Source organism: Streptomyces sp. NPDC002328, from assembly GCF_042890065.1.
In the GTDB taxonomy this organism is placed as follows: domain Bacteria; phylum Actinomycetota; class Actinomycetes; order Streptomycetales; family Streptomycetaceae; genus Streptomyces.
The window spans coordinates 282,780-335,087 of record NZ_JBIARQ010000008.1; the positions used below are offsets into that span (position 1 = coordinate 282,780).

General features: G+C 72.0%; 42 protein-coding genes and 3 pseudogenes (1 of these 45 cut by a window edge). 21 read left to right on the forward strand and 24 right to left on the reverse strand.

The genetic code is table 11. The annotated features are described in order from the left end of the window. Together ACFYX4_RS22195 and ACFYX4_RS22200 are read left to right on the forward strand one after the other, a co-directional pair. Nucleotides 1–2,549, forward strand: partial view of a type I polyketide synthase gene (locus tag ACFYX4_RS22195; protein WP_389335800.1) — the 3' portion only. The gene continues 8,329 nt to the left of window position 1, outside the view; the window shows 2,549 of its 10,878 coding nt (coding positions 8,330–10,878); its start codon lies off the left edge, out of view; it ends in the stop codon at nt 2,547–2,549. Next, nucleotides 2,546–14,617: an SDR family NAD(P)-dependent oxidoreductase gene (locus tag ACFYX4_RS22200; protein ID WP_389335803.1), complete on the forward strand. Its 12,072-nt coding sequence runs from the start codon at nt 2,546–2,548 to the stop codon at nt 14,615–14,617. Before ACFYX4_RS22195 ends, ACFYX4_RS22200 begins: the two co-directional genes overlap by 4 nt. A 79-nt stretch (nt 14,618–14,696) precedes the next feature. Here the strand turns inward: ACFYX4_RS22200 and ACFYX4_RS22205 are convergent, their stop codons facing one another. The 6 genes and pseudogenes from ACFYX4_RS22205 to ACFYX4_RS22230 form a co-directional block, all read right to left on the reverse strand. After that, nucleotides 14,697–16,808 (reverse strand): condensation domain-containing protein, encoded by a 2,112-nt coding sequence (locus ACFYX4_RS22205; protein ID WP_389335806.1) that lies wholly within the window; start codon nt 16,806–16,808, stop codon nt 14,697–14,699. A 129-nt stretch (nt 16,809–16,937) separates the two neighbouring features. Beyond that, on the reverse strand, nt 16,938–17,813 hold the full coding sequence (locus tag ACFYX4_RS22210; protein WP_389335809.1) for a 4'-phosphopantetheinyl transferase superfamily protein: 876 nt from the start codon (nt 17,811–17,813) through the stop codon (nt 16,938–16,940). A 65-nt stretch (nt 17,814–17,878) separates the two neighbouring features. Further along, nucleotides 17,879–19,669 (reverse strand): acyl-CoA dehydrogenase, encoded by a 1,791-nt coding sequence (locus ACFYX4_RS22215; protein ID WP_389335812.1) that lies wholly within the window; start codon nt 19,667–19,669, stop codon nt 17,879–17,881. Between the two features lie 367 nt (nt 19,670–20,036). Next, nucleotides 20,037–20,219, reverse strand: a complete 183-nt coding sequence (locus tag ACFYX4_RS22220) for a DUF5302 domain-containing protein (protein WP_389335815.1) — start codon at nt 20,217–20,219, stop codon at nt 20,037–20,039. A 133-nt stretch (nt 20,220–20,352) separates the two neighbouring features. Further along, nucleotides 20,353–21,072: an SGNH/GDSL hydrolase family protein gene (locus ACFYX4_RS22225; RefSeq protein WP_389335819.1), complete on the reverse strand. Its 720-nt coding sequence runs from the start codon at nt 21,070–21,072 to the stop codon at nt 20,353–20,355. Further along, nucleotides 21,069–21,239, reverse strand: a pseudogene (locus ACFYX4_RS22230) (cupin domain-containing protein); the annotation flags it as partial. The pseudogene ACFYX4_RS22230 and the gene ACFYX4_RS22225, both read right to left, overlap by 4 nt. 2 nt (nt 21,240–21,241) lie before the next feature. Between ACFYX4_RS22230 and ACFYX4_RS22235 the strand changes: the two are divergent. Further along, nucleotides 21,242–21,457: pseudogene (locus tag ACFYX4_RS22235) on the forward strand (AraC family transcriptional regulator); the annotation flags it as partial. Nucleotides 21,458–21,547: 90 nt separating this feature from the next. Here ACFYX4_RS22235 and ACFYX4_RS22240 read toward each other — a convergent pair. From ACFYX4_RS22240 to ACFYX4_RS22250, 3 genes are all read right to left on the reverse strand, one after another. Beyond that, nucleotides 21,548–23,059: an MFS transporter gene (locus ACFYX4_RS22240; protein ID WP_389335822.1), complete on the reverse strand. Its 1,512-nt coding sequence runs from the start codon at nt 23,057–23,059 to the stop codon at nt 21,548–21,550. Between the two features lie 86 nt (nt 23,060–23,145). Then, nucleotides 23,146–23,433, reverse strand: coding sequence for a hypothetical protein (locus tag ACFYX4_RS22245; protein ID WP_389335825.1), 288 nt, complete (start codon nt 23,431–23,433; stop codon nt 23,146–23,148). A 15-nt stretch (nt 23,434–23,448) separates the two neighbouring features. Further along, entirely contained in the window at nt 23,449–24,840 is a 1,392-nt protein-coding gene (locus ACFYX4_RS22250) for an MFS transporter (RefSeq protein WP_389335828.1), read from the reverse strand. 227 nt (nt 24,841–25,067) lie between these two features. On the opposite strand from ACFYX4_RS22250, the gene ACFYX4_RS22255 reads away from it, so the two are divergent. Beyond that, entirely contained in the window at nt 25,068–25,487 is a 420-nt protein-coding gene (locus tag ACFYX4_RS22255) for a nuclear transport factor 2 family protein (RefSeq protein ID WP_389335943.1), read from the forward strand. A gap of 288 nt (nt 25,488–25,775) precedes the next feature. On the opposite strand, the gene ACFYX4_RS22260 is transcribed toward ACFYX4_RS22255, so the two are convergent. Next, entirely contained in the window at nt 25,776–26,069 is a 294-nt protein-coding gene (locus ACFYX4_RS22260) for a hypothetical protein (RefSeq protein ID WP_389335831.1), read from the reverse strand. Nucleotides 26,070–26,469: 400 nt separating this feature from the next. After that, nucleotides 26,470–26,835, reverse strand: a complete 366-nt coding sequence (locus ACFYX4_RS22265) for a MerR family transcriptional regulator (RefSeq protein WP_389335834.1) — start codon at nt 26,833–26,835, stop codon at nt 26,470–26,472. Nucleotides 26,836–26,984: 149 nt separating this feature from the next. Between ACFYX4_RS22265 and ACFYX4_RS22270 the strand changes: the two genes are divergently transcribed. Further along, complete coding sequence (locus tag ACFYX4_RS22270; protein ID WP_389335837.1) at nt 26,985–27,890, forward strand: NADP-dependent oxidoreductase; 906 nt, start codon at nt 26,985–26,987, stop codon at nt 27,888–27,890. A 271-nt stretch (nt 27,891–28,161) separates the two neighbouring features. Here ACFYX4_RS22270 and ACFYX4_RS22275 read toward each other — a convergent pair whose 3' ends face one another. The 4 genes from ACFYX4_RS22275 to ACFYX4_RS22290 all read right to left on the reverse strand — a co-directional run bounded on the left by ACFYX4_RS22275 (nt 28,162) and on the right by ACFYX4_RS22290 (nt 31,359). Next, entirely contained in the window at nt 28,162–29,043 is an 882-nt protein-coding gene (locus tag ACFYX4_RS22275) for an alpha/beta fold hydrolase (protein WP_389335840.1), read from the reverse strand. A 39-nt stretch (nt 29,044–29,082) separates the two neighbouring features. Then, on the reverse strand, nt 29,083–30,396 hold the full coding sequence (locus tag ACFYX4_RS22280) for a hypothetical protein (protein WP_389335843.1): 1,314 nt from the start codon (nt 30,394–30,396) through the stop codon (nt 29,083–29,085). A 112-nt stretch (nt 30,397–30,508) separates the two neighbouring features. Continuing rightward, nucleotides 30,509–31,087: a TetR/AcrR family transcriptional regulator gene (locus ACFYX4_RS22285; RefSeq protein ID WP_389335846.1), complete on the reverse strand. Its 579-nt coding sequence runs from the start codon at nt 31,085–31,087 to the stop codon at nt 30,509–30,511. A gap of 86 nt (nt 31,088–31,173) precedes the next feature. Then, nucleotides 31,174–31,359, reverse strand: a complete 186-nt coding sequence (locus ACFYX4_RS22290; protein WP_389335949.1) for a hypothetical protein — start codon at nt 31,357–31,359, stop codon at nt 31,174–31,176. Nucleotides 31,360–31,376: 17 nt separating this feature from the next. Between ACFYX4_RS22290 and ACFYX4_RS22295 the strand changes: the two genes are divergently transcribed. After that, nucleotides 31,377–31,610, forward strand: a complete 234-nt coding sequence (locus ACFYX4_RS22295; protein WP_389335849.1) for a hypothetical protein — start codon at nt 31,377–31,379, stop codon at nt 31,608–31,610. Next, a complete protein-coding gene (locus tag ACFYX4_RS22300; protein ID WP_389335853.1) occupies nt 31,570–31,968 on the forward strand; it encodes a Tn3 family transposase in 399 nt (132 codons plus the stop codon). Before ACFYX4_RS22295 ends, ACFYX4_RS22300 begins: the two co-directional genes overlap by 41 nt. Nucleotides 31,969–32,062: 94 nt before the next feature. Here ACFYX4_RS22300 and ACFYX4_RS22305 read toward each other — a convergent pair whose 3' ends face one another. Further along, a complete protein-coding gene (locus tag ACFYX4_RS22305) occupies nt 32,063–32,407 on the reverse strand; it encodes a helix-turn-helix domain-containing protein (RefSeq protein WP_389335856.1) in 345 nt (114 codons plus the stop codon). Between the two features lie 598 nt (nt 32,408–33,005). Then, entirely contained in the window at nt 33,006–33,635 is a 630-nt protein-coding gene (locus ACFYX4_RS22310; protein WP_389335859.1) for a type III effector protein, read from the reverse strand. Between the two features lie 128 nt (nt 33,636–33,763). On the opposite strand from ACFYX4_RS22310, the gene ACFYX4_RS22315 reads away from it, so the two are divergent. The 3 genes from ACFYX4_RS22315 (at nt 33,764) to ACFYX4_RS22325 (ending at nt 35,203) form a co-directional block, all read left to right on the forward strand. Then, nucleotides 33,764–34,195, forward strand: a complete 432-nt coding sequence (locus ACFYX4_RS22315) for an Hsp20/alpha crystallin family protein (RefSeq protein WP_324975789.1) — start codon at nt 33,764–33,766, stop codon at nt 34,193–34,195. Between the two features lie 101 nt (nt 34,196–34,296). Continuing rightward, entirely contained in the window at nt 34,297–34,692 is a 396-nt protein-coding gene (locus ACFYX4_RS22320; RefSeq protein ID WP_389335862.1) for a DUF2267 domain-containing protein, read from the forward strand. Nucleotides 34,693–34,756: 64 nt separating this feature from the next. Next, complete coding sequence (locus ACFYX4_RS22325) at nt 34,757–35,203, forward strand: DUF2267 domain-containing protein (protein WP_389335865.1); 447 nt, start codon at nt 34,757–34,759, stop codon at nt 35,201–35,203. 46 nt (nt 35,204–35,249) lie between these two features. Here the strand turns inward: ACFYX4_RS22325 and ACFYX4_RS22330 are convergent, their stop codons facing one another. Further along, nucleotides 35,250–36,113, reverse strand: a complete 864-nt coding sequence (locus ACFYX4_RS22330) for a LysR family transcriptional regulator (protein ID WP_389335868.1) — start codon at nt 36,111–36,113, stop codon at nt 35,250–35,252. A 92-nt stretch (nt 36,114–36,205) separates the two neighbouring features. On the opposite strand from ACFYX4_RS22330, the gene ACFYX4_RS22335 reads away from it, so the two are divergent. The 4 genes from ACFYX4_RS22335 to ACFYX4_RS22350 are packed head-to-tail and all read left to right on the forward strand — an operon-like array spanning nt 36,206 to nt 39,405. Next, entirely contained in the window at nt 36,206–36,943 is a 738-nt protein-coding gene (locus ACFYX4_RS22335) for an SDR family oxidoreductase (protein WP_389335871.1), read from the forward strand. 22 nt (nt 36,944–36,965) lie between these two features. Beyond that, nucleotides 36,966–37,538, forward strand: coding sequence for a YcaO-like family protein (locus ACFYX4_RS22340; protein ID WP_389335946.1), 573 nt, complete (start codon nt 36,966–36,968; stop codon nt 37,536–37,538). Beyond that, complete coding sequence (locus ACFYX4_RS22345) at nt 37,535–38,395, forward strand: class I SAM-dependent methyltransferase (RefSeq protein ID WP_389335874.1); 861 nt, start codon at nt 37,535–37,537, stop codon at nt 38,393–38,395. The genes ACFYX4_RS22340 and ACFYX4_RS22345 overlap by 4 nt, the downstream gene beginning before the upstream one ends. Next, on the forward strand, nt 38,392–39,405 hold the full coding sequence (locus tag ACFYX4_RS22350) for an NAD(P)H-dependent glycerol-3-phosphate dehydrogenase (RefSeq protein WP_389335877.1): 1,014 nt from the start codon (nt 38,392–38,394) through the stop codon (nt 39,403–39,405). Before ACFYX4_RS22345 ends, ACFYX4_RS22350 begins: the two co-directional genes overlap by 4 nt. Nucleotides 39,406–39,663: 258 nt before the next feature. Here the strand turns inward: ACFYX4_RS22350 and ACFYX4_RS22355 are convergent, their stop codons facing one another. The 3 genes from ACFYX4_RS22355 to ACFYX4_RS22365 form a co-directional block, all read right to left on the reverse strand. Continuing rightward, nucleotides 39,664–40,293 carry a hypothetical protein gene (locus ACFYX4_RS22355; protein WP_389335880.1) on the reverse strand — a complete coding sequence of 210 codons (630 nt, stop codon included), beginning with the start codon at nt 40,291–40,293 and terminating at the stop codon, nt 39,664–39,666. A 65-nt stretch (nt 40,294–40,358) separates the two neighbouring features. Then, nucleotides 40,359–40,781: a hypothetical protein gene (locus tag ACFYX4_RS22360; RefSeq protein ID WP_389335883.1), complete on the reverse strand. Its 423-nt coding sequence runs from the start codon at nt 40,779–40,781 to the stop codon at nt 40,359–40,361. Further along, complete coding sequence (locus ACFYX4_RS22365) at nt 40,778–41,317, reverse strand: hypothetical protein (protein WP_389335886.1); 540 nt, start codon at nt 41,315–41,317, stop codon at nt 40,778–40,780. Before ACFYX4_RS22365 ends, ACFYX4_RS22360 begins: the two co-directional genes overlap by 4 nt. A 1,082-nt stretch (nt 41,318–42,399) precedes the next feature. On the opposite strand from ACFYX4_RS22365, the gene ACFYX4_RS22370 reads away from it, so the two are divergent. Next, entirely contained in the window at nt 42,400–42,771 is a 372-nt protein-coding gene (locus ACFYX4_RS22370; protein WP_389335889.1) for a hypothetical protein, read from the forward strand. 302 nt (nt 42,772–43,073) lie between these two features. Here ACFYX4_RS22370 and ACFYX4_RS22375 read toward each other — a convergent pair whose 3' ends face one another. Together ACFYX4_RS22375 and ACFYX4_RS22380 are read right to left on the reverse strand one after the other, a co-directional pair. Next, nucleotides 43,074–43,442 carry a hypothetical protein gene (locus ACFYX4_RS22375; protein WP_389335892.1) on the reverse strand — a complete coding sequence of 123 codons (369 nt, stop codon included), beginning with the start codon at nt 43,440–43,442 and terminating at the stop codon, nt 43,074–43,076. 130 nt (nt 43,443–43,572) lie between these two features. Then, nucleotides 43,573–43,935 carry a hypothetical protein gene (locus ACFYX4_RS22380; RefSeq protein ID WP_389335895.1) on the reverse strand — a complete coding sequence of 121 codons (363 nt, stop codon included), beginning with the start codon at nt 43,933–43,935 and terminating at the stop codon, nt 43,573–43,575. A 200-nt stretch (nt 43,936–44,135) separates the two neighbouring features. Between ACFYX4_RS22380 and ACFYX4_RS22385 the strand changes: the two genes are divergently transcribed. The 6 genes and pseudogenes from ACFYX4_RS22385 to ACFYX4_RS22410 all read left to right on the forward strand — a co-directional run bounded on the left by ACFYX4_RS22385 (nt 44,136) and on the right by ACFYX4_RS22410 (nt 49,838). Beyond that, on the forward strand, nt 44,136–45,026 hold the full coding sequence (locus ACFYX4_RS22385; protein ID WP_389335898.1) for a MerR family transcriptional regulator: 891 nt from the start codon (nt 44,136–44,138) through the stop codon (nt 45,024–45,026). 663 nt (nt 45,027–45,689) lie between these two features. Next, entirely contained in the window at nt 45,690–45,992 is a 303-nt protein-coding gene (locus ACFYX4_RS22390) for a helix-turn-helix transcriptional regulator (RefSeq protein ID WP_389335901.1), read from the forward strand. Next, nucleotides 45,989–47,438 (forward strand): annotated as a pseudogene (locus ACFYX4_RS22395) (helix-turn-helix domain-containing protein). Before ACFYX4_RS22390 ends, ACFYX4_RS22395 begins: the two are co-directional and overlap by 4 nt. Before the next feature lie 9 nt (nt 47,439–47,447). Then, the gene (locus ACFYX4_RS22400) at nt 47,448–48,017 is read left to right on the forward strand and encodes a transcriptional regulator (RefSeq protein WP_389335904.1); all 570 of its coding nucleotides are present in this window, start codon (nt 47,448–47,450) and stop codon (nt 48,015–48,017) included. Nucleotides 48,018–48,177: 160 nt separating this feature from the next. Continuing rightward, entirely contained in the window at nt 48,178–49,359 is a 1,182-nt protein-coding gene (locus tag ACFYX4_RS22405) for a helix-turn-helix domain-containing protein (protein ID WP_389335907.1), read from the forward strand. Nucleotides 49,360–49,436: 77 nt separating this feature from the next. Then, nucleotides 49,437–49,838 carry a hypothetical protein gene (locus tag ACFYX4_RS22410; protein ID WP_389335910.1) on the forward strand — a complete coding sequence of 134 codons (402 nt, stop codon included), beginning with the start codon at nt 49,437–49,439 and terminating at the stop codon, nt 49,836–49,838. 71 nt (nt 49,839–49,909) lie between these two features. Here the strand turns inward: ACFYX4_RS22410 and ACFYX4_RS22415 are convergent, their stop codons facing one another. Further along, nucleotides 49,910–52,081 (reverse strand): CHAT domain-containing protein, encoded by a 2,172-nt coding sequence (locus ACFYX4_RS22415; protein ID WP_389335913.1) that lies wholly within the window; start codon nt 52,079–52,081, stop codon nt 49,910–49,912. Between the last annotated feature and the right edge of the window lie 227 nt (nt 52,082–52,308).

Consider the following 52,308-nt stretch of genomic DNA (forward strand, 5'->3'; position numbering starts at 1 on the left):
AGCACGCCACCGGCGAACTGACCGAGCCGACCGAGGCGGCGGCCGCTTCAAGCTTCCCGGAATCAGGCCAGTGGCCCGCGCCCGATGCCGAGCGGGTCGAACTGGACGGTTTCTACGAGGACTTCGCGGCCCGTGGACTGGTCTACGGCCCCGCCTTCCAGGGCCTGGCCGAGCTGTGGCGCAAGGACGCCACCGCCTACGGCGTCGTACGCCTCCCCGAAGGCCTGAAGCCGGACGGGTTCGGCGTTCACCCCGCCCTGCTGGACGCCGCCCTGCACGCCCTCGTCGCGGTGCGCCGCGATGAGGGGGACGAGCGGCCGGTGTTCCTGCCCTTCGAGTGGACCGGCGTCGACCTGTACGCCTCCGGCGCGACGGAACTGCGGGTGCGGATCGACCTGGACGAGACCGGTACCCGGGCGCACGTCGAGGCGGCCGACCCGGCCGGCCGGCCGGTCCTGCGGGCGGCCGGGCTCGCGATCCGGGAGGCGACCGCCGAGCAGATCCGGGCCGGTGAGTCCGCCGAGCACCTCTACCGCGTCGACTTGCGGACGCCGCGCGCCCTGCCCGAGCAGGGGACGCCGGCGGACGGCACATGGGTCCTCGGTGAGAACACCGGGGTGTCCGAGAGCCTGGAGGCCGACCATGTGGCTGATGTGGATGTACTGCTTGCCCGCCTCGACGACGGGCGGCAGACGCCCCTTCGACTGGCCGTCGACACGACCGCGCCGGCGGCGTCGACCGGCGGTCATGGCGACATCGCCGACACCGCGCAGGAGCTGACCGCTTCCGCGCTGCGCACCGCGCAACGCCTGCTGGGCGAACCCCGCCTGGAAGGCGTGGAGTTGGTGTGGATCACCCGCTCGGCGGCGGGCGCGGACGACGAGGTCCGCGACCCGCTGCCGGCCCCCTTGTGGGGCCTGATCCGCGCAGTGCGCGGCGAGCACGCCGAGCGGGTGATCCGCCTGGTCGACCTGGGCGACGACAGCGCCGACGCGGCGCTGCTGCCCCGGGCCCTGGCTCTGCCGGACGAGCCGGAGATCGTGATCCGCGACGGCGAGATCCGCGTCCCCCGGCTCGTACGGACGACCCGCGCGGAGCCGACGGGCGGCGCGGAGTTGACGGGCGGTGCGCCGAGGCCGGTCGCCGCCCCTCTCGACCCCCACGGATCCGTCCTCCTCACCGGCGGCACGGGCGAGTTGGGCCGTGCCCTGGCCGGACATCTGGTGCGCGAGCACGGCGTACGGCACCTGGTGCTCACCTCCCGGCGCGGCCTCGACGCCCCCGGCGCCGCGGAGCTGGTCGACGAGCTGACCGCGGCCGGCGCGGAGAGCGTCCAGGTCGTCGCCGGTGACGTCAGCAGGCGCGAGGACGTCTCCACGGCCCTGGCCATCGCCGACGCCGCCCACCCCTGGACCGGGATCTTCCACCTGGCCGCCGTACTCGACGACGGCGTGCTCTCCGCGCAGTCCCCCGAGCGGCTGGCCGGCGTCTGGGGCCCGAAGGCGGCAGCCGCCGGCCACCTGGACGACCTGTCCCGCGAACTCGGCCTGGATCTGCGGGCGTTCGTGCTGTTCTCGTCGGCGGCCGGCACCCTGGGTTCCCCCGGCCAGGCCAACTACGCCGCCGCCAACGCCCACGTTGACGCACTCGCCCTGCGCAGACGCGCCGACGGCCTGCCGGGCGTGAGCCTGTCGTGGGGCCTGTGGCAGCAGGCCGGCACCGGTCTGACCGCCGCCCTAGGCCAGGCGGAACTGGCCCGTATGCGCCGCTCCGGCGTCGGGGCGCTGACCCAGCGGCAGGCGCTCGCCGCCCTCGACGCCGCCCTGACCCTGCCCTACGCCCATGTCGTGCCGGTGAAGCTCGAACTCACCGCATTGCAGCGCCGGGCGGACAACGGCGGTCACGTCCCCGCACTCCTGCGGAACCTGCTGCGGGCCCCGCGCCGACAGGCCGGCGGATCGGGCGAGAACCCGTCCGGGCTGCGCGAGCGGCTGCTCGCCCTCCCCGAGACCGAACGGCTGCCGCAGGTGACGCGGTTGGTGCAGCGCGAGGCGGCCACCGTCCTCGGCCTGCCCACGACGGACGGCGTCGACGGCAGCGGAGACGGCGGCAGCGGCGTCGGCGGCCGGCAGGTCCTCAAGGAACTCGGCATGGACTCCCTGATGGCCGTCGAGCTGCGCCGCCGCCTGTCCGCCGAGACCGGGCTGAGCCTGCCCTCCACCCTGGCCTTCGACCATCCGACCCCGTCCGCCATCGCCGCTCTCCTGCTGGCCAAGCTCGCCGTCGGCTCCGGCGGCGGCCCGGCCGCGAGCGGCGCACAGCGGGTCACCCGCAACCAGATCGACAGCCTCGTCGAGCTCCTGCGCGCCGCGTCCCCTGCCGAACTGGAGCAGCAGGGCCTCGCCACAGCTCTGCTCGCCCTGCGGGACGGCCTCGCCAAGAACACGCCCGCCGGCGCCGAACAGCCCGAACCGGACGCCGCACTCGACACCGGAACCACGGACGACCTTCTTCAGTTCCTGGATCGCAAGCTTGGAGTGAGCGAATGAGCGCGTCCGAAGCCGCTTCCGAAGCCGGCAAGGTCGAAAAACTCGAGGCGTATCTGCGGCGCACGGCGAACGCGCTAGTCGAGACCGAGAAGGAACTCACCGCCGAACGCGCGGCCCGCACCGAACCGATCGCCGTCGTCTCGATGGCGTGCCGGCTGCCGGGCGGCATCGACACCCCGGAGATGTTCTGGGAGTTGCTGGCCGCCGGCGGTGACGCGGTCGGCGGACTGCCCTCGCGCTGGGACCGCCTGGGCGTCTACGACCCCGACCCGGAAGCGGTGGGCAAGAGCTACGCCCGCGAAGGCGGCTTCCTCCACAACGTGGAGGGCTTCGACGCCGCCTTCTTCGGGATCTCGCCCCGCGAAGCGGTCTCCATCGACCCCCAGCAACGCCTGGTCCTGGAGACCTCCTGGGAGGCCCTGGAACGCGCGGGCATCCGCCCCGACACCCTCGGCGGCAGCCGCACCGGCGTCTACCTCGGCACCATGAGCTCCGACTACGGTAACCAGCAGGGCCACGACCTCGACGCCCTCGACGGCTACGTCAGCACCGGCAACGCCGGCAGCGTCGTCTCCGGCCGCGTCTCCTACACCCTCGGCCTCCAGGGCCCGGCGATCACGGTCGACACCGCGTGCTCCTCCTCGCTGGTCGCCCTGCACCTGGCGGTCCAGGCGCTGCGAAGCGGCGAGTGCGAGCTGGCCCTCGCCGGCGGCGTGACGGTGATGAGCACACCCGCTCTGTTCGTGGAGTTCTCCCGGCTGAAGGGCATGGCGGGGGACGGCCGCTGCAAGTCCTTCTCGGCCGGCGCCGACGGTGCGGGCTGGGCCGAGGGCGCGGGCGTCCTGCTGCTCAAGCGGCTGTCGGCGGCGGAACGGGACGGCGACCGGGTGCTGGCGGTGATCCGCGGCTCGGCCGTCAACCAGGACGGCCGCAGCCAGGGCCTGACAGCCCCCAACGGGCCGTCGCAACAACGGGTGATCCAGGACGCGTTGACCGCCTCGCGACTGTCCCCGGCGGACATCGACGCGATCGAGGCGCACGGCACCGGGACTCCGCTCGGGGATCCGATCGAGGCGGGTGCGCTGGCGGAGGTGTTCGGCCCGGATCGGGCCGGGGAGCGGCCGGTGTGGCTGGGCTCGTCGAAGTCGAACATCGGACACGCGCAAGCCGCCGCGGGCGTCGTCGGCGTGATGAAGATGGTCCTCGCGCTCCAGCACGACACCCTGCCCAAGACCCTGCACGCCGAGGAACCCAGTCCCCTGATCGGCTGGGACGGGAGCGGGCTCGCGCTGCTGCAAGAGGCACGGACCTGGCAGCGGGACGCGTCCCGGCCACGCCGGGCGGGAGTGTCCTCCTTCGGCCTGAGCGGCACCAACGCCCACGTGGTGCTCGAAGAGCCGCCCGCCGCTGCGGAGCCGCCCGCGCAGGTGGCCGGTCCCGTACCGGTACCGGTGCCGGTGGTGGTGTCGGGCCGGGACGAGGCGGCCGTGCGGGAGCAAGCGGGGCGCTGGGCGTCCTGGCTGGCTGCGCACCCTCGTACCGGGCTCGCCGACGTGGCGGTGACGGCGGCCCTGCACCGCACGCATTTCGAGCACCGGGCGAGCATCACCGCCGATGACACGGCCGCCCTCGTCGAGGGATTGCGGGCACTGGCTGCCGGCGAGGCCCACGACGCCGTGGTCACCGGGGCCGCGCGGCGGGACGGGAAGGTGGTGTTCGTCTTCCCCGGGCAGGGCTCGCAGTGGGTCGGCATGGGCCGTGAACTCCTGGAGACCAGCGAGGTGTTCAAGAAGACGGTCGAGGCGTGCGATGCGGCGCTGAAGCCGTTCACAGGCTGGTCCGTCCGCGAGGTACTGGCGGGGGAGGAGGGGGATCACCCGCCCTTCGACCGCGTGGACGTGGTCCAGCCCGCACTGTTCGCCATGGGCATCGGCCTCTCCGCCCTGTGGCGCTCTCTGGGCGTCGAACCCTCTGCCGTGGTGGGGCATTCGCAGGGCGAGGTCGTCGCGGGTGTGGTCAGTGGAGCGCTGACGTTGGAGCAGGGCGCGCAGATCGTGGCGCGCCGCTCCCAGGCGGTGCTGGCCTGCGCCGGGCAGGGCGGGATGGCGCTGATCGAGCGCCCTGTCAGCGTGGTCGAGGAGTATGTGGCGCCCTACGGCGATGCCCTCTCCGTCGCGGCGGTGAACACGGCCGGTTCTACTGTGATTTCGGGTGCGGCGGAGGCGATCGCCCGGATCGTGGCCGAGTTGCAGGCGGGGGAGGTGTACGCCCGCAAGATCAACGTGGACTACGCCTCGCACAACGCCCAGATGGACCCGCTCCTGCCCGGTCTGGCCGAACACTTCGCGGGGCTGATCCCCGGCCGTGCGGACATCGCCTTCTACTCGACGGTGACCGGTGAGGTGGCCGCCGGCCCGGAGCTGGACGGCGCCTACTGGTGCCGGAACCTTCGGGAGCCGGTCCGTTTCGACCGCGCGCTGGGCAGGCTGCTCGGCGACGGCCACACCGTGTTCGTGGAGATCTCCGCGCATCCGGTGCTGTCGATGCCGTTGACCGACGGCAGCAGCGAGCACGGCGGGATCGTCGTCGGCTCCCTCACCCGGGACCAGGGCGGCCGAGCCCAACTCCTGCGCAACCTGGGCCTGTTGCATGTCCAGGGCCATGAACCGGACTGGACCAAGACCCTCGACGAAAACGCGGGCACAAGCGCGGCCACGGGCGGGATCGTCCCGCTCCCCACCTACGCCTTCCAGCGCGAGCCCTACTGGATGGACTCCCCGAAGTCGTCCGGCGACGTGCGCTCGGTCGGCCTGGACGCAGCCGAGCACCCCTGGCTCGGCGCGGCCCTGAGCATGGCCGACGGCGAGGGCTCTCTCCTGGTCGGCCGGCTGTCGCTGTCCGAGCAGCCGTGGCTGGCGGAGCACGCCGCGTTCGGCACGGTCCTCGTGCCCGGCACGGGTCTGCTGGAGCTGGCCCTGACCGCCGCGTACCACGTGGGTCTGGAGAGGGTGGAGGAGCTGACGCTCCTCGAACCGCTGACCCTGAGCGAGGACGCCCCTGTCCGTCTCCAGGTGGTGGTGGGGCCCCCGAACGCCGGGGGCCGCCGCCCGGTGGCTGTCTACAGCCGGCCCGACGACGCGCCGGACGAGGCGGGATGGCGGCAGCATGCCACGGGCGAGCTCGCCGAGGGGCGCACCGGTGACACCACAGGCCCCGGTGGTGCCGGTAGTGCCGGTAGTGCCGGTAGTGCCGACGATCCGGCGGTGTTCGCGGAGCTGGCACAGTGGCCCGCGCCCGGCACCGAACGCGTCGAACTGGACGGTTTCTACGAGGACTTCGCCGCCCGTGGACTGGTCTACGGCCCCGCCTTCCAGGGCCTGACCGAGCTGTGGCGCAAGGACAGCGCCGCCTACGGCGTCGTACGCCTCCCCGAAGGCCTGAAGCCGGACGGGTTCGGCGTTCACCCCGCCCTGCTGGACGCCGCCCTGCACGCCCTCGTCGCGGTGCGCCGCGATGAGGGGGACGAGCGTCCGGTGTTCCTGCCCTTCGAGTGGACCGGCGTCGACCTGTACGCCTCCGGGGCGACGGAACTGCGCGTCCGTATCGCACTCGACCCGGAGACGGACGAGCATCTCTCCCTCTCGGTGGCGGACGGGGCAGGGCAGCCGGTCCTGTCCGCGCGCGGACTGCGGATCCGGGAGGCGCGCGCGGAGCAGATCCGGGCCGGTGAGTCGGTTGATCACCTGTACCGGGTCGAGTTCCGTGGACTGCGGGTGCTGGAGGAGGGGCCCGTCGGTGCGGTGTGGGTGCTGGGCGGCGCCGGGGAGGTGGCCCGGCGTCTGGGTGCGGATCAAGTCGCGGGGCTGCAAGAGCTGTTCGCGCGGCTCGACGAGGGCGCCGAGGCGCCCGACCGGCTCGTGGTGGACTGCACCGCCGGCGCCGGGGGTGCAGTCGATCCTCTCGGGGCGGCAGCGCGCTCTTTGGAGATCGTGCAGCGGTTGCTGGCCGACGAGCGGTTGGCGCGGGCGCAGTTGGTCTGGGTGACGCGGGGCGCGGTCGACGCGGGCGACGGTGTCGCTGATCTGGCGCACGCGCCGCTGTGGGGCCTGTTGCGTGCCGTGCGTGCCGAACACCCGGACCGGGATGTCCGATTGGTGGATGTCGAGGCGTCTGCCGACGGTGTCGAGGGGGCGCTCGCCGTGCTCGGTGAGCCCGAACTCGCCGTCCGTGAAGGGGAGATACGTGCCGCCCGGCTCGTCCGAGCGACTTCGACGTCGACGGCGGCAACGGCGTCCACGTCTGCCGGTGCCGCTGCTGCTGCGGAGCGGCGGCTGGATCCGGACGGCAGCGTCCTGATCACGGGCGGCACGGGCGAGTTGGGCCGGGCTCTGGCCGGACATCTCGTCCGTGCCCACGGAGTACGCCACCTCGTCCTCACCTCCCGGCGTGGCCCTGACACCCCTGGCGCGGAGGAACTGGTCGCCGAGCTCACCGGGGCCGGCGCCGTGAGTGTGCGGGTGGTCGCATGCGACATCACCGATCGTGACCGTTTGCGCGCTGTCCTCACCGGCAGCGAGCGGCCGTGGACGGGCGTGTTCCATCTGGCGGCCGTGCTGGACGACGCCGTCGTGTCCGGGCAGAGCGCTGAGCGTCTGGCGGCAGTGTGGGCACCGAAGGCCGGCGGCGCGGTGCATCTGGATGCGCTGTCGCGTGAACTGGGCCTGGACCTGGCGCAGTTCGTGCTGTTCTCGTCGGCGGCCGGGGTGCTCGGCGGGGCCGGCCAGGCCAACTACGCCGCCGCCAACGCCCACGTCGACGCACTCGCCGTACGCAGACGCGCCGACGGCCTGCCGGGCGTGAGCCTGTCGTGGGGCCTGTGGCAGCAGGCCGGCACCGGCCTGACCGCCGCCCTCGGCCAGGCGGAACTGGCCCGTATGCGCCGCTCCGGCGTCGGGGCGCTGACCCAGCGGCAGGCGCTCGCCGCCCTGGACGCGGCGCTGGGCGGCGGGACGGGGCCGCATCTCGTCCCGGTGAAACTGGAACTCGCCGCCCTGCTGCGCCGCCCCGACGCGATCGCGGGTCTGCTGCGCGGGCTGGTCCGTCCTGCGCGCAGGCGGGCCGGTGACGCGGCGGCGCAGCCGTCCGGGCTGCGGGAGCGGCTGGCGGCGCTGCCCGAGGCGGAGCGCCTCGCCCAGCTGACGGGATGGGTGCGCGGTGAGGCCGCTGCCGTCCTGGGCGCGGGGAGCGCGCAGGACGTCGGCGCGCAGCAGGTCCTCAAGGAAGCCGGCATGGACTCCCTGACGGCGGTCGAACTGCGCCGCCGCCTGTCCGCCGGGACCGGACTGAGCCTGCCCTCCACCCTGGCCTTCGACCACCCCACCCCCGCCGCCATCGCCGGCCTCCTGCTCGACGAACTCGCCCTGTCGCAGCCCGGAAAACCCGGCAGGCCCGGGGCGGCGACGCGCAGGCCCACCGCCGCCGAGACCGCCGAGGCCGTCGCGTCCGGCGAACCCGTCGCCATTGTCTCGATGGCCTGCCGCCTGCCCGGCGACATCGACACCCCCGAGGGCTACTGGGACCTCCTCGCGTCCGGCGGTGACGCCGTCAGCGGGCTCCCGCCGCGCTGGGCGGACCTGGACCTCTACGACCCCGACCCGGAGGCGGCGGGCAAGAGCTACGCCCGCGAAGGCGGCTTCATCCACCGCGTGGAGGACTTCGACGCCGCCTTCTTCGGGATCTCCCAGCGGGAAGCGACGTCCATGGACCCGCAGCAGCGGCTCGTCCTGGAGACCGCGTGGGAGGCACTGGAGCGAGCCGGCATCCAGCCCGAATCGCTCGGCGGGAGCAGGACGGGCGTCTACCTCGGCACCATGAGCTCCGACTACGGCGAGCAGGGCCGCGAACTCGACGCCTTCGACGGCTACGTCAGCACCGGCAACGCCAGCAGCGTCGTCTCCGGCCGCGTCTCCTACACCCTCGGCCTCCAGGGCCCCGCCGTCACCGTCGACACCGCGTGCTCCTCCTCCCTGGTCGCCCTGCACCTCGCGGCCAACGCGCTGCGCCAGGGCGAGTGCGACATCGCCCTCGTCGGCGGGGTCACGGTCATGAGCACCCCCCGACTGTTCGTGGAGTTCTCCCGGCTGAAGGGCATGGCCCCGGACGGCCGCTGCAAGTCCTTCTCCGCCCTGGCCGACGGCGCGGGCTGGTCCGACGGATGCGGCATCCTCGTCCTGAAGCCGCTGTCGGCGGCGGAGCGGGACGGCGACCGGGTGCTGGCGGTGATCCGCGGCTCGGCCGTCAACCAGGACGGCCGCAGCCAGGGCCTGACGGCGCCGAACGGGCCGTCGCAACAACGGGTGATCCAGGACGCGTTGACCGCCTCCCGCCTGTCCCCGGCGGACATCGACGCGATCGAGGCACACGGCACGGGAACCCCCCTGGGCGATCCCATCGAAGCGGGCGCTCTGGCGAAGGTCTTCGGGCCCGAGCGGGCCGGGGAACGGCCGGTGTGGCTGGGATCGTCGAAGTCGAACATCGGACACGCGCAGGCCGCCGCGGGCGTCGCGGGCGTGATGAAGATGGTCCTCGCCCTCCAGCACGAGACCCTGCCCAAGACCCTCTACGCCGACCGGCCCAGCCCGCACATCCAGTGGGAGGACAGCGGGCTGGCCCTGCTGAACGAGGCACGGCCCTGGCCCAAGGACACCGGACACGTCCGCCGTGCGGGGGTGTCGTCGTTCGGCCTCAGCGGCACCAACGCCCACCTCGTCCTGGAGGAACCCCCGATTCCCCGGACGTCCGGGCCGACCCCCGACGAGGATCTTCCGGCGGCCGACGAGAACCTTCTGGCGGCCGATGAGAACCTTCCGGTGCCGTTGGTCGTCTCGGGCCGTGACGAGGCGGCGATGCGCGCACAGGCCGCTCGCTGGGCGGACTGGCTCGACAGGCCCGAGCAGGCCGCCGACATCGCCGACGTCGCGTTCACGGCGGCCCACCACCGGACGCATTTCGAGCACCGGGCGAGCGCGACGGTCGCCTCGGCCGCCCAGGCGGTCCAGGCGCTGCGGGCCCTGGCGGAGGGCCGGCCGCATCCGGACGTGGCGGAGGGCACCCCCAGCGGCGGGGAGACGGCGCTGCTGTTCACCGGCCAGGGCAGTCAGCGGCTGGGGATGGGCCGGGGCCTGTATGCGGCGTTCCCGGTGTTCCGGGAGGCGTTCGACGAGGTGTGCGCGGCCTTGGATCCGCATCTGCGGGTGCCGCTGGCGGCGGTGCTGTTCGCGGCGCAGGACAGCGTGGACGCGGGGCTGGTGGGGGAGACGGAGTTCGCCCAGCCCGCGTTGTTCGCGGTGGAGGTGGCGCTGTTCCGGCTGTGGCAGGCGTGGGGCGTGGAGCCGGCCGCGGTGGCGGGGCACTCGGTGGGCGAGCTGGCGGCGGCGCACGCGGCGGGGGTGCTGGAACTGCCGGACGCGGCACGGCTGGTGGCCGCGCGGGGCCGGCTGATGCAGGCCTGCGAGCCGGACGGGGCGATGGCCTCGGTGGAGGCGTCCGAGGCGGAGGTGCTCGAAGCATTGGCCGCGGTGACCGGCCGGGTGTCGGTGGCCGGCGTGAACGGCCCCGCGCAGACGGTGATCAGCGGAGACACGGCCGCGGTGGAGGCGGTGACCGGCCACTTCGCCGCCTCGGGGCGGCGCACCCGGCGGCTGGAGGTCTCGCACGCCTTCCATTCCCCGCACATGGAGCCGATGCTCGCCGCCTTCGAAGAGGTCGCCGCCTCCTGCACGTTCCACGCTCCCCGCATCCGCCTGGTCTCGACGGTCACCGGCACCTGGGCGGACCCGGAGGAGCTGGCCGACCCCGGCTACTGGGTACGGCAGGTGCGCGAGACCGTGCGCTTCCTGGACGCCGTGCGCACCCTGGAGCAGGCCGGTGTGCGCCGCTACCTGGAGTGCGGCCCGGCAGCGGTGCTGTCCGCCACGGGCGCCGACTGCGTACAGGGCGAAGCCGTCTTCATCGCCTCCCAGCGCTCCCCGGGCCGCGCCGGCGAGCCGGTGGACGAGGCACACACCCTGATCCAGGCACTGGGCCGACTGCACGCCACCGGACAGGACATCGCCTTCGACCGCGCCCTGACCGCCGCCGCACCCGTCGACCTGCCCCCCTACGCCTTCCAACGGCAGCGGTTCTGGGCGCGGCCCGCCCGTCGCGGCGGGGCCGACGCACGACAGTCGGGACTCGTGCCCGGCGAACACCCCTGGCTGGCCGCCGCGTTGACGCTCGCCGACGGGCAGGGGCACCTGCTGACCGGCCGGCTGACGACGGCCGACCACCCGTGGCTGCGCGACCACGCCGTCTTCGGGTCCGTCCTCGTCCCCGGCACCGCACTGCTCGACCTCGCCTTCGCCGCCGCCCGCCGCGCCGGCGCGGCACGGGTGGAGGAACTCACCCTCGCCCAGCCGCTGGTGCTCGGCGAGAACGCCCCCCTGCGGATCCAGGTCAGGGTCGGCGAACCCGACGACGGCCGCCGCCCGGTCACGATCCACAGCCAGCCCGAGACGGCCCCGGAGCCCGCCTCCTGGACCCTGCACGCGACGGGCCGGCTCGCCGACGAGCAGGACCCGCCCCACGACCTCCTCGCCGAGCTGCGCGACTGGCCGGTGGCCGGGACCGAGCCGCTGCCCCTCGACGGCCTCTACGAGCGGCTGGCCGGCCAGGGCATCGAGTACGGGCCCGCCTTCCGCGGGCTCACCGCCCTCGCCCGGCGGGGCGACGTCCTGTACGGGCGCGTGGCCCTGCCGGAGACCGAACGCGAGTGCGCCGGGGCCTTCGGGATCCACCCGGCGCTCCTGGACGCCGCCCTGCACACGCTGGCCGGCGCGGACACCGGCGAGCGGCCCGGGGAGACGGTGTGGCTGCCGTTCGCCTGGACGGACGTATCGCTCCACGCCACGGGCGCCACCGAACTGCGCGTGCGCCTGGAGACCGAGCCCGCACCGCCGGGCTCCACGGGCCGCCGGGTCACGGTGCTCGCCACCGACCCGGCCGGTGAACCGGTGCTCTGCGCGGCCGGACTGGAGATCCGGCAGACGGACGCGGCCCGCCTGCGCGCCGCCGCACCGGCCGCCACCGACCACCTGTACCGCGTCGACTTCCAGCCCGTGAACCTGCCCGCCGCCCCGCCCACAGACCCGCCCACAGACCCGCCCACGGCCCCACCCGCGCGGACGGCCGCCGGCACCGTCGTCCTCGGCGACGACAACACGGTCGCATCGGCCCTGAAGGCCCCCCGGTTCGCCGACCCCGACGCGCTGCTGGCCGCCGGGGAACGCCCCCGCCGCATCGTCGTGGACGCGACCCGGACCGCCGCCGGGCCGGACAGCGGCGCCGCCGCGCGCACCGCCACCCTGGACGCGCTCGCGGTGCTCCAACGGCTGCTGTCCGAAGCGAGCCTGGCGGACGCCGAACTGGTCTGGCTGACCCGGGACGCGGTCGCCGCCCGCCCCGAGGACCGTGCGGGCGCCCTCGCCCAGGCGCCCCTGTGGGGACTGATCCGGGCCGTCCGCGCCGAAGTCACCGACCGTGCGCTGCGGCTGGTCGACCTCGACCCCGCACCGCACCCGGAAGCCGAGACCGAGGCCGGCCTGCTGGCCGCGGCGCTGGCAGTCGAAGGCGAGCCGGAACTGGCCCTGCGCGGCACCACGGCCCACGCCCCGCGCCTGGTACGGGCGGCCGAGGGCCACAGCGCCCTCACCCCGCCGGCCGGAGACCGCCCCTGGCACCTCGACCTGCGCGACAAGGGCAGCATCGACAGCCTCGAACTGGTCCCGGCGGACGACACCGCACCCCTCGGCGACCACGACGTGCGCATCCAGGTCCGGGCCGCCGGCATGAACTTCCGGGACGTCCTCAACACCCTCGGCATGGTGGCCACGCCGAAACTCGGCCTGGAGTTCGCGGGCGTCGTGCTGGAGACCGGACCCGCCGTCACACACCTGCGCCCCGGCGACCGCGCCATGGGCCTGGCGCTCGGCAGCTTCGGCACCCACGTGCGCGGCGACGGACGTCTGATGGTGCGCCTGCCCGCCGCGCTGACGTACGAGCAGGGCGCGACGATCCCCCTCGCCTTCCTCACCGCCTTCTACGCGCTCACCGAGCTGGGCGGCCTGAAGGCCGGCGAACGGCTGCTGGTGCACGCCGCGGCGGGCGGCGTGGGCATGGCCGCCGTGCAACTCGCCCGCCACAGGGGCGCGCGGGTGTACGGCACCGCGAGCCGCGGCAAGTGGCCGGCCCTGCGGCGGCTCGGAGTGCCGGCGGACCGGATCGCCTCCTCCCGCGACACCGGCTTCGCACAGCGCTGGCTGGACGCCACCGGCGGGGAGGGCATGGACGTCGTCCTCAACTCGCTGGCCGGGGAGTTCACCGACGCCTCACTGCGCCTGCTGCCCCGCGGCGGCCGGTTCCTGGAGATGGGCAAGACCGACCTCCGCGACGCCCGGGAGGTCGCCGCGGCACACCCCGGCGTGGCCTACAGCGCCTTCGACCTGATGTCGCTGGAGCCGACGCATCTGCACCGCATGCTCGACGAACTCGCCCGCCTCCTCGACCAGGGCGCCATCGAGCCGCTGCCCCGCCTCGCCTACGACGTGCGCGAGGCGCCCGCCGCGTTCCGGCACATGGCGCAGGGACGCCACACCGGCAAGATCGTGCTGACCGCCCCCGCCGCACTCGACCCGCACGGCACCGTCCTGATCAGCGGCGGCACCGGGGACCTCGGCCGACGGACCGCCCGTCACCTGGTGACCCGGCACCGGGTGCGCCACCTCGTCCTGACGTCCCGCCAGGGCCCGGCCGCGCCCGGCGCCGCCGAGCTGACCGCGGAGCTGACCGCGGCGGGCGCCGCGTCCGTACGCGTCGTGGCCTGCGACGCCGCCGACCGGGAACAGGTCCTCGCGGCCGTCGCCGAGGCCGGACGGGACCACCCCCTCACCGGCGTGGTGCACCTGGCGGCGGTGCTCGACGACGGGGCCGTGGACAACCAGAGCGCGGAGCGCTTCGCACGGGTCCTGGCCCCCAAACTGAACGGGGCCTGGCACCTGCACGAGGCGACCCGCCACCTCGACCTCGCCGCGTTCGTGCTGTTCTCCTCCGCGGCGGGCACCATCGGCTCGCCGGGACAGGGCGGCTACGGGGCGGCCAACGCCTTCCTGGACGCCCTCGCGGCCCACCGCCGCCGCCGGGGCCTGCCCGCGACCAGCCTCGCCTGGGGACTGTGGGCGCAGGAGGGCGGCATGACGGGACGCCTCGGCGACGCCGAACTCGCCCGTATGCGCCGCCAGGGAGCCCTGGCCATGACACCGCAGGAGGGCCTCGCCCTCCTGGACGCCGCACTGGAGCGCCCCGAAGCCCACCTGGTGCCCGCCAAGCTCGACCCGGACCGGCTCCAGCCCGCGGACGACGACGACGCGCCGCCCGCTTTGCTGCGCCTGCTGGCCCGGCCCAAGCCGAAACGGGCCGGCCGGCCCGGCCGGCAGCCCTCCGCGCTGCGGGACCGGCTGGCCGCGCTGCCCGACGAGGAACGCGCCGCCGCGCTGCGCACGTTCGTCCGCCAGGAGGTCCGCGCGGTGCTCGGCCTGCCGGAATCCGCCGAGGTGCCGCCCGACAAGCCGATGCGCGAGTTCGGCTGGGACTCGCTGATGGCGGTGGAACTGAAGAACCGCATCGCCCGGCACACACGGATCGCCGTGCCGAGCACCCTCGCCTTCGACTACCCCACGCCGGGCGCGATCGCCGCCTTCCTGCACACACGGCTCACCCCCGACGAGCCGGTGCGCGAGGAGGCACCCCCGCAGGACCCGGCACACGCCGCGCAGTGGGCCCTGGCCCGCATCAGCGCCGAACAGCTGCGCCACAGCGGCCTGCTGGACCGGCTCCTCGAACTCGCCCGGCCCCAGCCGCGGGCGGCGGACGGCGCGGCGGCGGACGGCGGGGCGACGGCCGCGCTCCAGGCCGCCGAGGACCTGACGGCCGAGGAGATGGACCGCGCCCTGGACGCCGTCCTCGGAGCCCTCTGACCCCTCTGACCCCTCCCTGACCCTGGCCGGAAGGGGCGGTGTCACCCCACCCGCTCGGCGTCACCGCACCCGCCCAACGTCACCGCACCCGTTCGGCGGCGGCCTGGAGCATCCGGGCCAGGAGCACGCCGTCCGTGCCGCCGGTGATCACCACGAGGGGAGGGCGGCCACCGTCCGCCGCGACGAGCCGCGCCGTCTCGCAGGCCGCCGCACCGCCGCCGGAGAAGGCCCCCAGCGCCAGCGGGCCGCCCCCGCCCGGCAGCCGCCGCAGCGCGGTGCGGCGGCCGGACTCCCCGCCGGCGGGCGGGCGCAGCAGCACGACCGCCTGGGGCCCGGCATAGACGCGGGCGACACGGTCGTAACGGGAGCGGGGCACACCGCCGGTCCGCACGAGGCACACCGCGCCCGCGCCGGGGCGCGCCGCCGGACGCAAGGTGACCAGCGGCGGCTCGGGCGCGGCGGCCCGGGGAGCCGCACGGTCCGGCAGGACCGGCGCCGTCACGGCGGCGCCCGCGGTGCCGGCGACCGCCGCCAGCAGGTCCAGGACCTCGCCCACCGTGGTGCACCCGTCGGCGACGTCCGGGAAGACCCGCAGCAGCACAGCGCCCGACGCCACGGCCGCGGCGGTCCTCGCCAGCCGGCCCGCCTCGCAGGTGGCGGTGAGGACCAGCCCGCCGTCGCCGCCGTGATCGGCCACGAGGGTGACCGGGAACGCCGTCCGCGCGCCCAGCAGCTCGGGCCGGCCCAGCCGGATGCCCTGGGCGGCGCACTGCGACACCAGATCGTCCGGCATCCGGGGCCGCCGGTCGAAGACGACGAGGCTGTCGCCCGCACCGTGGTGCTCCCCGGTCCAGGAACGGACCTGGCCGGCCGACACCCATTCGTACGCCGCCATGTCCACCGCCTTGTCGCGCAGCTGGGCCAGCAGGTCGGGGACGGCCACCCGGGGATCGACCGTCACCGACAGCGGCAGCGGGCTGCGCAGCGCGCCGGGCAGCAGCTCCACCCCCTCGAAGGGGACGCCGCGCCCGGACACGGTGACGCTGAAACGCACGGCCGCCGCGCCCTGCGCGCCGCGCTCCCGGTACAGCAGCAGCGCCCACACCGCCTGGAGCACCAGGCTTTCGGTGCCGCCCCAGGCCGCGGCCCAGGAGCCGAGCCGGTCGGTCTGCGCGCGGGTGAGCCGCGCCCGGGTGCGGCCGGTGGCGGAGTCGGCGAGGGCGGCGGGCCCCGGGGCGGCGGGCACGGGGTGAGGCGGCCGTGCGCCGGGGGCCGCGGGCGGCAGCGTCCGGCGCCAGAAGTCGCGGGCGGCGCCGAGGTCGCGGTGCGCGAGCCGGCCGGCGTAGTCCGGGAAGTCGGGGCGCCGGTCGCCGCCGGGCAGCCGTCCCCCGGCCAGATAGGCGCGGCAGACCTCGCGCAGCAGCAGGTGGACGCTGAAGTCGTCGAGCAGCGCGTGGTGGTAGGTGAGCAGGACGCGCGCGGACGGCGTGCCGCGGTCGGCGGCGGTCACGGGGGGCCGGGCGTCGAGCACGGTGACGCGCAGGGGGCCCGGGGCGCGGGGGTCGATGCCGCGGCGCAGGTCGCGGGCCACCAGGGCGTGCCAGGGCTCGCCGCCCCGGGGGACGGGCTCCACCTCGGCCGTCGCCCCGTCGTGCAGCACGACCGGCGGCTCGGGGCCCTCGCCGAAGGCGGCCCGCAGGACGGCCTCGCGCTCGGACACGGACTGCCACGCGGCGGTGAAGCGCTCGAGGTGGAAGGGCCCGTACCAGTTCCAGGTGAGCTGTCCGACCTGGCGTCCGGCGCCGGGGTGGGCCTCGGCGTCGGCCAGCAGTTCGCGCTGGAGCGGGGTCGCCGGGGCGGAGCGCGCCGGCAGCGCGGCGGCGGGGGTACGGGTGAGCAGGTCGGCGAGCAGGCCGGCCGGCGGGGCCCGCAGCCCGCTCGCGTCGTGCGCGGTGAGCCGCACGGTGTGCCGGGCGGGCCCGTGCCGCCGCACGCGCGGACGCCAGGCGGCGTTCTCACGGTCGGCGGCGGCGCGGTCGAAGGCGGCCCGGAGCAGGTCGGGGGCCAGCGGGCCGTCGAGTTCGAGGACGGCCGCGTCGTACGGCGGGCTCCCGAGGTCGATGACGACGGACAGCGGCCGTTCGCGCGGCAGTGCCTTCGGCGGTACGGACGAGGAGTGCCCGGCGGCCATCGTCGCCTCCCCTCTGTCCACCGTCTCCCGCACGCTAGCCGTGACCGCGGGGCGGGCCCCGTTTTCTCCAGTTGCCCTGGAACGCTTCGCGAGGACTTCCCCAGGTGGGCGGCGTGCCCCGCGGGCCCGTCAGCCGTCGAGCAGGCCCGCCACGGCTCCCATGAATCCCTCGTCGAGCATGGTGTGCGCGGCCGTGTCCCGGGCGCTGTCCAGACCGGCGTCGTGGCACGCGACGCTGAGCAGGTAGCGGCCCAGGACCCGGTGGGTGGCGAAGGCCCATTCGCCGCGGGCCGCCGGGCCGCCGTCCGGGGCGAGCAGCGCGCCGCCGTCCGCGTCGAAGCCGAACTGCGTGAAGCCCAGCCGCAGGCCCTGGCCGAGCGCCTTGGTGTACGCCTCCTTCAGCGTCCACAGCCGCAGCATCTGGGCGGCCTGCTCCGCCTCGGGCAGCGGCTGGAGCCGCGCCCGCTCGGCGGGCGTGCACATGTGGCCGTGCAGCAGCTCGAAGGACATGCGCCGCCCGGCGGGCTCGGCGTCCACGCCGATCCGGCCGTTGCGGCTGATGCCGACGGCGATCAGGTCGTCGGTGTGGGTGAGGCTGACGTCGATCTGGTCGAGCCCGCGCAGATACGGCCTGCCGCCGATCCGGTAGGCGAGGTCGAGGCCGGCGGGGTCGGTGTCCAGCGCCGCCGCGGCCGTGTACTTGACGGCCAGCCGGGAGGCGACGAAGCAGTAGCGCACGGCGGGGTCGCCGGTGCGCCGGTAGCGCTGCCAGTCCCGTCCCAGCAGGGGACGCAGCGCGGGCTCGGTGACGGCGGCGCCCAGCCACTGCCCCCAGGTGGTGTGCACCACGGCATTGCCGTGCCGCCGCATACCCTCCCGCACCGCATGCCAGGGCCCCCCGGGCCCGGGCACGTGCACCGGGACGGCGACCCGGTGCACGCCGTCCGCGGCGGCGGCCGGGCCGGGCGGTGCGGACCCGGCCGTCCGCGATGGGATCTCCGTCACCTTTCGCACCCTTCCACTCTTCCGTTCAGCCGGTACGCGCATCGTTCGGTACGCGCATCGTTCGGTCAGTACGCGAACGCCGTGGCGTCCAGGTCGCAGGAGCGGCCGGAGCGGTAGCGGCGGAGCAGCTCGTCGACCACCTGCTCCTGGCAGCCCTCGGGCAGTTCGGGCACCGGCAGGCCCAGCCGCTCGCCGATGCGGGACAGCGCGAGGACGGCCCAGGCCGGGTCGGCGAGGAACGGGTCGCCGCCGTCCTGCCCCTCCCAGACGCCGAGGACCGCCGCGGCGCCGGCGAGGAGGCTGTAGCGGTCGCTGAGCGCGCACACGGCCGGGTCGGTGACGGCGCCGGCCCGGTGGGCGGGCAGGGTGCGGCAGACCTCCCGCAGGGCCCGCAGCTCGGTCGCGAACGCCTCGGCCAGCCGGGCGAGCGCGGCGCTCTGGCCGCCCAGGCGCCGGTGGGCGGCAAGCCGGCCGGCCGTCGCGACGAGGGAGGCGGCCATGAAGTCGCCCCCGCCGGCGATGCCCAGCCGCCGGTAGTCGAGCGCGGGCAGCTCGGCGTCGCGGCTGAACAGCCCGGCGGGCGGCTCCTCCTCGGCGAACCAGGAGCGTTCGGCGAGGGCGCGCAGCTGGGGGACGATCACCGCCTGGCAGGCGGCGGTCCCGGCGTGGCCCAGCCCGGCCACGGGCAGGTCGCGCACGAGCTTGCCGAGCGCGCCGTACTCGGGGCTGGCGTGCTCGTAGCCGTGGGCGCCCAGGACGGTGGCCAGTTCCTCCAGGCCGTCCCTGAGCACGTCGGGCACCACGTACTTGACCGCGGCGGCGAAGACATGGGCCTGCTCGGGCAGCAGGCCGAGCGCGCGCAGCGCCACGGTGGCCATGCTGTCGCAGGCCAGCAGGTCGGCGAAGACCCCGGCGAGCGGCCGCAGCCAGCGGCGGGCCGGGCGCCCGCCGCGCCCGCCGGCCGCGGCCCGCACCGCGGAGTGCAGGACCGTGCCGGCGGCGGCCGTGACGACGCCGCAGATCAGGCTGCGGTTGACCTGGAAGGTGCGCAGGGCGAGGGCGGCTCCCTCACCGGGCCGGCCGACCAGGGCCCCGCCCGGCACCGGGCAGTCGCGGATCTCCAGGCCGGAGAAGAGAGCGCCGCGCATGCCGGGGGTGTGGACCCGGGGCAGATGACGGGCGGTGCCCTCGGCCAGGCCGCCGGGACCGAGCAGCAGCACGGAGTGGCTGCGCGCGCCGCGCGCCGGATCCGTACGGGCGTAGACGACGTGGACGTCGGCGCGCTCGGCGTTGATGACCACATCCTTGCGGCCGCTGAGCAGGTGACCGCCGCCGGGCCGGGCGCGCGCGGTGAACTCGTCGCGCAGGATGGCGTTGGCGTGGGCGAGTTCGTGGTGCAGGATCGCGGCCCGCCCGCCGCCGGTCAGCACGGCGGCGACCGCCCGGCGCTGCTCGTCGGAGCCGGCCGCCCAGACCGCGCCGACGGCGAACAGCGAGGTGATGCCGTGCCCGAAGCCGAGGGCGACGTCGCGCCGGAAGACGGGGCGCAGCACGCGCGCGAGGAGATCGGCCCGGGTGAGGCGTCCGCCGTACTCGGCGGGCACGAACTCCGCGCCCAGGCCGGCCTCGGTGAGCAGGGCCTCGGTCCCGGCCGGCGGGGTGCGCCGGCCGTCGGCGGCGAACAGGGCGCGCAGGCCGTGCGGGTTGGCGGGGTCGTGCGGGTCGCCGAGCAGCGTCTCGAGCCGGGCCGCCCGGGCCGTCGCGTCCGCCGCCCACCGGCCGCGGCCGGCGGGCGGGGCCACGGCGGCCCCGGCCGTGGTGGTCTCGGCCGTGGTGGTCCCGAACGTGGTGGTCATGGCGGCGTGGTCAGCTCCTTCGTCGCAGGCCGTGCACCTCGATCCCGCCCCCGTGTGCCGGACCGCGCCACCCTCTCAGGACCGACTGGACCCCCGCTCGAAAAACAGTCGGAGCGGATTTCATGAAGAAATGGCCTGATCGGACCGCCACCAGCGCATGGGACGCCTTTCTCAAGCAGCCCTCAAACATTTTTCAAGCAGCCCTCAAGCGAAACTGGACCGGAACCGGAACGGAACCGGACCGGAACTGGACCGGAATTCAATCCGAAATGCGACAGCCGTCCGGAAAAACAAAGAGGGGCCGCCGTGACCCGGTGACACCGGATCACGGCGGCCCGCCGTGCAGAGGAATTCCGGGACCGGCCGGTCAGCCGGTCTTCCGGTGGAAGTAGCGCTTCTTCCCGGCCGGACCGCTCATGGCCTTGACCTTGAGACGGCCCTCCTCGTGCGCCTCCTTGGCACGCGACAGGTCGTTCTTGCGCTGGAGCGCGGCGAGAAACCTGTCACGGGTCGAATCCTCGCTCTTTCCCCTGCTCGACTCGTCGGCCATACGGACCTCCTTATGCGATGAACAGCGGCACGAGCCTGACACAGAATTCCCGGACGAGCAGACCCGCATTTCAGCCAGGAAAGGGGTGTGACCGGACGGGCGCCGGAACCGGTTACGCGGGCGCCGGAACCAGTTACGCGCTGCGGGTCAGCAGGCCGGTGTCGATGACCTCGGCGACAAGGGCGGCGCCGCGGCTGTTCTGGTGGATGTGGTCGGTCGTGAGCACGAGACCTCGCCGCCGCGAGATCGTGTCGAGGCTGCGGCGCAGCACCGCGTGCTGGACGAGGACGCCGACGACCGCTGCGGGCGTCACCTCCCGGTACGGGATCGGCGGCGGGTCCGCTCGGCGCAGTTCCTCGATCTGGCGTTCGTGGAGCGGAAGACAGGCCACCTCGTGGGCGGCGGCGACCTCGGCGATCATCCGGCTGTACGCCTGCGATGCCTGTGCCGCTGCTCCGTCGAGTCGTTGGCCGAGCACCGGCAGCGACAGCAGACCGATCGTCGCGTCGGTCTCCGTTCGCAGCCGTGCGACGACGGCTCCCAGGCGCTGCCGGAACCAGCCGGCCGACGGGCGGTCGGGGAGCTGTTTGCGCTTCATGGCCTGCTCGACGGGGTAGCCGGCAAGGCTCGCTCGGGCGTCGTTGGTCCCGATCAGCACGGTGATCACATCGGGTGGGTCCGTGACGACGGCGTCGAGGCGCTGCAAGAGGTTGTAGGCGAAGTCGCCGTTGGCGCCGAAACGGGCGAGCCGCACGTCGCCGGGAGGGCGGCGTCGTCCGAGAAGATCCAGGTAGTCGACGCTGAACTGCGCGCGGGTGAGGCTGTCACCGAGACACGCGACGCGCGTCGTCACGGCGCTTCCTCCGGGCTGGGCGTGCCGGCGCGTTCGGCGGTGTCGGTCCGGGGACGGTGGCCGGTGCCGAGGGTCGCGGTGATGGCCAGGAGGGAGGTCGGCCCCTCCATGTCGACCACGTGCCATACCCCGGCCGGGTTGACGGTGGCCTCGCCCGGCCCGAGCAGTCTTGCGGCAGTACGTCGACTCGTATGTCGGCTTCGACCTCCGCGGGCTCCCGACGGGGGTGCACTGCGGCCCGCCGAGCCGCGCGCTCACCGCGGTGATCAGCCTGTCGGATCCCTTGGAGGTGGCGGCGGGCGTTGACGACGGGGCAACGGTCACCCGATTCGGCAGCGTGGCCGGCGGTCTGATGCGCCGGTCCGTCGCGATTCACCACGACGGTGTACGAGCCGCCAGGTCGGCGACCGCCTCGTTCAGGAGCACGATCGAGAAGCGCTCGTCGGCGACGGGCAAGCCCGATTTCACAGCCCGGCTAGGCCGGATCGCCCACCAGCGCGCCTCCGGGACCGCCGCCCGATTCGGGCCCGGCCGCCGCAGCCGCGCCGCTCGGGGGCGCGGACGCGCGGCCACGGGGGAGCAGCGGGGTGAGCGCGGCGGTCAGCAGGAACACGGCGACGTTGTACCAGAGCGTCAGGGACACGGCCGAACCGAAATCGGCGGCGCGGGCGCCCGGCGCTCCCGCGGCGTCGCCGACGAGCGCGAACAGCAGCGCGCCCACCGCGGCCACGCCGACGGCCGCGCCCAACTGCGTGGTGGCGTTGACGACCCCGGACCCCGCGCCCGCGTCCTGCGGCGGCAGGTCGCCCAGCACGGACGTGGCGAGGATCGGCGTCGACAGTCCCATGCCCAGCCCCGTGAGCAGCGCGGCCAGCGCCACGTACGGCCAGGTCAGCTCCGCGCCGCGGGCGTGCACGGACCAGAGCGCGGCCAGCGAGCCGACCGCCATCACCACGGAGCCCGCCGCCACGAACAGCCGTTCGCGGCCGGCGCTGAGGCGGAAGGCGATCTGGAACGTCGCGACGATGCCCAGCGGCCACGTCGCGATGGCCCATGCCGTGTCCCCGGCGGACCAGCCCAGACCGAACTGGAGGTGGTACGTCAGCACGAAGGAGAACGAGCTGATGCCGGTGAAGGCGAGCAGGGACACGAGCAGGCCCACCGAGAAGGACCGGTGCCGGAACAGCGTCGGCGGCACCAGGGCGGATCCGTCCGCCGCGTGACGCCTGCGCTGGTACCCGACGAACACCAGCAGCAGCGCCACCGCGCCGGCCGTCATCGCGAACATCCAGCCGGGCCAGCCCTGTTCACCGCCCTGCATGACCGGATACAGCAGCCCCACCGAGACCGCCGTGAGGAGCACCACGCCGGGCAGGTCCAGCCGTGGCGGCGCCTCGCTGCGGAAGGACGGCAGGAACCGTGCGCCGAGGACCAGCGCGGCAAGACCGACGGGCACGTTGACGTAGAACACGGTGCGCCAGCCCAGGCCCATGAAGTCCAGGTCGGTCAGCAGGCCGCCCAGCAGCGGCCCGCCGATGCTGCCGACGCTGAGCATGCTGCCCACCAGGCCGGCCGCGAGCGGCCATTCCCTGCGGTCGAAGACCCGGACGATGACCGCCATGACCTGGGGGAGCATCAGGGCGGCGGTGAGCCCCTGCGCGAAGCGCCCCGCCACCAGCATCCCCGGGGTCAGCGCGAGACCCGCGACGACGGAGGCCAGGGTGAACAGGGCGACGCCGGCCATGAAGACCCGCTTGGCGCCCAGGATGTCGCCCAGCCGCCCGCCGGTGATCAGGAACATGGAGAAGGCGAGGGCGTAGCCGGCCATGGTCCACTGCGCGGCGGCGAAGCCCATGTCCAGGTCCCGCTGGATGCTGGGCAGCGCGACGGTCACGATGTTCGCGTCGAGCCCGTCCAGAAAGGAGGCGAACCCCAGCACGCCCAGCGCCACCCATCGCCCCCGGGAGGCCCGCGGTGTCTCTGTCACTAGTCAGCTCCTGTGTGGGGGTGTGAGGGGTGCGGCGGACGGACGCGCACGGCCCGCCGTTCCCGCACCCGCGCGACGGGCTCCGCTCACCCGCCCGCGGACAGGCGAGCCCCCACCACCTTCACCACCGCCACTCGAACCACGCCTGAGCACTCCTCGAGCCCCGCACCGGCCTCACCGGCACCGGCCTCACCGGCACCGGCCTCACCGGCACCGGCCTCACCGGCACCGGCCTCACCGGCACCGGCACCGGCCTCACCGGCACCGGCACCGGCCTCACCGGCACCGGCCTCACCGGCACCGGCACCGGCCTCACCGGCACCGGCACCACCGGCCTCACCGGCACCAGCGGCCTCACCGGCACCAGCGGTCACCGGTCTCGATCGATCTCAGCGCTCCCGCACGAACAGAGCCGCCAGCAGCGCACATCCCGCGAAGCCCGCCGCCGCCACGAAGCCGCCGCTCATCCCCCCGGCATGCGCCGCCACCGTGACGAGAGCGGCCAGACCGATGGAACCCCCCACGGACTGAACGGAGTTCAGGACGCTGGAGGCCGCGCCCGCCTCGTCGCCGCGCAGCCGCGAGGTGGCCAGCACGGTCGGCGGCAGCACGCCGCACGCCATGCCCGCGCCGAGCAGCACGAGGGCCGGCAGGACCGTGGCCGCGTAGGCGTCGCCCGCCCCGAGCGTGGACAGCCACACGTTGCCGGTCACCAGCAGGCAGGCGCCCGCCGCCCACAGCCGCCGCGCGCCGACGCGCTGTTCGAGCCGCACCGCGAAGCCCGCCGTCACGGCCATGGCGACCGGCAGCGGCAGCAGCGCACAGGCCATGGCGAGCGCCGACCAGCCGTGCTGGCGCTGGAAGTGCTGGTTGAGGAAGAAGTAGGCGCCGATCAGCGCGCCCGGCACGGCGAGCGTGCCCAGGTAGGCGAGCAGCCGGTCGCGGCCGGCGAACAGCCGCGGCACCACGATCGGCTGCTGCGCCCGCCGTTCGACGGCCGCGAACACCGCGAGCAGGACGGCCCCGGCGAGCAGGCAGCCGACGACCTGGGGATCGGTCCACGGACGCTCGGCGGCCCGCCCCAGCCCGTACACCAGGAAGGCGGCGGCCAGCGCCGACAGCAGCGCCCCGGCCAGGTCGAACCGGCCGCGGTGGCGCGCCGTCTCGTCGAGCACGAACGGCGCGAGCAGCATGATCGCCACGCCGGCCGGCACGTCGAGGAAGAGCACCCAGCGCCAGGAGCCGAACGCGGTGAGGGCCCCGGCGAGGAGCAGGCCGCCGGCCGTGCTGACGGCGCCCGCCGTCGTGCACACGGCGATCGCCCGCTTGCGGGAGGCGCCCTCCGCGAAGGTGCTCAGCAGCAGGGCCAGCCCGCTCGGCGCCGCGAGCGCCGCTCCGGCGCCCTGCACCGCCCGCAGCGCCACGAGCAGGTCGCCCGAGGGCGCGAGCCCGCGCAGGGACGCGGCGGCCGTGAACAGGCCGACGCCCGCGATGAACACCTTGCGGCGGCCGAGGATGTCCCCGGCCCGGCCGCCGAGCAGCAGCAGCCCGCCGAACGCCAGCAGATAGGCGTTGACCACCCAGGACGCGCCGACGGCGGACAGCCCGAGCTCCTCGCGCATCCCGGGCAGCGCGACGTTCACGATCGGGTCGTCGAGCTGGATCATCGCGTTGCAGCCGGCGATCACCGCCAGCGCACCGGCACCGCGTCCCCGGCGCCGGGCTCCGGGCACGGTCCGCGGTACCTGCTCCTGCGCAACCTGCGCGACCTGCGCGGTCATGGGCGGCCTCCTCGGGCGGGACGACACGATCGCCGCCCACACTCCCAAGGCCCGCCGGAGAACGGGTGAAGCGCCGCTGGGGCCGCCCGCCCTCACGCCGACGTTTGCCCCACGCCGGACACGGCCATATCGTGAACGTAGTCAAATTTGATGAGCACCACTGATCCACCTGATCCACTGATCCATCGAGCCGCCCCCCTGCCACCACCCCAGGAGCCCGCGTGATCCTGCCCCAGACCGGCTACACCCCCACCGCCGAGGACCGCGCCGGCCTCGACGCCTGGTTCGAGGAGTACGACGGGCACTGCGTCAAGAACGACATCGAACACATGGCGGACATGGCCGTCTTCCCGCTCAACCTGATCAGCGACGACTCCACGGGCGACGCCGGCTCGGCCCAGTGGGACCGCGACCGGTTCATCGCCACCATGTCCCACGTCATGGGAGACGGCACCCAGCAGGTCACCTTCCACAACACCCGCACCCCCGTCTTCCTCTCCGCCTCCATGGCCGTGGTCTTCACCCACTCCACCGTCACCACAGCCGACCAGACCCACGAAATGGACTACGCCGACATCCTCATCCGCAGAAACGGCACCTGGGCGTTCCAGACAATGATCCAGAGCGGCTGGGGCGCCAACCTGTAACCCCCGGGGGCCAGTCGCCCGTCAGAGCATCGGACAGGCACGCGAAGAAGAACCCCGCGTCCGCCACGAAGCAGGCCGACCCCACACCGGGGTCGGCTCGCCGGCACCGGTGCGTCGACCCAGCGCTGGTCCACGCAGTCGAGGCCGGGGCTGAACGCCGGCAGGCGAAAGAGCGCGAGAGCGCGGCACGATCCGGGGACAGCCGACGGCAGGAAAGGCCGAAGGCCACGCACACAGCACGTTCGCCGTCGCCCAGGAAGCCGAACGGGACCACCGGGCCCCTTCGGATCAGCCGGAACCACCTGCTGGGTCAGGCGGGCCGAGGTCCGCCTCCTCCAGGACGTCGGCCATCGAGAGCTCCTCGGCCACCGCCCGCAGGGCGTCGTACTCCTCCGGCGTGACGGGTACGCCGAAGAACCGGATGACGCGGCACAGGTCGTCCAGAGCCAGTTCCGGCTCGGCGTTGTCGACGGCCTCGGCCGTGGACCGCAAGGCGTCACGCGCCGGGTGGGAGGAGCCCAGCCGGACGCCCAGCGCCGTCACGACGGCGCCGAGAGCCGCAGCCGCACCGCCTTCGTGCATGTCCTTGCCTTTCTTTCGCATCCGCCGTCTGCCCCGTGAGGAACAGGGCTCAACGCCGCCCGCCTGGCCGCCGCCCCAGCCAGGCCGGCCTGCTGTCCCACCGACCTGAACGGCCGCGCGACGCCCTGGAGCTCGGCACCCGCCAGGCCGGCAAGGCCCTGGTACCGCCGGCCCGGACGAGTGCGGTCGACCACTGCGTTCCCCTCGCCCGGCCGGAGAAGACGGCTCCGCAGGGAAGCACCGCCGCCACCCACGAACCGCGTCCGCGGCCACCCGCACCCCCCCCCGGGCGATCCTCAACACCGGCCCACCGAGCGCGACTTCACCCACCCACCCCCGCATGCGCTCACCCACCCCGCATGCGCTCACCCGCCGGCGCCGCCTGAACCGCCAACAGCCTTCACCACAAGTGAGAGCACTCCGAATCAGGACTCTGCGCGACGGCGATCACCTCATCGAGCCGATCGCGCACAGCGAGCAGTTCGGTGATCCTCTGGTCGATGCGGGCCCGCTCGGCCGCCATCTGATCCAGGAGCCCCGGGGGCGGTTCACCCAAGTCCACACACGGCAGCGCCTGACGGACCACCCTGCTCGGCAGACCCGCGGCATACAACTGCTGGATCAGCCGGACGCGGCTGACCGCGCTGTCGGGGTAATGACGCTGACCGCCGGGACTGCGCTCGGCCTCGAGCAGCTCCTGCTCCTCGTAGTAGCGCAGCGCCCGGACGCTCACCCCCGCCTTCTCCGCGACCTCACCGATACGCAACTGGCCCCCCTCTGCGCGGGCGGCCCCCGCCCGACTTGCACCTCACACCGACGTCAGGTTCTAGCGTAAAGGGCGTCGGCACTCGCCGATCATGCATCCCACCGATCTCACCGACGGCCCCTCCAGGCCGCGTGGAAAGGCAGAACGTCATGCGCGCAGTCCGCTATCACGAGTACGGCGGGGCAGAGACCCTTGTGGTGGAGCAGGCGCCGGACCCGCACCCAGGACCCGGCGAAATCCGCGTCCGCGTCGCGGCGGCCGGCGTCAACCCCATCGACTGGAAGGCGCGTTCCGGCGCGCTGCGCGAGCTGCTCCCCGTCGAGCTGCCCGCGATCCCCGGCCGGGACGCCGTCGGCGTCGTCGACGAGATCGGCGCAGGCGTGCAGGGAGTGGACATCGGCGACCGCGTCTTCGGGCTGGGCGGCCTCACCGGCGCGACCGCGGAACTGGCCGTGCTCTCGGCCTGGGCCCACGCCCCCGCCACCTGGACCGACGAGGAGGCCGCCGGCGCCGGCCTGGCATCCGTGACCGCGATGGGCGGGCTCAAGGCGCTCGGCCCCCTGCGCGGGCGCACCCTGCTCATCGAGGGCGCCGCCGGCGGCGTGGGCAGCGCCGCGATCGAGATCGCGGCGGCTCAGGGCGCCACCGTGATCGGGACGGCCGGCGAACGCAACCACGCATTCCTCACCGCCCTCGGAGCCCTCCCCACCACCTACGGCCCCGGCCTCGCGGAGCGCCTGGCCGCACTCGCTCCGAACGGCGTCGACATCGTGCTCGACACCGCGGCCTCAGGCTCCCTGGCCGACCTCATCGAGATCGCCGGCGACCCCGCACGCGTGGCGACCGTCGCCGACCACGCCAACGCCCAGCGCCTGGGCGCGCATCTGGCCAACGCCGAGAACGACTCCACGCTCCTCGCCGCAGCGGGCGAACTCGGCCGCCAAGGCCGCTACACACCGCGCATCGAGCGAACCTACCCGCTCGCACAGACCGCGCAGGCGCACGCACACGCCGAACGCGGACACACCCGAGGAAAGATCGTGGTCCGCATCTGAACCCGCCCCGCCCCCCAGCCGCCGCCCCTGTCCGGCCAGCAGGATACGGGACCAACAGGGCTCCTGAGCTGGAGAGTTGAGACCCAGACGCCTCTCTCAACGGCACGGGAGCCCTGTCCGTTGCCCACGGTCCCGCCGTCAGCCGTCCGGGGGCCACCCTGAAAACCCTCACTGACTCCGAGCCCTTGGGCGACGAGGTCGAGCTGTCCCGTCAGGACGTACTCACCCTGCCGGGCCGCTTCAGCTCGCCGACTTCAGCGGCCGGGTGCGGTTACCGGTGCGCGGCCAGGAACGGCAGGACGACGTCGGCCATCTCGTCGGGCACTTCCTCCGCCAGATCGTGGCCGGCGTCGAAGACGTGTCCAGTGACGTCGTGGGCCATGAGCCGCATCTGGGACTCGTTGCGGTCGCCGATGAACGCGGATCCGCCGAGCGCCAGAACCGGGATGTCCAGCTTCTTCTGCGCGGCCTGCCGGTTCTGTTCGGCGTCGACGAGCATGGCCCGGTAGATCGAGAGCATCGCGCGGATGCCACCGGGCATGGAGTAGCAGCGCACGTATTCTTCGACCGCGTCGGAGGTGGCGCTGTCGGGGTGGCTGCGCTCGGACTTGATCATGTAGGTGATCAGCTCGCGCTCGTGTCCGGCGATCAGCATCTCGGGTACGTCCGGCTGGAAGTAGAAGCCCAGATGCCACAGGTGCATGCCGCTGGAGACGTTCTCGGGGGTGAGGGCTGTGTGGTCCTCGAAGCCGAATCCGGGGAACAGCGCCTCGGCGAAGACGAGAGCGGTGACGTGGTCGCGGTGGCGGGCGGCGAGCTGGTAGCCGATCACCGCTCCCCAGTCCTCGCCCGCCACGGCGTATGTCTCGTGTCCGAGGTGGGTCATCAGCTCGGCGATGTCGTCGCTCATCGTCTCGGAGTCATAGCCGTCCGGGGGGCGGGCGGAGTCGCCGAGACCGCGAAGGTCCGGGACGACGACGGTGTAGTGGGGCGTCAGCTTCGAAACGAGGTGGCGCCAGTGGTAGCCGGTCTTGGGCACGCCGTGCAGGAGCACCACCGCAGGGCCAGACCCTGCTGTGCGGTAGTGCAGACTCGTTCCGTTGACGGCGGCTCGGCCCGTGCGGACGGGCGTTCCTTCATGGTCGGACATCATGTTTTTCCCACCTTCCTGGTGGACTTCGCGACGCGGGTGTCAGTGGGCCTGCGGAGGGTCGACGAGGGTCACCAGACGGCTCGGCCCGGTGCCGTCCGGGGTTGTCCTGCCGTCCGGGGTTGTCCGGTCAGCGGAACGGCCGACGGGGCGCAGGGTGACGTTTTCCGGGTAGAGCCGGCCGAGCAGGGCCAGTACGACGAGGTCGTCCTGGCCGGTGGCGTCCAGGGTGACGTCACCGGCTTGCGTCCACACCAGGCCTGGTGCGCGCAGTGCGGACCACACAGCTGCGGTGCGGGGCGCGGCATCGGAGTGTGCGTCGCCTGAGGCGGGGTCCGGCCGGTGTGCGAAGCGGTGGCCGCGCAGAGCCTGGCCGAGGTCGACGTGAGCGGTGGTGCCTTCGTGGGTGACCTCGATACGGGCGGTGCGGGCCCCGTCGGTGACCGGCCCGGTGACGGTACGGGCGGTGAGCGGCCTCGATGCGTTGTCGGCGGGCGGCAGGTCCTCGACGAGGGTGCGGGGGGCGGCGTAGTAGTCCTGCACTTCGGCGACATACGTGACGGTGTCTTCGGCGGCCGGGTCGGCGCGCCAGGTCAGCAGGTGCCGGGGGGCGGTCAGGGGCGGCCGGCCGAGGACGGCGGGCAGGGCGGTGGCGCCGCCCGCCTCGAAGCCGTAGCCGGCCGGGCCGGAGGTGCCGGTGACGACGTGGTGGGCGAAGCCCACGATGCTGGTGTGCCGGATCTGGCGGACCAGGAGCTCCGTGAGGAACGCGTCGCGGGCCGGTTCGGTGTGCCGCAGTCCGGTCGGGGTGATCCGGAGCGGGACGTCCTGCCAGTTGGTGAAGGGCAGCAGGGCGTCGCGCAGCAGGACGATCTGGTGCAGCCACTCGTTGTAGAGCTGCATGGTGACGGGTCCGCCGCGCCGGCCGCGGAGCAGGTCGGCCGAGAAAGGGGTGAGCAGGTGGCCGTAGCAGTGGCTGCGGACGACCAGCGGCCCCGCGGGCAGCGGTATTCGGTCGGTGAGCAGCCTCTCCAGGGCCGAGGCGGCCCAGGAGGCCAGCTCCCGGCCGATCGTCTCGGCCTGCGCGCCCAGTTCGCGCGCTGCCGGGGCGCTGTCTGGGCCGAGGGCCAGCGGCAGGGAGGTCTCCCGGGTGCCGAGAGCGAGTGTCGCGCGGATCTGGTCTTCCAGCACCTCGCCGTCGGCGCTGGTGAGGGCGTTGTCATCGATGATGCCCTGCAGCAGCGGCTCGGTGGCGGTGAAGAAATCGCGGGCTGTCAGGACGGTGCCGGCGGCGGGGAAGGTGTTCCAGCGGCTGCCGCCGAGAGCGGATGTGTTCGGGGTGGGTGCGGGGGGCACGGGTCCTCCTCGGTTCTCGATGAAGTAGCGGTGGATGTCGCCGGATCGCGTGTCTGTGCGGCCTCCGGCCTCCTTTTTGGATCGCTCGATACAGTTTGCGGGCATGAAAAAGTCAGCCGAGGGCGGCCAGGGCGACCTCCACGAGGGGTTCGAGGGCACGGGCATCCGGGGTGATCTTCGAGGAGACCAGCAGTCCGTTGAGGAACGTGACGAGGTAGGCGGCCAGCGTGTGCGGGTCGTACCGCGCCGCGATCTCACCCCGCTCCGCCGCGACCCGCAGCACCTCCGCGAGCGCGTCCCGACTGGCGTCCTGCATGTCCCGCACGGTGCGCCGGATCACAGCGTCCTTCGGCAGGCGCTCGCAGGCGGCATTGACCGCCAGGCAGCCCCGGCCGTCGTCTTCCACGGCGATCCGGACCCGCTCGACCAGCATCGTACGGATCGAGGAGCGGGCATCCGCCCCCTCCTCCAGGCTGCGCAGGGCGGCCGCCGCGAGGGTGGTGCGGTAGTGCTCCAGCGCCGCCCGGTACAGGCCCTCCTTGTCGCCGAACGCGGCATACAGGGATCCCTGCCCGATCCCCAGGTGCTGGGTCAGGTCGCGAACCGAAGTGGCCTCATACCCGCGCATCCAGAACAGTTCCATGGCGCGGCTCAGCGCCGCCTCAGTGTCGAACTCCCGGGTCCTCGCCATGGCTCCACCGTAACCTATCTGGATCGTACGCTCAAGAAAGGGGGCTGCGGCCTGACCATGTGCTGACCCGCAGGCCGGCCTCACGGCTACTCGTCGTCGGCGTCCCCGGCGGCGTCCGGGTCGCGCAGCGGGCGCAGACCATGCCCGGAAACGCCGGCTTCGATGTTGAACGTCGAGTACGAGGCGTTGTCGGTCGCCACCATCTCCGGCTTGACCCCGCCGTCGAGGTCCAGCAGGCCGGCCAGGACGCCTGGGCGAAGATCCGCGCCCATCAGGGCGACGCCGCCGCATGAACCTGACAGCTGTCCTGGACCACACCGCTCTGGGCGCCCTGTTCCGCGCGGATCCCTTCTTCACCGGCCTGTACATCGAGGCCTCGCGCGCCACCGGCCGGGTCATCATCCCCTCCCTCTCCGTGCCCGCTGCCGAGCGGCAGGTCGCCGGAGTGACCCGCCCTGGTGCGCCTGCCGTCATGCCCGTCCATGTGGGCGCAGCAGTGGGGGACGGCACAGCCGGATGTTGACCGCGTTGCCACGGGTGCCGCTGAGACGGTGTCGGCGAGCGGTGACCAGGGTGCGCCGGCGCCGGCACCACGCTGTTCAACCAGATTCAACGCGCTGCCCACGAACGCGGTGATCTTCCACAACGCCCTGGACATCGCCGAGATCGTCCGCCAGCTGCTGGAAGAGGGCTGGACGATCGAGCCGGAGGACCTGGCGCACATCTCGCCGTACCTGACCGAGCACATCAACCGGTTCGGCGAGTACAGCACGCACGAGCTGGGCATCCAGCCCGAGGCGTACGACCCGAAGCTGGACGTCGACTTCACCCCGCTGCGCGAGGCGGACCCGGCCGCCGCAGGCTTTGGCCAGGCAGCCTGACCGGCCGGGTCGGCATCATGAAGTCCATGGACGATGCGCGTGACGTCCTCACCGAGGACGACGCCGGTGCCCGCCCCAGGGCCGGCGTGCTGATTCAGGCTGAATTGTTCGACTGCGACTCGCGGCCCTGTGCGCGCAGTTGCTCGTTGATGCGCCGGGCTTCTTCGAGCTGGTCTTCGAGGATGACGATGCGGCAGGCGGATTCGATGGGGGTGCCCTGGTCGACGAGTTCGCGGGCGCGGGCGGCGATGCGCAACTGGTAGCGGGAGTAGCGGCGGTGGCCGCCTTCGGAGCGCAGCGGGGTGATCAGCAGGTGTTCGCCGAGGGCGCGGAGGAAGGCGGGGGTGGTGCCGAGCATCTCGGCGGCCCGGCCCATGGTGTAGGCGGGGTAGTCGTCGTCGTCGAGGTTGTCGACGGGCCGGGAATCGGCAGGGGGCATAGACCTCTTCTTTCAGGGACGCACACGTCGGGGGGCCCGGGTGCCGTACGGCACCCGGGCCCCGAGCTTTCAACACCATCTACCGGCGAACTGCGCCGGCCTTCTTTGTCCGCAGGTTCCGCCTGGGAGGGCGGGGCTGCGGGGATCGCGGATGCGTGACCGGGGACCACCTTCCAATCCGGGGCCTGCGGTACCCGGGCGGACTTCTTCCTCGCCCGGGCGATCCTGATGGCGTCTGCTCCTTTACCTTCGGCTACTCGGTCGTACTGGATGACGCGGGTGCTGCTCGCAGCCCCCTTGGGGGCGTCTTGCTCGACCTGCATGCGCGGCAGTTCATCTCTGCCGTGCCCATCTCGACTTCCTGGGTACACGAAAAAGATAACCTTGCGACGAGCCAATGTCTACTGTGGCCGCGACAGATTTTCTTCAGGCTCGATGCGTGCAGTTCTGCCAAGCCGGCCGGCCATCCTCTACGAGCTGTGTGTGCTGGTCGGCTTGCGGGATGCGCTGCCTGGGCGGGAGATCTGTGGGTGCCGGACGCGAACCGGTGGCGTAACCCGGAGACTGGGCTGCTGCTGCTGTGGTGCGCCGGGCGAGGTCAGGGGGGTGTGAGGTGGTCGAGCCGGGCGGCGAGGTCGGGGTGGGCGGCGGCCAGGTGGGGGCGGGCGGCGGCCAGGGGGGCGATGAGATCGGCGGGGTCGTCGTGGGCGAGGGCCGCATGGAGCTCATTGAGCGGGCGGCGGGCGGCGGGGGACAGGTCGGTGAGTGCGGTGATCTGGCCGGCGAGGCGGCGCAGGTCGGCCGCATTGCGGCGGGCCCAGGCGGCGGTGGTGCGGTCGGCGGCCCGGGCCTGGCGGGTGGCCGTCACGCGCTGCTCGCCGGTGGTCCCGGCCGGGCCGGGACGGCCGCGCAGGTAGCGGCGCTCGGCCGCCTGGCGGCTGGCGACGCCGAGGGGGTGGGCGAGGTCGGCCCAGCTGGCGCCCGCGTCGCGGGCGGTTTCGATCAGGCCCGTCTCCCATCCGGCGAGCTGCTCGCGGACCTGCCGCAGCAGCATCAGAGAGGCCAGGGCCTGCTCCGGGGCCGGCGCGGCGCCGGGGGTGGCGGGGGTCTTGTGCCGCGCTTCGCGCAGGGCGTCGTCTATGGCGTTCAGGGCTGCTGCGGCGGCGAGGAACGACGCCGGGCTGTGGGCGTCGGTGCTGGACGGGGACGGCTGGTCGGCCGGGGTCACGGGCACCTCCCTCGGTTTGTCATCAAGGCGACGACATCGTGTTTGTCATCCATTGGATGACATGTTACAACGGTGTCAGTGAGGCGCATTGGCAGTAACTGCCTGAACCTGCTGGAGGTGTTTTCACGATGTTGATGCGCACTGACCCCTTCCGTGAGCTGGACCGGCTGGCGCAGCAGCTGATGGGCCCGGGCACCTGGTCGAAGCCGTCGGCGATGCCCATGGACGCCTACCGCGAGGGCGACGAGTACGTGGTGGCCTTCGACCTTCCCGGTGTCACCGCGGACGCGATCGACATCGACGTCGAGCGGAACATGCTCACCGTCAAGGCCGAGCGCCGGCCGGTGGCGAAGGCCGACGACGTGCAGATGGAGCTGTCCGAGCGGCCGCTGGGCGTCTTCTCCCGCCAGATCGTGCTCGCCGACACCCTCGACACCGAGCACATCAAGGCCGACTACGACGCGGGCGTGCTCACCCTGCGCATCCCGATCGCCGAGCGCGCCAAGCCCCGCAAGATCTCCATCGGCGTCGGATCCGGCCACAAGGAGATCTCCGGCTGACACGGCCGGACAGGTGCGGAGGACGGGCACCTGATCTCCCCCTCACCCCGCCCTCCGCACCCCGTGGGCAGTCCGAAGGAAGAAATGGGGTGGCGGCTGAGATGACTCTGCGACGCGAAGCGTTCCTCGACCACGTCAAGGAACGCGGCGAGTACGGCACTGAGGAGGAAGCCGAGCGTGCGGCCCGGGTGGTGCTCGCCCTGCTCGGCGCGCACCTGGTCGGCGACGTCCGCGCCCAGCTCGCGGCACGCCTGCCGGAGGAATTCGCCCTGATCCTGCTCAACCCGCTGCAGAGCGCCGAGCCGCTGCCGACGGAGCGGTTCGTGAGGGCGACCGCGGCCTGGATCGAGGGCGCCACCGAGCAGACCGCGACCTGGGACGTCAGCGCCGTGCTGTCCACGGTCGCCGACACGGCCGGCGACGACCTGCTGGGGCAGATCCTGCTCCAGCTACCCGTCGGCTACGACCTCCTCTTCGGCCGCCCCCAGCCCACCTGACCCCTACCTCGGTGCCGCACACCGGCACCGACCCAACCTGGCTTGACGAAAGGCATGCACCGCAGTGATCACCGACGTGCGCGTCGTACCGCTTGAGCACCAGCAGCCGCACGAGACGGCGTACGAGCAGATGCTGGAGAAGGTCCGCTACGAAGGCGCCTACCCCACCCGCGAGAAGGCCGAGGAAGCCGTCCGCCTGGTCCTTTCGGGGCTGGGACGCCAGCTGACCGGCGATGAACGCGTCGACCTGGCCGCCTGCCTGCCCCTGGAGGCCGCACGCGTTCTGACCGCGCAGATCCCCGACGCCCAGCCGCTGACCGGATGGGCCTTCGTCAAGGACCTCGCCGCCCGCTCCGGCGCCTCCCTGGCCGTGACCCGGTGGGACACCGGATCCGTCTTCGCCGCCGTCGCCGCCCACGCCGGCCCCGACCTCATCACCCGCATCCTCCACCAACTCCCCACCGGCTACGCCCTGCTGTTCGGCCGCGCCGAACTCGCCCCGGCCGCATAAACCGGACGTGCCCTACCGGCCCCGATTCCCTTGGGGGCGGGCCTGGTCATAGACGTGCGGCCGTGCGGACCAGGCCGGCCAGGGCGAGGGAGCGGCTGTGCGCGGGCCAGGCGATGTGGGTCACGACGGGAGGCGCGTCGGTCAAGGGGACGGCCGTGTGCTCCGCCCACAGCCAGGAGCGGGCGGAGTCGGGGACGACCGCCACGGTGCGTCCGAGGGCGATCAACTGAGCCAGTTGCGTCTGGTTGTGGATCTCGGGGCCCGGGCCGGGTGCGTAGGCGCCGTGGGTGGGCCAGCGGGCGAGCGGCAGATCGGGGACATCCCTGACATCAGCCAGGGACAAGGCCTCGCGGGCAGCGAGCGGGTGCCCGGCAGGCAGGACGGCAACCTGCCCCTCGGTCGTCAGCGCCTCGCTGTCGAACCCCGCGAGGGAGTTCCACGGCGCGTGCATGAGCGCGACATCAGCACGTCCGTCGCGCAGCAGCTCTTCCTGCTCGCAGAGGCCGCACGGCAGCACCTCGATCTCGGCACTGCCGGGCTCGGCCGCATAAGCGTCGAGAAGCTTCCGCAGCAGCTCGTGCGACGCAGCGGCCTTCACCGCGAGGACCAGCCGACCGCGGGAGCCGCCAGGGCTGTCGGCACCGCCGGCGCGCCGGGTGCGGCGAGCAGCGGCAGCGCTCGCGTCGAGGGCCGCCCGGCCCTCGTGCAACAGCACCTCTCCGGCACCCGTCAGGCGGACACCACGGCGGTTGCGCTGCAGCAGGCAGACCCCGAGGCGCCGTTCGAGCTGCTGGATCGCCCGCGACAGCGGCGGCTGCGCCATGCCGAGGCGCTCGGCGGCGCGCCCGAAGTGCAGTTCCTCGGCGACCGCCACGAAGTACCTCAACTCGCGGGTCTCCAGGGTGTCCACGGCCGCAGCATACGCGGTGATACCCGGCAGGTATGACAGAACACCGTATCGGTGTTGGCCGCACCACTCGTCCGCGAGCCAACATCATCAGCATGAGCGAAACGATGATCGCGCTGGTGACCGGCGCGAACAAGGGCATCGGATACGAGATCGCGGCCGGGCTGGGCAGCCTCGGCTACCGCGTGGGCGTCGGAGCCCGCGACACCACCCGAGGCGAAACCGCCGTCGAAAAGCTGCGCGCCGCCGGCGTCGACGCGTTCGGGGTACCGCTGGACGTGACCGACGACCAGAGCGTCACTGACGCTGCGGAACTGATCGAACGGCAGGCCGGGCGCCTGGACGCCCTGGTCAACAATGCCGGCATCTCGGGCGAGATGGACCCGGGATGGGTGCAGGACCCGACCGCACTCGACCTGGAGGTGCTCCGCACGGTCGTGGACACCAACGTCATGGGTGTCGTCCGGGTCACCAACGCGATGCTGCCACTGCTGCGGCGCTCGGCCTCGCCACGCATCGTCAACGTCTCCAGCAGCGTCGGCTCCCTGGCCCGGCAGGCGGACCCGGACATCGAGATCGGCCCGGTCATGGCGGCCTACGCGCCGTCGAAGTCCTTCCTCAACGCCCTCACCGTGCAGTACGCCCGGCAGTTCGCCGATACGAACATCCTGATCAACGCCGCCTGCCCGGGCCTGGTCGCGACCGACTTCACAGGCTTCCAAGGGCCCCGCACTCCTGAACAGGGCGCGGCCACAGCGATCCGGCTCGCCACCCTGCCCGACGACGGCCCGACCGGTTCGTTCTTCGAGGACGACGGCGTCGTCCCCTGGTGACCACGAACCCGCCAACGCACACCTGTACCGCGACGCCCGGTGCGGCGGGCAGCAGCGCACGCTCGTCGACCCCGCCACCGTCGACGACCCCTTCGGCCGGGAGGTCGTCGACCGGCTCGCGGCTGCGGGCATGGCGGTGGAACTCGCCCTCGTCGACGGCCCGTACGGACTGCCGGTGTGCGTGGCCTACCTGTGGTCGGAGGACTACCCCGTCGTCTTCGCCGGCGGCGGCTGCCACTCCAGCCCGGGCATCGCGGCCACCCGGGCGCTGACCGAGGCCGCGCAGTCGCGGGTGGCGGCCATCGCCGGCACCCGCGATGATCTGCCGACCGACCCCGGCTCGTTCGACGCCCCGCCCTTCCGCCCGGTCCGGACTACCGGACTCGCCGCCTGGCCGCAGGCGACCGCGCATCTCGGCCCGGCACTCCACGACGACTTCAGCGGCCTGGCCGAGGAGGTAGCGCGGCGGGTCGCCCACGTCACCGGGCACGAGCCGGTGGCCCTGGATCTGTCGCAGCCGGCCGCGCCCTTCCACGCCGTCCAGGTCGTCTGCCCCGGTACCCGCTCACGCATCCGAAGGGCGATGCCCCGATGACGCACCCCTCGACGACAGCGTCCTCGCCCGCCGAACTCGCGGCCCAGTACGACGCGTTCCACACCGCGCGGGCCCGCTCCACCCTCACCGCCCGCCTGTACGCCGCGGCGATGGGCGACGACTACCCGGACGAGGTCGCCGCCTCCTCCTCGTGCGACTGGCCCCTGCTGGGGCTCATGGCCGCCCGGCTGCGGATGCGGCCCCGACAGCTCCTCGTCGACGCGGGCTGCGGGACCGGCGGCGTCGGCCTGTGGCTGGCCCGCGCCCTCGCGGTCGACCTGGAAGGCCTCGACATCTCGCCCGTCGCCGTCGACCGGGCCACCTTCCGCCGCACCCACTTCCGCGTTTCCGCCGGCTTCCGCGTCGCCTCCCTGGAGACCACCGGCCTGCCGGATGCCTGTGCGCACGGCGCGGTGTGCGTGGACGCGCTGGCGCTCGCCGCGAACCGCACCCATGCGGTGCGCGAGCTCGGCCACCTCCTCGCGCCCGGCGGCCGGCTGGTCCTCACCCGGGCCCTGCGCCGCGGCTCCCGCCCTCTGTGGGAGGAGCAGGCCCGCGCCGCCGGGCTCGTCGTGGAGCACGTCGACGAGCGGCCCGCCGAACCGGCGATGTGGGCACGCCTGTACCGGCTGTGGATCGACCACGAAGACGACCTGCGCCGCGAGCTCGGCGACGACCAGGCGGACAACATGCTGCGGGAGGCGCGCGCAAGGCTGCCCGCGCTCCCCGGGCGCCGCGCAGTCCTGCTGACCCTGCGCCGACCCGCGGCAGAGCCTTCAGCGCCTGGAACAATCGCTACGATGACCCCGCCCGGCCGCCCCGGCGGCCCCGCGTCCACCGGGAGGACCCCGCAGTGAGCCAGCACCGTACCGCCCGTGCGGCGGTGTTCTCGGCCGGCTCCTGGGGCACCGCGGCCGCCAAGATTCTCGCCGACGCCGGGACGCCCGTCACCGCATACGCCCGCCGCAGCGAGATCGCCGACGCGATCAACACGCATCACCGCAACCCGGACTACTTCCCGGACATCGAGCTGCCCTCCACCGTGACGGCCACGACGGACCCGGGCGCCGCGCTGGACTGCGCCGACTGGCTCGTGCTGTCGATCCCCGCGCAGTCGCTGCGGGCCAGCCTCGCCGCGTGGACGCCGCACATCGGACCCGACACGGTGATCGTGTCGCTGATGAAGGGCATCGAGCGCGACACCGGGCAGCGGGCCAGCGAGGTCATCGCCGAGGTGACCGGCGTGGGTGCGGACCGGGTCGCGGTGCTGTCCGGACCGAACCTCGCCCGGGAGATCATGGCCGGCCAGCCCGCCGCCGCCACGATCGCCTGCCCGGACGAGGACGCCGCCCGCCGCTTCCAGACCGCGTGCCACACCCCGTACTTCCGGCCGTACACCAGCACCGACGTGACCGGCTGCGAGCTGGGCGGCGCGGTGAAGAACGTCATCGCCCTCGCGGTCGGCATCGCCTCCGGCATGGGCCTGGGGGACAACGCGGCCGCCATGCTCATCACCCGCGGCCTGGCGGAGACGACCCGGCTGGCCGTGGCCATGGACGCCCACCCGGCCACCCTCGCCGGTCTGTCGGGCCTGGGCGACCTGGTGGCCACCTGCACCTCCCCGCTGTCCCGCAACCGCACCTTCGGCACGCACCTCGGCCAGGGCAAGAGCGTCGACGAGGCGACCGCCGCCACCCGGCAGACCACCGAGGGCGTCAAGTCCGCCGGCGCGATCCTCGACCTGGCGCGCGCCCACGACGTCGAGATGCCGATCACAGAGACGATCTCGGCGCTGCTCCACGAGAAGGTCACCCTCGACCAGGCCGCGGCCGCGCTGATGCAGCGGCCCCCCAAGCCCGAGCGCTGACCCCGGCGCCCCGGCCCCGGGGCGCATCACCTTGCACCCTCCCGTCCGGAGGCACCTCCCCCATGCCCGAATCTGCGCTGCCCGCTGCCCAACTCGCCGTAACCGCCGCCCTGGTGACGTGGATGATCGCCGGCTTCACCCCCCCTGCCCGGCCGCTGGCTGCGCTGGAAGATGTTCTGCCGGGCCACCTTCACGATCATCTCGCTCACCGGCACGAAAGACGGCCGCACCGAACCCGTGAACGTCTACGACTACCTCTCACCGGGGAGCTTCCTCGTCGGCCCGCCCCAGCTCCAGACGGTCATCGACCACCTCACCCGCAGCGGCCGCTACGACCGGATCGACGGACACGGCCGCGTCCTGTCCGCGAACGGCGAGAAGCCGCTGACAGCGGAGGACAGCCGTGTGGTTCTTTGACGCCCTCGCCTCCGGCTTCCGCAGCCCCACCGACCCCGGCCGGCTGCAATGGTTCCGCATCGTTTTCGGCTCGGTCTGTGCCGCGCGGTTCGCGCTGTCCATCGGCCAGGGCGGCTGGGACCGGCTCGCGCCCGGATCGATCGGCTCCAGCGCCTGCTTGTTGATCGGGATCTGCTTCCGCAGGATTTGGAGTACGCGACTATGGGCTTCCACCAGCCCGATAGTTTTCACCTGGTTCGCGGGGATGGAGGAGTGTGTGCCGTGGCCTGTGGTGTGGAGGAGCGAGTCGAAGTGCCGAGCCTCCGCTATCAGAGCCGGGTGCAAGCTGGCCAGGTAGGCCTTCAGGAGGTGCTCAGCGGCGATCCCGGCGTGGTGAACCGCGAAGTCGTATGACTTGGGGCCCTGCGAGAACGCCACGAGCGCCGCGGTCATCCATTTCTGTGACGAGGCCTTGAGCTGGTTGGCATGCATGGGGTGGAACATAAGCGTCCGGCCCGGGGCCGGACGGGGTTTTCGTTGACCACAGAGTGCAGGGTTCACGACGTGGTCTCCGGTCTGCGTATCGGGAGCACATGCGCTCCGGCGTTGGAGCCGTTCAGAGCGGCGTTCTCCAGCGTGAGGAGGTTGATCGCGGCGGCATAGACCTGAAGTCGTTCTTCCAGGTCGGCGCAGTGTTGGCGGAGGTCGGCGTACTTCTTCTTGAGCTGCTCGTGCTCGCTGAGCTTGCGGCTGAACGCCTCGGGTGTGCTGTCCTGGGCTTTCACGCGGGCCTGGAAGAACTCTTTCAGATCGAGGTGCCGGTGGGTGAGGTGCCAGCGTTTGATGCCGGCCTCAATGGCGAGCTGGGAGATGCTGAGGCGTCCGCTGGAGCGCAGGGGGGTGCCGGTCAGGAGCCGGTCCATCGCGGCGAGGACCGCTGCACGGACCGGATCGCCGTCGGCGGGGGCGGTGTCGGTCACTGCTGGTTCTCCGGTTCGTGGGCGTTGAGGATCCGCTGCAGCCGGGTCAGTTCGTGGCGTTCGCGGTCGTGCCGGATGGGCGGGGCGAGTGAGTCGTCGACGATGACGGTGAGTTCGCGGTGGTGTCGGCGGATGCGCTGGATGTCGCGGTCGGTGCGGGCGATGTTGCGGCACTGGGGCCGGCAGTCGTCGGTGTCCGGGGTGACCAGCGGGTCGTCGATGGTTCCGCGCAGCCGGCAAAGGGCCTGGGCGGGGTCGAGGACGCAGGTCATCCCTTGGCCGTGGTGTATCTGCAGGACGGGGTTGCCCAGCAGGTCGCGGGCCTGGCGGTCGCTGGTCAGGACGTGCCCGGCGAATTGGCGGGTGGCTGCGGTGACGCGGTGGCGGTAGGCGCCGGCGGCGGGGCCGCTGATCTGCTCGCCGTCGTCGAGGGCCTGTGCGTCGTCGGCGAGGATCTCCAGGCGGTAGAGCCAGTCCTCGAAGGCGTATTCGTCGGGGAACCCGGAGTCGTAGGAGCCGGCGCAGCCCTGGAGCATTCGAGTATGGAGATGGCCGTACTGAATTGAGGCGGCCACCAGGCCGCGAGGGCGGCGCCGGATGAACCAGGCGAGATTGTGGACATGGTTGAGAACTGACCGTTGACCGCACAGCTCCAGCGCGCCGCACAGCGGCTGGGTGATGCCCTGGCCGGCCTCAGACGCGGAGACGTTCAGCTGTCGCTCACCACGGGATGCGGGGGATGAGCACCGCCGGGTGGTCGCCGGGGTACGGTCACTGACCGGTTAGGGTCCGCAGGTGCTGAGCAGTCCCGGGTGGACGGTGCACTTCGTGAGCCGTGACCTATCCGCCCCCACGACTATGCGTTCTTTCCTGGACGTACGACCCGGCGACCTGGTGTCGTGGCTGGATGAGGCGGGTCTGCCGGATGGCCTGCCGTTCCTGCTTTCGCCGCGGTTCGAGTACGACGTGGCGCTCAACTCGTACTTCCTTCAGGCGAATCTCACGGCGCGGTGGAACAGCAACGCCAACCGGGCCAGAGCGCTGGCCCGGTTCTTCACGTTTCTGCATACCGCGCGCGGTGGGAAGTCGTGGCGGGCTGCCACGGAGGCGGATCATCTGGCCTTCCACCAGTGGCGCCGTCGAGGTGAGGCCGGGCCGCAACGTCCCCGACCTGCACGAGGCCCTGGTCCGCAAGCACCTTCGTCGGCCTGCAACGTATACGGGGCTATCAGCTGCCGCCGCGTCCACGCCGGTGGACGGCCCGGCTTGATGCCCTGCGGCAACAACGGCTCCAGCTGGGCCCACTGGCCGCTCGTCAGATCACCATGCCCCACGAGGCGTGATCATCAACAAAAAGATCCACTTCTGCAGACCCTAGGCCCCGGCCGGCGGCCGAAAAGGTCAGCCGCTCCCCGGGGCGCAGCAGGGGGCACCCCGGGGCGCAGAAGCGGAGCGGAGGAGCTGGGCAAGCTTGCACTACCCCTCAACTGATGGTTTGTGCGTGTGAAGTTGAGAAGGGTCCCGAATGGGCTCCTAGCGTGGTTCGTGCCGTGGTCTGCGGGCTGCGGTGCGGTGTCGCTTCCCGCGGCACCGGAGCAGTGACAAACAAGGAGTACTGATGGCGGCGGACTTCCAGGCCGGCGAGATTCCCCCCGGCTTCGCGTTCACTGAGAGCGGCGCGCTCATCCACTACAAATACGGCATCGTCGTATCCGTCCCGATGGCCAACCAGGCCGGCTGGTCGGGCGACCTGTGGATCAGCTTCGGCGCCGCCTGGGGGGATGCACGGATCAAGGTGAAGTGGCACGACGGCACCAGCTGGAGCACCGACAAGAACCTGGACGTCTTGCATGCAGGCGGCCGCATCAATACGGGCGCGAAACTCCCGGCAAATACGCAGAAGGTCGCCATCGGCCGCGTCAAGAAGAGCGCTACCGACACTGAGGACGACATCCCGGTCAGCTGGCTGCTCCAAGTCGCAGAGGCGTGACCCAGGTCCCTCCTCTATCCGCCGATGCCCGGTCCCACCCAGCAGGGCGCACCGGGCATCGGTGTGGTGGCCTGGCCTTGCCGTCCGTGCTCTACCTGGCCGACTGCGGCCTGTGGCGGGAGCCCGCGCGCCGCCATCACCGGCGGGCCTCACCCGGCGCGAGCAGGCGGCCCACCTCGGCGATGGCATCGGAGATTGAGCCGTGCGTCGGCGATGATTGCGAGATCTCGGAGCGTCCTGTACGCCGTTCTGAGGCGCGATGCCCCGGCCCGGGCTGTGCCTGGGCACAGGACAGATGCGGGTCAGTTCTTGTTCTTGAGGTCAAGCTCGACATCAGGGTCGAAATCAGTCGTCCCACTCAGGTTGAAGGCCGAGAAGATGAACCCCACGGGGTGGTGCCGTGCCGCGTACCCCGCGACAGCGTTGCCTGCCTTGTCCACAACCGTAATACCGCCGGGGATCATCGTCCCGCCGCTGACGACGATCACGGGCTGGCCGTCCCGGTACTCAATCGTCAGCTTGGCTACGTCCTCGGGCTTGACCTGGTCGGCCGGGACGAGTGCCGGTTCGGTCGCTGCGGGCTTGTACTGGGCTGGTGCGGGGCCCTTTGAGTTGGGCGTGGTCTCAGGCATGGCTGTCTCCTCACTGGCCGGCTCGATGCCGACGCGCATGGATCTTCTCATAACGGAACGTGACCACTACGTCACTCTTGGCGGATCTGGAGGTGTCGAGCCGGCGGACGAGGAACTCCCCGTCCACATGTGAACGCCCCTCCGCTTCGGCCAGCCGGTCACTGACCGCCTATGCACAAGCCAGAGTGCGGCGAAACCGGGAGGCGGCGAGGAGGCCGTTCTCGTCCGAGGGGATGACGTCGGCGCGGCCCAGCCGTCGGCATTCGCCATTGATCCAGGTGACGAACGCGGTGAGATCCCTGGCGATCTGGCCGTCGGTGCGTGCTTCACCCTGGCGCTTGGTGTCGCGGAGGTGCTGTTGGTACGGGGTGAGCCGGTTCGGGAACAGCAGCGGGTGCGGGTGGAGGCGTTCGAGTACGGCGGCGGCGCGAACGACGGGTGCGATGACGCCCCACGGGTCGCGGCGGGGTGCTCCTGCGGGGAGTTTGTTGCCGTCGGCGTCGACGGCGTTCTTGTAGTGGCGTCCGGTCATCAGCCACAGCGGCGGCCACTTGGCGGGGAGCTATCTGGCCGCCGGTGGTCACTCTGCGTTCCCGGATGGTTCGTCGCCTCTTGATCGGTCCCGGCGGCAGCCAGGGCCTGGCTCCGGTGGCACCTGGATGGGGTTGTTGCACATGCCGTAGCGGCATGTGGTGGGGTCGGGGCACCACAGCACGAAAGGTTCTGTCTGCGATGTACCCCTCCCTCACGCCTCCCCGGCAGGTCAAGATCGGTGATGCCGCTGCGTTCGCCGGGATCACCCCACGCGCCATCCGCCACTACCACGAGATCGGTCTGCTGCCGGAGCCCGAGCGCGGCGGGGACGGCCGCCGCCGCTACGGCTATGACGACATGACCCGCCTGCTGTGGATCCGCAAGATGGCTGATGCCGGTATCAGCCTGGACGATATGCGGGCCGCCTTCGGCGAAGCCCGGGACGAAGCTGGAGACGAAACCCTGGACCAAGCCCCGGATATCGAGTCGGTCCTGAGCAGGCTGGAGGAAACCTTGGCGGCGCAGGAGGCCGCCATCAAACGTCGGCGCGCGGCTGTCCAGCGCCTGCAGGCGCTGGACAGCCCGCTGGGGCTGCTCTCCGAACTGGTCACGGACCGGCTCAGCCACCTGCCCCCGGGCGCGTTGCGCCCCTCCGATCTGGACGCCCTGCTAGTCACGGAACGGATCTTCGGGCCGCTGGGCGCCGCCATCCAGGCCGGCACGTTCATCGTGCTGGCCACCCACCCCGGCCTGCGGGCCGAGGAGGACCGTCTTGAGGCGGCCGAGGCCGCCCTCGACGACGGCGTCGAACCCGACGACCCGCGCGTCGAAGAGCTCGCCGTACAGCGATGCGCTCACCAAATGGCCCTGAATCAGGCCATCGAGGCAGCTGGTCTCGACGCGGCCGAGGAGAAGATCTTCGAGATCTGCGACGCCGACCTGAAAGGGGAGGAGGGCACAGAGATGAGTGCCGCCGCAGCGATCACCAAGATGCCTTACGACTTCTCTCCTGCCCGGATGCGCTGCGTGGAACTCGCCGGACGGCTCTTCGGCGAGGCCCTTGCCGACGCCCACTCCGCGGACAGCTGATCGCCTGTGCCTGGCACTGACGTGGCCCGACAACCGGTCGCGTTCATCCGCATGTGACCGATCGGGTCAGACGTCGAGCCCGGCCATAACCAAGAGTGACATCACAACTGGCCGCACGTGGGGATTCCGAACTGGCCGCTGTCACGGAGCCCGGGCATGGCGGCAGAATGATCCCGGCCAGCCACCGGTAGGCCACGGAACAGGAGCAGCGCTGCCACGTGCTTCATCCAGCCTCGGAGCGCTACCCGCTCGAGAGAACGGGGACCTTCCGTTACACGCCCTAGCAAGAGCGCCCGAAGGGGCCGTGAGGCGATCATCCGTACGGAAGGGCTCGCGATCGAGAGTCTCCAGCAGCAGTTGGCTGCACGTCACCTGTGCCTCGACGAGGCGGGCGTGGATCCGGTCCCGTGGATCCGGTCCCGCAGATCCCGTCCGGGCCCTGATTCCGATACCTGAGCTGCTTCCGTGTCCAGCTCGCCGAGCCGGTCCGCGACGCGGCGGGAGCGGACGGTGCCGACGTCGCCGCCGGCGAGATGGGTACGGGCCGGGCCGAGGTGGTCGAACGAGCAGCGGCGCCGGCGGTGCTCCGGACGGGCGGTGCCGCCCCCACACGCTTTCACCAATTCTCAAACCCAAAGCGCATAGATCTCTTAGTCTGGCCCCATGAAGATGACCCTCGGCGAGCGCGTGCGAGCAACCGCAGCCACGCTCATGCAGATCACAGGGGAGTCCCAGGCAGACCTCGCCGCCGCACTCGGCGTCAGCCAGACCCAGATCAGCCGCCGCCAATCCGGCAGCGCAGCCTGGAGCCTCAACGACTGCGAAGCCCTCGCCGCCCACTACGAAATCGACGTCCTGGACCTGCTCGCCGGCCCCACCCGCGCCTGCGACGCCCTACCCCCCCAACGGCGACGCACCCCAACACCCCGCCGTACCCCCGCAGCCGCCCAGGGAACACCACAATGACCGACTTCGACGCGATCGACGCACTCCTCGCCCACGCCCGCAAACCCGCAGACCTCCCCCCCGCCGCACAACGCCGCGCCCTACGCCAGGCACTCAACCTCTCACGCACCCAGGTAGCCCAGGCACTGGGAGTAAGCCCCTCCACAATCGGCGGCTGGGAACAAGGACGCGACCCCAGCGGCGAAATCCGCGAGAAGTACGCCTACTTCCTGGACGCCGCCCAAGAAAAACTGCACACCCAGACCGAAACACCAACCCCAACCCCGCCCACAACCACCCCCACCACCACGCACGAAGACGAATCCCTCCCCGCCCCCCAACCCTGCGTCCTGTGCGGAGCCCCCGCCACCGACCAGATCGAGGGCTACCCCCAACACCTCCACCCCGCCGACTGCACACCCCCCACCCCACACACCCCACCCCCCGAAACCCCCACCCCTGCCCCACCACCGCCCGCACACCAGCCCCCACCCACCCACCGCCGCTCCCCCCCAGAGCCAGGGCCGCACCCCCGAACTGATCGCACAAGCCGTCCACGAAACCCTCGACGCACAAGGCGGCGACCTCAAAGCAGCCACCGCCGAACTGCAACGCCGCGCGATCCCGGACGCCATGACCCTGCTGGACGCCTGCCGCACCGGCGCCCGCTACGACATCATCGGCCACCCGCCGCTCCCCGACATCCTCCGCAAGAAGTCCGCCCACGGCGCGGACGAAGTATGGGAGGGACGCCCCCACTGGACGCGGCTCGACCCACCCCCCGACACCGACGAGGTGACCGCCCTCGACATCAACGGCGCCTACCTCTCCGCCCTGAAGACCCACCTCCCGCTCGGCGCCCTCGAATACTCCACCGGAAACGTCCACTCCCGCCGCCGCTCAGGAATCCACCTCATCACCCCACCGGAATGGGACCACCACCCCTACCTCCCCAACCCCCTGGGCAACCGCGAGGAACCGGGCCCCGTCTGGGTCACCGAACCCACCCTCCGCCTCCTCCAGCGCCTGGCAACCCAGCAATACGGCCACCTGTGCGACCCCCCGGTCATCCACGAATCCTTCACCTCCGGATCGACGGAACAACTCTTCGAGAAATTCCGCCAGACCCTGCGCGACGCCCGCGAAAAAGCCATCACCGAAGAAGACGAAGTCACCCTGGAATACGTGAAATCCATGTATTCTAAGTTCGTGTCCACCATGGGAGAGTCGAACTACAACAGGGCGCTCTACCGCCCCGACTGGATGCACATCATCCGCTCGCAGGCATTCGTCAACCTATGGCTCAAAGCCCACAAAGCACACACAGCCGGACTCGCCGTCATGCGGGTCATGGGAACCGACGAACTCCACATCGCCGGCGACTGGCGACAAGTATTCACGGAAGGGCGCGACGTGTCACAAGTAAAAGTGAAAGACGTCTACACCCTCCAGACCGGCCAGCGGTAAAGGCCCCACATGCCGGACAGGACACACGACTTCGGACACTACGGCGCCAAGGGCGAGCGCGGAAGCGAAGCCGCGGCCCGCGTACTCGACTCCCTCATCGGCGGCATCGCCTCCCCGGTCACCTCCTCCCGCGGCCTGTCCGCCCGCCTGCGCTACCTCACCCGCTCGCAAGCCGGCCACGACGCCATGCGCGAAGCCGGCATCACCGTCACCCCCCGCACCCTCAAAGCCTGGCTCGCCGGAAAACAACGCCCCAACAAAGCCAACCTGACGAAGATCGACGCCGCCTACTGGGCACTGCGCCGCCACAACGTCGCCCGATACCTCCTCAAACGCCTGAACGCAAACGGCGGAACACGAGTCGAAATCCACCCCCTCGACCAAAGCCACGTACCGATTCCCCACCAACGCGTCCTGGAATACCGCAGACTGAACATCCGCAACTGGGACGCCATCATCGACGCATGGGCCAAACAAGAAGCCCGAGCCCTCGACGACGCCTGGATCGACCAAATGGTCAACCTCGGTTCCCAATGGGGAAAATACGAGTACGTCACCTCCGTGGGATTCGCCGCCTGAGACATCGTGCAGAACCACACCCCACGACCACCCAGCTGCTGGCAGTCCCGACCCAGGCCGCCCGCCGCCCAGCAGTCGCGGAACTCGGCACAGCACCACACCCACGCCCTGAACTGTCGACCGATGTCTGCCCCAGTGCTGCACGCCGTACCCTCGAAGCATGAGCGCCAACCTTGGTGAACGGCTTCGCGATACCCGCAAGCGTCGCGGCCTCAGCCAGCGTGAACTCTCCGAACTCTCAGGCGTCTCCCTCTCACTCATCCGCAAGTTGGAACAGGGAGAGCGCAACGACACGCGCCTGGAGACCGCGCGCCAACTCGCGAGTGCGCTGAAGGTGCCGACAACACGACTCATCGCCGAGCACCCCGAGGCTTCGGCCAGCCAAGACACAATAGACCGCTGGGCGCCAGTGAATACCGCTCTCGCAGCCTCTCCCAATCCCGATGGAGTCTCCTCCGAGGCACCCACCTACGACGGCGTACGAGACGCGCTTCAAGCAGCCACCCCCCTGTTCTCGCGTGACCGTTTCGACCAGCTCAGAACAGTCCTCCCACCACTCCTGCGTGACACGGAAGCGCTCACCGAAACCGACCCCCGCGGCCGGCCACTGCGCGCCCGCCTCCTAGAGCTCACCGGCTGGCTGATGACCCAGACGCGCCAGTTCGACGCTGCCGAGATGGCCCTGGAGCGCGCCCTCGACGACGCCACCGACCACATCCAGACTGCCGCGACCGTCAACGTCCAGTGCTGGCTCCTCCTGCGCCGTGGAAAACTAGCCCAGGCCCGAGAGCTGGCCGTGCACTGGGCTGATGAGGTCGAGCCACGCATGTCCCGTGCCACACCGTCCGAACTGAGCACCTGGGGCTGGCTTCTGCTCCGCCTGTCGGCAGCAGCGATCCGAGACAACCGTCCCGGCGAGGCCGAGGACGCTTTGCGGCTCGCCACCTCGGCTGCCGTGGCCATGGGACACGAGTGCACCCCCGATGGGGACTTCCTGCGGACCTTCGGGCCGGTCACAGTAGCCCTGAAGCGCACAGAGAACGCAATGGTGGTCGACCAGCCGGATAAGGTGCTCACCCTCGCCTCACGCATCCCCGCAGACAGCCTGAAGCCGACCTCGAACAACCGGAACCGCCACCTGCTCGACGTGGCGAACGCTCACACCCAGCTCCGACAGTACGCGGAGGCCATGGACACGTTTCAGAAGATCCGCACGGGCTCCCCGCAGTGGCTCCCGAACCAGCAGTACGCCCGAGACGTCCTCGGCCGGATCATGAGCAAGCGCCGGACCCTGACCCCCGAGATGCGGGAGCTTGCCGACCTGGTGCAACTTCCCGTGTGACACTGCGTGGCACTTCCGTCTGACGCACCATCAAAGTGCCATCGACGCAGGTCATCTGCGATCCGTAACGTCGAGGCATGGCCAACAAAACGATGCACGAAGGCGCGGACCGGAATCTGGGGGCGCTGAGACTGCTGCCGTGGACGCATGAAGGCAAGGCGTGCTGGCTATCGCCTGCGAGTGAGGGCGGCGTGCTGTCCTCCATGGCAGACGCTATGGAAGCTGAGCAGGTACGGGATGGGCACGAAGTACTCGCTCACGTACGCCGCTTGCTGAACAGACCGGACAAACTTGGCCTTCATGAACTGAGGTTCATTACGGCCCGTCTGTTCGAAGGGCTGTCCGACGTGCTTCGCGTGGCTGAGTTGCTGGTCTGCAGGGGAGTATCAGTTGGGCGTCGTCATTTAGGTGTCAGTGGTGCAAGCCCGGTGACCTGGCGGTTGGCGCTGACGCGTGGTGCTCATCTGCTACTGACATGACTGACGATGGGGCATGTCGTTCTCGTGCAGACTGCTATAGCGGTTGCTGGGTTTGCGCTGGTCGGTGGTGTTTACCTCCCCGGAGTGTCGGAGTCTGGCCAGAGCGCCGCGACGCGTTCCTCAATGGAGGAGATGAGGATCCGTTCCGGACGGCCTGCGAAGAGGTAGAAGAGTGATTCCGGAACGTAGCCCGGGCGGCGGAACCAGTTGCGGACCTGTTCGCCGCGTCCCTGATCATCTGCGATCTCGCCGAGGACTTGTTCGGTGTCCTGGTAGATGTGGGCACCGCGCAGCCGCCCGGCCGATCTGCTGATCATGAATTCCTGTAGTGGGGCCAGCCCGCCGCCCGGGCTGGGGGTCCGTCCCCAACTGCTGAGCGACGGTGTGGACATGAGGATGTCGTTGACGGTGTTAGTGGTCTGGGTGTGATGCCACACTTCCAACAGTGTGGCGTGACGTCCTTGGTTGATGAGGTGGTCGGCGAGATTGGTCAGCAGGCGGCCGGTCAGCATCATGTTGCGGCGCACGTCCACGGGCACTTGCGTGCCCAGTACGGCCAGTGCGCCCTCGCGCAGCAGGAGATCGGCGATGGAGACGGCGCTGGATCCCCGGGGAGCGACGTGACATGCGCTGAGCACAATGACGGGTGGAGTGTGCTGCAGGCCGAGTTCGACGTGCGGTTCGTCGCCGATGACGATGGCCGCCGTGTTGGCAACGAGGGTGCCGTGGGCGCTGATGATCAGCAGGTCAGGTGTGTGCTCGCTGACGGCCTCGCGCAGGGCAGCCAGGGAGAGCGTCTGCACCGCGTGGATACTCAGCCCTTCGACGTCTTTCAGGGTGTCCTGAGTGATCCGCCAACCGTCTCGTGAGATTCGGCCCACCGGGTCGCTGGCGGGGATGCACTCGGCCACCAGGACACGGATGCGGTTCTTCCACTCGACACCGACGGCGACGGCACCGGCCTTCTGCACGGTGCGGGTCAGCGGCAGCAGCGGCTCGTACGTCAGGGGCAGGCGCGCCGCCAGCGGGGCGGTGTCGCCCGGCAGGGTGGCAAGGCCCAGCGGGAAGTTGGAGAACACCGTGAGCATTGACGCCCGGCTGATGGCCTCCACCACCGGTTCGGTGAACAAGGGCCTGACGACAGCGTTGAGGCGGCTGAGCAGTTTCTCCACCGAGCGGGGGCGGTCCGCGGCAGAGTCTCGGAAGTGCTTTTCCAGATCGGCCAGCAGCGTGAACGCGCTGGGGGGAACGGAGGGCATCATCAGTCCCAGGCTGTCGTTGGCGACGGCCCGGTGGGTCAGCGTGTACTCGATGGCCGCCCGTTCGACGTGGGCATCATCGCGTTCACCGATCTCGGTCGACCAGGTGTCGCCGGCGTCCAGGGCCGCGAGCGGGCGGACGCGGGCTTTGCGCAGCTGAGGGGGGTAGGCGCCGCGTACGTATGCGGGCGCGACTCCGGGCAGCGCCAGTGCAACCGGCAGCCGCAGTCGTGCCTTCTCCTCAACGACCGTCTGTCCAAAGACCGGTTCGGCCTCTTCGCTAGTCAGTCCCTGACGCTCCAGTCGGGCGGTGGCCGCGACGAGCGTGTGCCCCTGCAGGGTGCGATGAAGCAGCGTACGTGGTTCCTCATCGGCGGGCGCATCGATGTCCCAGCCCATCCGGCGAGCCATGAGACGCCAGGGCAGGTCCAACGCGGCCAGGTCCAGCCGACGGCTGAGAGCGACCTTCCCCGCCAGCGGAGGGACGTCGGGGTATACGCGCTCCTGGATGGCCTGCCAGTGTTCTTCGAGACTCGCGTCGCCCAGAGACGAGAAGGAGGCGACGGGGAGTTCGACCCCCAGCGCGACCGCTCCCCGTGCGGTCCGCTCGACGAGCTCGTCCGGGCACAACGCCAGCATCGGCCGCCACCACGGTGCCAGAGCCAGGCTGTCGAGCGCGGTGACGGGAACGGGCATCACGTGATGTCCCATCGCCAGCTGCTGCAGGCCCTTCAGCTTCCATGCTTCAAGGTCGACCAGTTCTCCTCGTGACTGCGGCAGATGCAGGCAGTACCACAACCCGGGCAACGCCCGGGCCACGTCGCGTGCCAGTGCGTGAGGGATGGCGAATTGATCGGGGTCCTCAAGCGGTGCGTCGATGACCGGCGAGATCTCTGAGGGAGCCGTGCCGTCCTCCGGGTCGAACACCACGAGGTAGAGCAGATGTCTGCCGGCATCCGGGGGGTGAGGGGCTGGTGTCGTCACTCCTGGAGCCTAGTAGGGCTTGGTCAGGTTCGTAGTGGTGTGGGTATGTCGCGATGGCAGGTGGGGCAGGCGCCGGTCCAGACGGCGAGGAGTGTCTGTAGTTCGCGGACGACTTGGTAGAGGCTCAGTCCTGCGCCGTGTCTTTTGGGTCTCGTGCCAGTCGTTGCAGGGTGCAGAAGGCGTGGGCGGCGGAGACGAGGGTGACGTGGTGGTGCCAGCCGTTCCAG

Excerpts from the sequence above, each read along its gene's own strand:
- ACFYX4_RS22200 (WP_389335803.1), top strand. The coding sequence starts at position 2,546 with ATGAGCGCGTCCGAAGCCGCTTCCGAAGCCGGCAAGGTCGAAAAACTC.
- ACFYX4_RS22295 (WP_389335849.1), top strand. The coding sequence starts at position 31,377 with ATGAACCTGACAGCTGTCCTGGACCACACCGCTCTGGGCGCCCTGTTC.
- ACFYX4_RS22220 (WP_389335815.1), bottom strand. The coding sequence starts at position 20,219 with ATGGCCGACGAGTCGAGCAGGGGAAAGAGCGAGGATTCGACCCGTGAC.
- ACFYX4_RS22215 (WP_389335812.1), bottom strand. The coding sequence starts at position 19,669 with ATGACCACCACGTTCGGGACCACCACGGCCGAGACCACCACGGCCGGG.
- ACFYX4_RS22320 (WP_389335862.1), top strand. The coding sequence starts at position 34,297 with ATGACTCTGCGACGCGAAGCGTTCCTCGACCACGTCAAGGAACGCGGC.
- ACFYX4_RS22275 (WP_389335840.1), bottom strand. The coding sequence starts at position 29,043 with ATGATGTCCGACCATGAAGGAACGCCCGTCCGCACGGGCCGAGCCGCC.
- ACFYX4_RS22365 (WP_389335886.1), bottom strand. The coding sequence starts at position 41,317 with ATGCTCCAGGGCTGCGCCGGCTCCTACGACTCCGGGTTCCCCGACGAA.
- ACFYX4_RS22300 (WP_389335853.1), top strand. The coding sequence starts at position 31,570 with ATGTGGGCGCAGCAGTGGGGGACGGCACAGCCGGATGTTGACCGCGTT.
- ACFYX4_RS22260 (WP_389335831.1), bottom strand. The coding sequence starts at position 26,069 with ATGCACGAAGGCGGTGCGGCTGCGGCTCTCGGCGCCGTCGTGACGGCG.
- ACFYX4_RS22305 (WP_389335856.1), bottom strand. The coding sequence starts at position 32,407 with ATGCCCCCTGCCGATTCCCGGCCCGTCGACAACCTCGACGACGACGAC.
- ACFYX4_RS22375 (WP_389335892.1), bottom strand. The coding sequence starts at position 43,442 with ATGCGCGTCGGCATCGAGCCGGCCAGTGAGGAGACAGCCATGCCTGAG.
- ACFYX4_RS22285 (WP_389335846.1), bottom strand. The coding sequence starts at position 31,087 with ATGGCGAGGACCCGGGAGTTCGACACTGAGGCGGCGCTGAGCCGCGCC.
- ACFYX4_RS22355 (WP_389335880.1), bottom strand. The coding sequence starts at position 40,293 with ATGCATGCCAACCAGCTCAAGGCCTCGTCACAGAAATGGATGACCGCG.
- ACFYX4_RS22315 (WP_324975789.1), top strand. The coding sequence starts at position 33,764 with ATGTTGATGCGCACTGACCCCTTCCGTGAGCTGGACCGGCTGGCGCAG.
- ACFYX4_RS22335 (WP_389335871.1), top strand. The coding sequence starts at position 36,206 with ATGAGCGAAACGATGATCGCGCTGGTGACCGGCGCGAACAAGGGCATC.
- ACFYX4_RS22400 (WP_389335904.1), top strand. The coding sequence starts at position 47,448 with ATGCCGGACAGGACACACGACTTCGGACACTACGGCGCCAAGGGCGAG.
- ACFYX4_RS22410 (WP_389335910.1), top strand. The coding sequence starts at position 49,437 with ATGGCCAACAAAACGATGCACGAAGGCGCGGACCGGAATCTGGGGGCG.
- ACFYX4_RS22290 (WP_389335949.1), bottom strand. The coding sequence starts at position 31,359 with ATGGGCGCGGATCTTCGCCCAGGCGTCCTGGCCGGCCTGCTGGACCTC.
- ACFYX4_RS22205 (WP_389335806.1), bottom strand. The coding sequence starts at position 16,808 with ATGGCCGCCGGGCACTCCTCGTCCGTACCGCCGAAGGCACTGCCGCGC.
- ACFYX4_RS22345 (WP_389335874.1), top strand. The coding sequence starts at position 37,535 with ATGACGCACCCCTCGACGACAGCGTCCTCGCCCGCCGAACTCGCGGCC.
- ACFYX4_RS22250 (WP_389335828.1), bottom strand. The coding sequence starts at position 24,840 with ATGACCGCGCAGGTCGCGCAGGTTGCGCAGGAGCAGGTACCGCGGACC.
- ACFYX4_RS22405 (WP_389335907.1), top strand. The coding sequence starts at position 48,178 with ATGAGCGCCAACCTTGGTGAACGGCTTCGCGATACCCGCAAGCGTCGC.
- ACFYX4_RS22270 (WP_389335837.1), top strand. The coding sequence starts at position 26,985 with ATGCGCGCAGTCCGCTATCACGAGTACGGCGGGGCAGAGACCCTTGTG.
- ACFYX4_RS22370 (WP_389335889.1), top strand. The coding sequence starts at position 42,400 with ATGGCGGCGGACTTCCAGGCCGGCGAGATTCCCCCCGGCTTCGCGTTC.
- ACFYX4_RS22380 (WP_389335895.1), bottom strand. The coding sequence starts at position 43,935 with ATGACCGGACGCCACTACAAGAACGCCGTCGACGCCGACGGCAACAAA.
- ACFYX4_RS22385 (WP_389335898.1), top strand. The coding sequence starts at position 44,136 with ATGTACCCCTCCCTCACGCCTCCCCGGCAGGTCAAGATCGGTGATGCC.
- ACFYX4_RS22390 (WP_389335901.1), top strand. The coding sequence starts at position 45,690 with ATGAAGATGACCCTCGGCGAGCGCGTGCGAGCAACCGCAGCCACGCTC.